This window comes from Bartonella sp. AA2SXKL, assembly GCF_042197205.1.
GTDB lineage: Bacteria > Pseudomonadota > Alphaproteobacteria > Rhizobiales > Rhizobiaceae > Bartonella.
In genome coordinates this window covers 1-57,671 of record NZ_JBHIRN010000003.1, presented here as the reverse complement: position 1 = coordinate 57,671, position 57,671 = coordinate 1, and the positions used below count along the sequence as shown (strand labels likewise).

Genomic DNA, 57,671 nt, shown 5'->3' with positions numbered 1-57,671 from the left:
ACCAGCGTGCCCTGAATCCATATTAATACGTAATAAAATTGCATTATCGTCTGTTTTTAGGTCTCGTAATTTTGCCACCCATTTTGCAGGCTCCCAGTAAGTTACACGAGGATCTGTTAATCCTGCCATCACAAGTATAGGGGGATAGTTTTGAGCTTTGACATTATCGTAAGGTGAATAGGAAGCAATAAGCTTATAATCTTCTTCTGATTCAAGAGGATTCCCCCATTCGGCCCATTCTGGAGGAGTGAGTGGCAATGAAGCATCTAACATTGTCGCTAAGACATCAACAAAAGGCACATTTGCTACGATCCCAGCAAAATCCTGTGGAGCTATATTGGCAATGGCTCCCATCAACATCCCCCCTGCTGAACCACCATGAGCAATCAGCCGGTCGTGAGAAGTGAATTTATTGTTTACAAGGTAACGCCCACAAGCAATAAAATCTGTAAATGTATTGTGCTTAAAGAGATGTTTTCCTTTCTCATACCATTCTACTCCCTTTTCTTTTCCTCCGCGAATATGAGCAATAGCGTAAATAAAACCTCTGTTTACTAGAGAAAGTACATTACTATTGAAACTGGCAGGTATAGAGATCCCATAAGCACCATAACCGTAAAGCAGACAAGGCGCACCACCATCAAGGGGAGTATTTTTGTGATAAAAAAGTGAAATAGGAATCTTCTCACCATCGTCTGCTATTGCTGTAATACGTCGTGTTACATATGCATCTTTATTATGCCCAGAGGGAATTATTTGCGTTTTTAAAAGCATTCGTTTACAATTTTTCATCTCATAATCAAACACTTGATCAGGTGTTGTCATAGACGAATAGGAAAAACGAATAGTTGGACTGTTATATTCTGCAACTCCTTGCAGACCTAAAGAATAAGCCTCTTCAGTAAAAGCAATGGAATTAACTTGTTTAGTGGTACGTTCCATTACTTTTATACGTGGAAGCCCCTCAAAACGTTCGATCCAGACAAGAAAATCTTGATAAGCATCATGGGATAATATTAGGCACCCAAGCTGATGTGGAACAAACTCAGACCAATTTTCTGATTGTGGAGATGTATATGGCGCTACCATAATTTTGAAATCTTTTGCATTATCTAAATTGGTCAGAATATAAAAGACATCACCACCTTCTGTAAGTGAATATTCAATACCTTTTTGTCGTTTCCGTACACATTGGGGAATAGTAAAAGGCGCCTCAGCAGGAATTAACCAGATCTCGGATGTTTCATGATCATGAATATTAATATAAATAACATCATTAAGCTTAGAACCGCTTACATCTAAGAAAAAACCTGGATTGTCTTCACGAAAAATAAGCTTATCTTGTGATTGATCTGTGTTTAATTGGTGATAATAGAGCTCTGAAGGTCGGTGGTTTTTATCCATCTTAGTATAGAAAAAACCTTCAGATCTAGCATCCCATACAATTTGACCAGATGTATCAGTAATTGTGTCCATACAGTCAGACAATGTCTCAAAATTACGAATTTTAGCTGTATAGAATTCTGATCCTTTGTCATCATAGGTCCATACCACATGTGTATGGTCAGGAGATTCTTGAACTGAACCAAATTTGAAATATTCTTTGCCTTCTGCCAAGACATCACCATTAAGGTACACGTTTTTTTCTCCGCCATTCCTTGGTGTCCGAAAATAATGTGGTTGTTGGCCTCCGGTAACATAAGAGAATCCGTAAGCAAAAGGACCATGTTTTATAGGAACAGAACTATCATTCTCTTGGATCCTGTTTTTCATTTCGATAAAAAGCAAATCTCGTAATGGTTTTGTATCAGCCATTTGAGCTGATTGATAAGCATTTTCTTTTTCAAGATAATGTCGAATATTGGGATCAAGACAGTTAGGATCTTTAAAAACATCTTGCCAGTTAGACGCACGTAGCCAATGATAGGGATCATCACGAAAAATACCATGATATATTTCCTTATGAGTGATTCTAGATGCTTTGGGAGGAATTGCAAAAGTGCGAGTCATACACAATCCTATATTAAAATATGTTAATAGCTTCGTTTATATGTTAGAATCACAATGATTGATGCAAGTGTAAAAATCTATAAGTTCTATTCACTTGCAAAAATAGCACCATGATAATTTTTAAAACTAATACCTTTCTGTTCATTACATATCACAGCTATTGTTTTCTAGGGATATAACACCACTTTTATAATGAAAGTGACTGGTAAAACAATTAAACTATTAGAAAAAGAATTGATTTTTTTTGAAACAGTATAATCGCATAATTTTACAGAGATGAATAAATATATCTAAAATATTATTATTACTGTATAAAAAATAAAAATATCCTACCTCCTTTTAATGAATAGTTTTATATTAAAAATAATACTATTATGTCATTTTTATAATATAGCATGTTTTTTATTATTAAATTTTGTAAATATAAAAAATAAAAACAAATTTAAAACTTATTAAAAATAAATTTACTAAACTATAATTATTCAAAATAAAATATAATAATTTATATATTATATTTTTATAATTAGTAATTTTATTTTTACGTTCTCAAAAAAAATAAATAAATTTTATCATATATTTTTTTATATTTGTGATGTATTATATATTATGTATGATATGTTATAGGATAAAAATATATTTTAGCATGTAATAATTTCGTTTTTCTTATTGTATATTATGACAAAAAATGGGTTTTTATTTGATTTTTTTGTGTTTTGGCAATTTTATAGAATAATTGAATTGACAAAAAAGATTTTTGTACAATATGAAACTCATGTGCATGAGATCTTTATATCATGAGTATATGCACTATATCTCGATTTTGAATTACTCAATTTTAAATTAAAGGAAACAAGAATGGAACATCGTGCAGTCTTAGAGACTGAAAGCAATTTAGTTATTACATTGGTTGCTGATATTGTTGCTGCCTACGTGAGTAATAATTCTATTCGACCGACTGAAGTGCCAAGTTTAATTGCTGATGTCCATGCTGCTTTTCGTAAAGCAGGGAATCTAGAGTTAACAGAAGTCGAAGTTGAAAAACAAAGGCCTGCCGTTAATCCGAAGCGTTCAGTATTTCCTGATTATCTCATTTGCCTTGAAGATGGAAAGAAGTTTAAATCTCTAAAGCGTCATCTCATGACACATTATGGAATGTTGCCAGAAGAATATCGTGAAAAATGGCAGTTAGATAGTTCTTATCCTATGGTGGCGCCTAATTATGCAAAAACACGATCGGCTTTGGCCAAAGAAATGGGGCTTGGACGCAAAAGCAAACGGAAAAAAACTAAATAATCTTATTTTGCGAAAAAATGGTTTCGTGTATAAAGTTGATTTTAGTATACATGTTTTGTGTGAAGCTTTTGTATATATAGCAATTTCTACCAAGGGGATTACATATAGCTTTCGTTACGAATCCGTTTAATCATTGATTTCAAACCATTTGATCGTTGTGGTGTAAGATTTTCATTTAAACCAAGTTTTTCAAAGAGCTCTTGAGCATCAGAATTGCGAATTTCAGAAGCTTTTTTGCCTGAATAAAAAGCAAGAAGTATGTAAATGAGTCCACGCACAATATGAGCATCGGAATCACCTTGAAACGTCAATATTGGATCTTTTGAGTTATTACGTGAAGATAAAAGCCACACTTGGCTAACACAACCAGGAACTTTGTGAGCATCATTTCGAGCGCTTTCTGGAAAAGGTGGCAATTCATAGCCAAGCTCGATGACATAACGATAACGATCTTCCCAATTATCCAAAAGCGAAAAGTTCTCTATAATATTACCGATTTTTTCCGCCATTATTTTAGTCCTGTTTCGTTTGAATAATCATTCTTGAATACACTTATAAAAAATAAATATTTATTCTTCCTAACATAAATAACACGAAGAACGTTAAAAATCCTTATTTCAAGATAACATTGCATAGTTTTGTAAGAACTCTTGTATTTCGATTTTGTAAGAAACATTAGGGGAAGTCTCTGATATCATTTTTTTCCTAATATGTTCCCTAAATATTCATAAGCAGCTCTTGCACCGTAATATGCGCGCTCGCCAAGTGAACTTAAAAAGGATTTTCCTACTCTGCAGGTTTTTATATTACGGTCACAAAATGCGCCTAAGTCATTTAAGGCTTCCTTAAAAGCAATAATCACATCGCTCGTTGTTGTCTCATTATTTTGGGGGCTAGAAGAATGGTTACTGCTTGGATCTGCTACAAAAAATGAAATAATGACAAAAATAAAAAATAAAAAAAATGATAATTTGATTAAAAAACGTATCATGGACAATCAATGTACCGCAGTGGTAAATACAATAAAAGGGGCATTTTATACACTGTTGCTTTATAAACAATTTATAAAATGTGTTTTTTATAAAATTGAGTATTCATGTATTGGATCTATATCATTGGCTTTTTTATAAATATGGCACAATTCCGCTGTATAAAATGGGATACATTGTCTATTCAGTAAAAAAATAACATCAAAATTATACACTTACAAGCTGGTCATGTTAATGAACATACTATGATAAAAAATGAGAGAGATAATCATGTTGTGTACATAATTATTTTAAATAATAGTCCACCATCTTAGCTTAGTTGAAAAGGCTAAAAAGAGTAAACTCTGTTATTCTGACTCTAGTGTCGATAAAATATTTATATTATCTATAAAATTTTTACTGAAATGTTATGAAAATGGTCAACCTGTCGATAAAAACATCAAAAAACAATTGCATCTCTTACGATTACATCTCAAGCCAGTTTTTTCTATAACATTGTAAACATCAATTTAATTAATACTTATGAAAATTATTTAATAGAAGGAATTTATACCAAAATATAATAATATTAAGAGATAATTATTATTACCAAACCGTTTATGGATAAGTAACCATCTATATGTAAATTATAAAGAATAGATAATGATTGTCATCTTTTTAGCGTTATAGGCAAATATTTTCAATTTTATTTTAAATAATAGGCAAACATATGCCCCAAAATGAAGAATAACGTGGCATTATTGTTTAGATAATTATATGTGATAATGTAGTTTGCAAACACCAAAATGATCTTGAATGCTAATCATTTGGTGCTCTCTTTATACACATTAAAGATTTGTATAAAATAAAATGAATAAACGTTGATAAGAACTCTTGTTGATTTATCAACTTATAAATTGATATAATGAAGCTGCTCGTTCTAGGAGTTTGAAAGGAAAAATCAATAATGTCAATGCACTTCTCTCTGGCTGGAAGTAAAAACTGATTCATATTCGTTTCCTAATTTATATTTGTTTCTTTGTAAAAAATAAACGCAACTGAAAATAAAAGTAATGGCAACAAAACGAAAGACCTACCGAAAAAAAACTGTAAAACACCGTAAATACTATAGTAGTATTGTTATAACACTTCTTCTTATAATTTTTCATTTTATTTTTTGGAGTGCAAAAACTATTTATTTCTATACACGAAAAAATACTTTATTTTTTGTTGGATCTTTTCTTTTTAGCATTAGTTTTTTATTTATTTCATTTAATGCTTTATTTTCGCAAATGACAACGCATCAAAATATTTTAACTCAAATGAAATTTTCCTCTGTTCAAAGTATAGGTAAGAGCTCTACTTTATCGGAAAAAGAAGAAAAATCACAAGAACTCTCCCGTGTAACTTCTGTACATTCTCAAAGTCATAAGTACACAAATTCACCTTTACCCTCTCAATCAGCAAGCATGCTGGAAAAGCAAAAAGAACTAGCAAAATTAGGACTTTATGATGGACCATTAGATGGACTGGAAGGACCTAAAACACGCCGAGCCATCACTTTGTGGAAACAGCAAACTGCTCAGAGAATGCAAAAGAATGTTCTATCTAATCCCGCAGCAGATGAAATCGCGATATTAATTAAGCAAAGCGAAATAGAAACAAACAATACAAAAAATATGACACACTTAAAAGAAGCTATTTTAGAGCCTTCTGTTGAAGATATTATACAAGTGCAAAAAGCTTTACATATTTTTGGGAATGAGGAGGTTATTGTCACAGGAATAGAAGATCAAAAGACGATAGAAGCCTTAAAACAGTTTCAAAAAATATTTGATCTTCCTGTAACAGGTAAAATTAATCACACAATTTTAATGAAAATGCGTGAAATTGGTTTATTAAATTGAAGCTAATCATAATAATCTCTTAATTTATAATGATAATTCATCTTTCGTTTGTTTAATGCTCCCCTCAAACATTCCTTCATCTCAAGCCCTCTTATTTTCAATCAATCAGAATGGTTTTCTTACACATTACATATTGAGCCGTATAATTTGCTTCAAAAAAACCACAACCGATTGCAGAAAAAAGAATATTACAAAATAGCAAACGCGCTTGTTCTAGCATTTTTATTGCCTCTGATGATAAAAGGACACGAAATTTTTGTAGTATCACGTAAACCTTTCATATTATCGAACCACGAATTGTCCATATATTATCGTCAATTTGATCTTTATAAATATGATGCAAAGAATTTGTGCAAACACCTGTAAGGATAAGTAGACGTAAAGCTAATTGTGTTATGGTTGTTGTTTTGCAAAGTGTCTGATAAAAAACCGGCCTTCTCTCTAATCTATTGCTGGAAAGTTATGTGTTTTATGACATTGTCTTCTTAAGAGAGCGTGTGCGTTTAGTATTGTCTATAAATCAACATCCAAACTTACCGCAGCAGTATGTTTGAAAAAAATGTTAAGACAGTTTAGTACTTCTCTCAGCTGTTATAGCTTTTATATGCCAAATGGAGGCAAGAATATTGCGCATCTCTGTTTGTATAATCTCTTAAAACAGGAAAACAGCCTAATTTGGGAAGAATATGAAATTTTAAGGTAAACACCATTTTTCATCTTTGCCATTTCCTTTTAATTCAGCTTTACGCCTTTCAAAGACATCTAAAGCAATATCTTTAAAATAACGGAAATTACCTATTGCCTCATGCTCTTACTTTATCACATGTCTTTTTGGTCTCACTCCCCCTCACCTAAAACAAAATGTCCCAAACGGAATATACTTGGATTGCCATTCACGGGCTTTCTTAAAAAACATCTCTAAAGCACCCAAAACCACTTCGCAACAACACCCGTGAATAAATAATAGCAGGGCCCCCCCACAATAACTGCGCGACAGCGCACATCATCTTTACGCTTGTGAAGAAGCAAGCCGGCACCATTACACACTGTACCTACCTTCAATTTGTGATAGCTCTCACTTGAGACGTTTCATAAGAGGCATATCCTTGCTTTATTTTTTTACCTACAGACGCTCATCCCGCCTGTAACATACAAAAAACATGGTTTTGATTGATTCATTATAAAAGAAGTCGAAATAAGAAGATCTTATGATATTTACAGCTTTCATTCAATATGAGAAATAAAAAATTATCTTTATAAATCAATAGATTGTGTAACTTTGATATTCCTTTATAAATGTAAAGATGGGAGTGCATAATGGAGTTTATAAATTTTGGGAAGATTTTTATAAACTTACGGGGAGTTTTACATAATCCCCATTCCACGAATATCAATGTGAAGTGGGGCATCACTGAGAAATGTCTATCTCAAACAGCATGATGCGCAAAAAAATGCATTTGTTTGCAGCATTCTACTTTGCGTGAGGAGCTCATTCCCCTATAAAAAAGCAAACGCGTAAATTGACTGCACAATAACACGTTTCTCTCTATCAAGAGGTTCGCCAATAAAAAGTGCATTAATAATACATCTTTGTCTATCCTGTGCTTTATATTTTCTCTCATAAACCTCTAACGCGTAACACAACTTATCGTGCATTTTAGAAGCATTTTTATTCCCTTTATTAAAGAAAATAAAAGAATATATAAAAATTTATTTCAGTAATAACGATACAACAAAAAATATTAACCCATTACATCCTTTTTGCTATTGCGGCCTGAGCTGCTGCTAAACGAGCAATTGGCACTCGAAAAGGAGAACACGAAACATAATCTAGGTTATTTTCTTCGCATAAAGCAATAGAGGCAGGATCGCCTCCATGTTCACCGCAAATTCCCAATTTTATTTTTGCACGCTTTGAGCGTCCACGCTGTGCAGCAATGGTAATAAGTTCCCCTACTCCATCACGGTCAATAGACACAAAAGGATCTTGCTCTAAAAGACCTTTTTGAAAATAGGTTGCCAAAAAAGGAGCTGCATCATCACGGGAAATCCCAAAAGTAGTTTGTGTCAAATCGTTTGTTCCAAATGAAAAAAATTCAGCAGTTTCAGCAATTTCATCTGCTCGAAGCGCCGCTCTTGGAAGTTCAATCATCGTCCCAACCATATATTGAATAGTGCTTCCCTTTTCTTTCATCACTTCCTCAGCAACCTGATCAATACGCGCTTTCACAAAATCGAGTTCAGATTTAAGCGCAACCAGTGGCACCATAATTTCAAGCATAACAGGAGATCCAGATTTTTGGGCAGCTTCTGCTGCTGCTTCAAAAATCGCCCGCGCTTGCATTTCTGCAATTTCAGGATAAGTAATAGCTAAACGGCATCCTCGTAATCCAAGCATAGGATTAAATTCGTGCAACTGCTGAGTGCGTTCAGCAAGCACTTCAGCAGAAACACCCATAGCTGTTGCAACATCAAGAATTTCTGCTTTCGTTTTAGGCAAAAATTCATGGAGTGGCGGATCTAACAAACGAATGGTAACAGGTAAACCACACATAATTTCAAATAGTTCACTAAAATCTGAACGCTGCATTGGCAAAAGCTTATCTAGTGCTTTACGACGACCACTTTCATCATGACTTAAAATCATTTCACGCATGGCAACAATACGTTCTCCAGAAAAAAACATATGCTCCGTACGGCAAAGACCAATACCTTCAGCCCCAAAAGAACGCCCCATACGGGCATCAGATGGCGTCTCAGCATTGGCGCGAACTCTTATACGTCGCATCCCATCAGCCCATTCCATTAATTTTGCAAAGTCTCCGCAAAGCTGAGGCTGCAACATTGCAACTTTCCCTTTGAAAATTTCCCCACTTCCACCATCAATTGTGATAACATCACCTTTTTTTAGGCTTTCTCCTGAGGCAAACAACGTATTTGTGTTATAATCAATCCGCACACTGCCAGCACCAGAAATACATGGTTTTCCCATCCCCCGCGCAACAACAGCAGCATGACTTGTCATACCGCCACGCGTTGTTAAAATTCCTTCTGCAGCATGCATACCATGAATATCTTCTGGGCTTGTTTCTACTCGGACCAAAATAACTTTGCGACCTTCCGCCGACACAGTTTCTGCCTCTTCTGAAGTAAAAACAATTTCACCAGTTGCGGCTCCAGGAGAAGCAGGTAAACCACGTCCTATAACAAAACGTTCTGCTTTGGGATCAAGTGTTGGATGCAAAAGTTGGTCAAGCGACTTTGCATCAATACGCATCACAGCCTCTTCACGGTTTATTAACCCCTCCTCAACCATTTCAATCGCCATCTTGAGAGCCGCACGAGCCGTGCGTTTTCCTGAACGAGTCTGAAGCATCCATAATTTACCTTTTTCAATGGTAAATTCGAGATCTTGCATATCCCGATAATGCTGCTCAAGATTCTGCGCAATCTGACATAATTTCAAAAAAGCCTCAGGCATAATTTTTTCTAACGACGGTCTATTTGAACCAGCAACAATACGCGCATTTTCTGTAATATTTTGAGGTGTTCGAATGCCCGCCACAACATCTTCCCCTTGCGCATTAACTAAAAACTCACCATAAAGTTCTTTTTTCCCTGTCGATGGATTTCGTGTAAAAGCAACGCCCGTTGCCGAATCTTCTCCCATGTTACCAAAAACCATAGCTTGCACATTAACTGCCGTTCCCCAACTTTCAGGAATGCTATGTAAACGGCGATAAGTAACTGCACGTGCTGTCATCCAACTTGAAAAAACGGCTCCAATCGCCCCCCATAACTGTTGTTCAGGATCTTGTGGAAAAGGGGTTCCTAATTTTTCTTCAACATAGGCTTTATAAGAAATAATAACATTCTTCCAATCATCTGCTGTCATTTCTGTATCAATAGTGTAACCATTGCATGCTTTTACTTCATCAAGAATCTCTTCAAAATACGAATGGTCTAGCCCCAAAACAACGTTAGAATACATTTGGATAAAACGCCGATAACTATCATAAGCAAAACGTTCATTATTGGCTTGTAAAGCAATTGCTTTTACAGTTTTATCATTCATGCCAAGGTTTAGCACTGTATCCATCATCCCTGGCATAGAAGCCCTAGCCCCTGAACGAACAGACAGCAAAAGTGGTCTTTGTTCATTCCCAAATTCACGTCCTGTTTGTTCAGCAACGTATCTTAGTGCTTGCTTAACAGATTCCTGTAGCTCTTCTGGATATGATTTGTCATGGGCATAATAAAAATTACAAACTTCTGTTGTCAGCGTAAATCCGGGTGGTACGGGCAAACCAAGATTACTCATTTCTGCCAAATTAGCCCCTTTACCTCCGAGAAGGTTACGCTCACTTGCACTTCCTTCTGCCTTTCCATCTCCAAAACTATAAACCCATTTTTTCACTGTACAAATCCTCCCATATCAGCTTCAAAACATCATTCAACCCAGGCTCACTTAAAAGCAATGATTTGATTCAAAATTGGCTCAACGATATCGCTTCATAAATGCATAATATTAATCCTTCCAAAAGAGATAATGACCAAAAGTATCACTATCCATCTTCTGGAAGATTAAGATTCAGTTTTTTAGAAAACTATCAATCACCGAAAAAAATTCTTCTACTTTCATGGCACCTTCATATTTACTACCATTAATAAAGAAAGTAGGTGTTGCTGTGACACCAAGCTCTTTACCGCGTTCAAAAGATGCATTTACTTCATCTAAAATGGACTGATTTTTCAAACACGCAGTAAAACTTTCATCTGTAAAACCAGCCATTAAGCCAATTTTCTTCAATGGTGTTAGAGCATTTTTTCCGAAAGCCCATTCATTTTGTTTTTGAAATAAAACTTCTATCAAAGGAAAATAGCGATCTTCCGGTGCACACCGTGCCAACATAAAACCTGCTGTTGCCCGAGGATCAAAAGCATATTCTCGGAAAATAAGTTTTACTTTTCCTGTTTTGATATATTTTTTACGAATTTGGGGAAGTATATCATTATAAAAATGCGCACAATGGGTACATGTCAACGAAGCATACTCAACAATGACGACTGGTGCATCCGCCTCTCCCTCAAAGCGATCCTTTACTTTACCCGATTGGAGAAGCTCTGCCATATCAACAGTTGCCACTGATTTGGGATCACGCGCTAAAGCAACTGTTACACTGTTTTGTACAATCGTTATGAAGAGAAAAATTATCCCGAAAGATAAAAAAGAACGATATTTTACCATAAATAATACTTTTCTGTTGTTATTAACGAATAGGAATCCAATGCTTTCTCATATATTAAAGAAAAATATATAAAATATCTTTCTATTTATTATTTTTTTCCCAAAAAATGCAACAGCCAAGTTGGTAAAGTGCTTGGTGCAAACTTTTATCTTCAATTCCTTCAAGCATTTTTTCCACGTATTTTTTGTCTTGTTCACTCAAAGGCGGTTTTAGAGGCAAGTGATTCATAAAAACCGACATACTCCTTTGCTCAATCTTGATGCGATCAATAGCAATATAGCCAAAAAATCCGTTAATTCTATGAAGTAATTCCTCTGTTTCATGCATCAATTTTAACGCAGCAAATCCTTCACATGCGACAACAAGTGTTGCTGGCTGAAAAACTTCATCTTGATCTGCACGACGTTTCCAAATAATTTTAAGCGGCATTGTATGTTCACTGATATCATAGCCTGCAATCTGTGGCCAATGTTCTATAAGCGCTACATTAAGCCCTGTCCGTTTGCGTAAAACTGGATCAAGTATTTTGTATACCGCCTCAGAAAGAGAATAAAAGATACGTTTTTTAAGTTGTTTTCTCATTTTTAGATCATTGTTCAAGCACTTACTAAATTAAAATCATTTGTTTCATCTAAAAATTGTTGCCTCCTCAATTTATGAAATATCAACAAAATAAAAAGCCTTTTCTCACCAGAGCCTTGACAATAAAAGAGCAAAAAACATGAATTACAAAATAAATAATTTTTTCTTTTGCATTTTATATCTCCCTATGCTTGAAAGCAATCATGTATGAAATTTCTTCGCACCTCCTTGCTTGGTACGATCAAAATCACAGACATCTTCCATGGCGGATTACCCCCGAAAAGCAAAAACAAGGTATCCGTCCTGATCCTTATCAAGTTTGGCTTTCTGAAATCATGCTTCAACAAACAACCGTTGAAACAGTTAAGCCTTATTTTAAAAAGTTTCTAAAACTATGGCCTGATCTTTCCTCTTTAGCAAAAGCCTCCCAAGATGATATCATGAAAGCATGGGCTGGACTTGGTTATTATTCACGCGCACGTAATCTTAAAAAATGTGCGCGACAGCTTGTTGAAAACTACGCGGGACAATTTCCACAATCTGTAAAAGAATTGCGAACTCTAGCCGGTATTGGAGATTATACTGCCGCAGCCATTGCTGCGATTGCTTTTAACCACCCTGTAGCAGTGGTTGATGGTAATGTTGAACGTGTGGTAGCGCGACTTTTTGCTATCACTTCAATACTGCAAAAAGCAAAAGTTGAAATTAAAGAAAAAACACAAAAAATTACTGCTTTAAATCGTCCTGGTGACTTTGCTCAAGCAATGATGGATTTGGGAGCAACAATTTGTACTCCACGCAAACCATCTTGTTATACCTGCCCTCTTCAATGTTTATGCAAAGCAGAAAAGATGCAACAACCGGAGTCTTTTCCAGTTAAAGCCCCTAAAAAAGAACGCCCTTCAAAAACAGGTATTGCTTTTGTGGTCCTTAATAAAAAGAAACAAATTTATTTGGAAAAACGACAGACGCAAAAGCTCCTTGGTGGAATGACCCAAATTCCTAACAATATTGGCATAAACAACGAAAATGGACTACAAAACGCACCCTTTACTGCCAATTGGCAATTCAAAGGACAAATTACGCATGTTTTTACTCACTTTTCTCTAAAACTTGATGTTTACTATACCGAAGATGTTCATGAAATGAATTGTGAAAATGGTTGGTGGTGTAACATTCAACATCTTGCCGAAGAAGCATTACCTACTGTTATGAAAAAAGCCATTTCCGTAGCACTTCCCAATTCTTTTAGATTTAAATAACCTTCCCTATTCATAAAAATGTTTTCTAATGGAGACTTTTGTATCTCTAGCGATCATTTATTAATCTGTAAAAGAAAAATTTTAAAAAATGAAATAACCAATTTTTTCTACAGACAAAAATTAAGGAGCGATAGAAACGCTTAGAAGCTTTAGATTTAAATTTCAGGATCTATCCTTTTTTCGCTTATGACGGAGCAAGTTAGCACCATCGTTATATTTACCAGCCCCCTCAACATCCCTTGGTACGTGAAACGGATTATAAGAGGTACTTTTAGTTCTTTCGTTAACAATTTTTATTCACACGCCAACCCCGTTTATGACATGCAAGAAAGTAATTTTCATCGATTCAATATGGAACAAATTTGAAATAAGAAAACTTGACGATATTCCGAGGGCAATTCGATATGAGTTGCGCTAAATTATCTTTATAATCAATATATTATATGCACTTTACAGATGTACGTATTCAAAAAAGCACTTAATTTTGAACTTCTGAATGAACCTTTTAATTCTGATATTTCATTTTTATAAGCTTATATTGAAATTTTACTGTTTTGGAACTAAAATGAGAACATAGATTGAAAATTTCTCATTTTAATTTCTTCTAAAAGAAGCATAAAATACTCGCTTGTCGCTTACAAGCGAGATTTAGTGTGTCAATAAAAAACATCTAAGAAAGGCTAAAACACCCTCACGTCCATCTCAATCAAGATCAGGTATATTGGTGGTCAATAGAATGAAGCGATCAGCTTAGTTCATAAAACACCCGTTTTTAACATTTGTGAACGTATGATCATTCTTAAATGATCTATGGACTTCAACCGTCCATTTTCCTCATAATACCAAAAGGTCCAACCATTACAACTCTGCGAATCTTGAGCCTTTCTTCCCATTGCGTGAATTGAGCCCGCTTCACCACCATGCATAATCGTACCATCAGCTCTTACAATAGCAGATACTTGCTTCTTACGATCATACAGAACTTCTCCAGGATAGAGTAAACCTGCTTCAAGCAAACTGTTGAATGCTACGCGCGGTTCTGCTTTTTTTCTATCCAAAATCGCTAGTTCTGGTTGCGCTAAAGGTTGAACCGCCGCAATTCTCTCACATGCTGCATCGATGTAATCTTGCTCGCGTTCAATCCCAACAAAATCACGCCCTAAAAGCTTGGCAACAGCACCTGTTGTTCCCGAACCAAAAAACGGATCGAGAATAACATCACCAGGTTTACTAGAAGCCATAATAATACGCGCTAATAACGCTTGCGGTTTTTGTGTTGGATGTAATTTACGCCCCGAATCATCCTTTAAACGTTCAGCTCCAGTGCAGAGAGGGAAAAGCCAATCTGAACGCATTTGTAGATCTTCATTTGCCGCTTTTAAGGCATCATAATTAAATGTGTACTTTTTATCTTTTTGATCTCGCACGGCCCAAATAAGCGTCTCATGAGCATTTTGAAAACGGCGCCCTCGAAAATTAGGCATCGGATTATTCTTGCGCCAAATAATATCATTAAGCATCCAAAAACCTAAATCTTGTAATGCCGTCCCAACCCGAAAAATATTATGGTAAGATCCGATAACCCAAAGTGTTCCGTTGGGTTTTAATACACGACGACAAGCAAGCAACCATGCACGAGTAAAAGCATCATAAGCAGCAAAACTCTCAAACTGATCCCATGCATCATCAACCGCATCAACAAGCGAATGATCTGGACGGTATAAAGCTCCATCCAATTGCAAATTATAGGGTGGATCCGCAAAAATCATATCAACAGAATGTTTTGGAAGTTTTTCTAAAACGGAAACACAATCTCCTTTAAAAATTTTATTGCGCCATGGCATTTGTGAGGGAGTACGAAGGAAATCTTTTTGAAGCTGAATAACTGTCATGAAAAACCCAACAAAATTAACTGAATTTGCCCTATAATCAACCAAAATAGTTTATAGGCCCGCATTACCCATCTATATTTACAAAATAGCGTAAACGTATCGTTAAAGTTCTACAAAATTGATAATTGTTTTTGTTTTTTTAGTAAAAAAACTTTCATATGAATGAAACCTTAATTTTCTTTTTTTCAATGTACTGTTCCCATATCTTTTATTTCGTAAAAGAATTAAGAATCATTTTCAAAGCGTATTTTTATGAAATAAGATCTTCTCAATATCGTTTTCATGAAAGTTGTCCATCTCGTAACATGTAAAGGAGTATCTTATGCCTCAGATAGATCTTATTATTTTTGATTGTGACGGAGTTCTCGTCGACTCTGAATATCTTGCAGCAAAAATTGGATCTCAATTGCTCAAACAAACAGGATATGAAATATCACCCGAAGAATTGAGTGAGCGTTTTGCAGGGCTTATCTTTCGCGATATTCTTAAACACGTTGAACAGGAAACAGAAAAACCTATTTCTGCTCATCTCATAGATCAAATGACTAATATTTTTCGTACACAAATAAAAACTAAATTACGGGCGATTGATGATGTAAGAGAAGCTGTAGAAATTATCCAAACACGCTATCCCTACTGTATCTGCTCTAATGCAAAAAGCGTAGATATAAAAGAGATGCTCACCACGGTTGATCTCTATGACCTTTTTGAAGGTAAAATATTTTCAGCACCTGAAGTTGGAACAAAAAGAACGAAACCGGCCCCTGATGTTTTCCTTTTTGCCGCACAACAATTACAGGCAGAGCCCCAAAACACTATCGTTATAGAAGATTCACTTCATGGTGTACACGCAGCCATAGCAGCAGGTATGCGTGTCATCGGCTTTACGGGAGGATCACATAGCTATCTTGGCCACTCTAATGCACTTGCAGAAGCTGGTGCAGAAACAGTTATTGCAAAACATGCTCATTTAGGAGAAGTCTTAGAAGCAATGGCAGTATGGCGAGATCTATTATAAAAAATCTCTTGAATATATCAATTTGTAAACTCTTGTAAGAAGCATTTTTATTCAAATGTCCTGCTCTTCTCGCTGCTCCTTTTATAATAACTTCAATAAATGCGCAATTCACGACACGGGTGAATTGCATCTCAATGTGAAGGAAAAATATAGCACCTCATTGAGATCATAAGTCTGTTAACCATTGCACGTACTTAAAAAAAGCAAAAAACAGGGGTGCAAACTCATAAAAATTAAACCCTGCTTATCTATCTCAAATCCAATATCCCACTCCCAACCACAGCAGCCTATCCTGATAAATTATTATATTTGTCAAAAAAGAAATATTACGATGCCTTGCTCGATAAGATGTGAAAATTGCTAACCTCTTTCATCAGATCAAAAAAACACACACTATGGTAAAATTGTAAAGGATGTGCATATTGATCATGGAAAAAATATTAAAATTCGCGGAATCTATGGAACACAAGACTTTATTGAAAATGACAAATGCGTCCTTGTTGAGTTACAAAGGCTTATATTTACTCAATCCAAATCTCATAAACTTGTTGAAGGCTTATTTACTTTGCTGCTTAAATAGTATTTTAACAGCATCAATTAGTACAACCTCCCTAAGATTACAAAAAACAAAAAGAATACACTCTTATGAAGATGTGCATTTTATAAAAAACATTTCATACCAAGTAATTTACAGACAATATATTGATTTATAATCATAATTTATCATTATTCAAATTAAGCAAAAAAACCGAATATTGTAAGATTCTCTCATTTCAAACCTAGATATGCTGAATTAAATAAATAAAGAAATAAAAATGCCTTTTAATGAATCATCTCAAAAGGCAAAAATTGTAGCAACATTAGGAGCGAGAAAAGTGTATGGCAATGCCATCTTTCTTCTTTATAAACGTCAAAAATTCTGATGCCCTAAGAATTTTATATTATGGGGGCTTTATCATCATATCTATCATTGCAAAATAGGCTTGAGTACCTTGAGAACGGTTTCTTTAAAAAAGCACATAAATATGAAACATATAATCATGTTAAACAAGCGACAGAGATACCAATAGTTGCTTAAAATTTTCCGAAAGCACTTAATAGACTTTTTAAATAAGCAATGAAATCAGATCTTTTCAAAAGTAATCCACTTTCTAAAAATAAAAGCGGCTTTTCAGTTTGGAAAGAAGAAAGTGTTGAAAATATTATCTAATGCTGATCTTTCGGCACTCATAAATATGTCTAAATTATATTCTTCTATACACTGCCTTGCATCATAGTAATATGCCGTTCACATTAGCGATAAAAAGATAATATCATTTATCTCTATCCAATTCGAGCTCTACTTTACACTATGAGAAAATTGTACATTTTTTAGTATCTATAACATATTATTATCTATAAGATAAATGTATATATTTAATAGTAAATTAAGAATTATTATTCTGCTATCACGATGCAATTAAATAACCATTGAATAATATCTATATAACACACATTATACAATAATGACTATCTATAATAAATACTATAAATAATAAAATTTTATCGTGTCCATTCATATTTTAATTGTTAATAATATTTTTATAACTACATCATAATTTTCATGTTTTCTATTATACTATCGATAATAAATAAATTTTTATATATTTAATAATTAAAAATTTTGATCAATTTTATTATCTATAAATGTATTTAAAAAATATATTAATATCGTTTTATAAAAATTATACGATAAACATATGTTGCTTTATATATAACACATAATAAAATATTGTATAAATTTTTTAAAAATATAATTTGTAATTATTACTGTTACTTTTTTACAATAAGGTTTATAAAAAAATTATAGGTATATTTTTATATGTATTTTTATTATTGACTAAAAATACATATTGAACTATATGACTTGTATATAGTGTGAGATACATAAACATTATGTATATTTATTACATATATAAATTAAAAATATTTGAGGTAAAGTTATGGTGAAAATATTTAAAAATTATATTTTAAGCATTTTTATAGCGAGCACTTTTTTTATTTCACAAACTGTAAATGTTAATGCAAACTATTTGAAAAACGATACTCCAAAAGAGGAACTTTCTGTTTTCCCAATGGAACAAGTAAAATATGCGAAATCCGATGTAGTTTCTACGACTGCTTTCTATGCTCCGTCTGTAAATTATCAAACAGAACATAGAACAATAGGTGAAGGAAAATTAGAAAAGGTCTTTGAGCCTATGACTGTAAGAGGGGGACTATTGTACGCTGGATATGCAATAAGTTTTATAGGATCGATAATAAATTGGATAAATGACATAGTATTGATGTTCAAGTAATTCAATATATTGTAGAAATATAGAATACATAGCTTCATTATGTTATTATTAATTATTATAAATTTATTACATAATGAAGCTTCTATTACTATACCTATAAATTCTGTAAATTACATCCAAAAATCCAAAGTATAATTTATATATACACACACATATATATTGAATACTATAAAGTATTTGAGGTAAATGATGATTAATTTTTTTAACAATAATATGTTAATTATTTCTATGATATCTGTTTTTTACATTTCACAGACTGTAAGTGTACATGCCAACTATTTGCAAAACAATATTCATCGTGAGAATATTTTTATTTCTGTAACAGAACAGAACAGAAAGGATGCAATCAGTACGATTGCTCTCTATACACAAAATCTAAATCGTTGTATGGAAAATGAAATTACCGTCGAAGGAAAATTTGAAAAGGTTGTTGAACCTCTTACACTCGGGGCTTTTGGTATGGGGATGGCACTTGGATATGCATCAAGTACGATAGGCATGTTTTTAGGATGGCTAATAAGTAAAATAATATTGTATTTTAAATCTCGTTAAAATTGAACTTTCATCAGAATAAGACCTTCTCATATGAAATATAAACTATGAACATATTCTGTGTTTATCTATTGTTGATGATAAAAACTAATGAATTATCACACTAAGAGTGAAAAAAGCTTTAAATGCTTCTGTTTCTCTCAATGTGCACTAATTCTGCCGATGCATCTATTCAATTCAGATTAAAATAAAAGTATTGGTGGTAAACTATGATTAAAGTATTGAAAACTTACATATTAAATATTTTTATAGCAGTTGCTTTTTTGCTTTCACAAGTTATAAATGTTCATGCCAATCATTTGAAAAATGATACTCAATGGGAAACTGTCTCTCTAATAGAACAAGGAAAGAAAAAAGCTATCGATATAGCTGCTCTTTATGTCCCAAGTTTCACTCATAGAGCAAAAAGTGAATCTGCCTTTGAAGGAAAATTTGAGAAAGTGTTTGAACCAATTACGCTAGGAGTTTTTTCTACAGTAGGAGCTTTGGGTTTTGGATTCTTGACTGGATCTGTTATGGCCATATTTAGTGGGATAATCGGATGGGCAATAGGAAAAATTAAAGGCAAATAATTCAAAGATACTTAGTTATTTTTTTCTATTTAAAATGAAAATACTTTACAGCCTGCTTCCCATCATTTAGCAGGCTGTTGTATGTTTTCTATGGATAACCTTTAGGTTACCATACTGTATAGCACAAATATAATATCTATTATTATACAAAGTAATAAATTAAGCTAAAAAAGATTATTCAAAGTATAGATTTGCGCACGAAATGCCATAAAATTACCTTATAAATCTTCCAATGTGAGTCTTGGGATGTATCATTTTAACATTTCGTTTAGCAGATTTAATTTTTACAGAGTATTAAGAGTATAAAATAACTATGAATGATTGATTTTTATACAAAAGTTCTTCAGTAAATACTATTCTATCTATTTAATTTTATTATTTAAGAAGGTGTACAAGTGAAGATACGTTTTAAAATCTAAGTGAATGAATAATAGAGAGAAATTTTTGACTGTAACAGATTTTCTGTGAACATTTGGCGTTTATATCTCAAAAATAAAAATGCTTAAGGCTATTTCCTTTCATTATTGAGTTAAAAAGAAGAAAAGAAGCTCTATCCATTTAATAATTTAAATATTATGAAAAACGTGAAATAAATAACTTCACCAATTTGCCAGAAATAAAAAAAAGGATAAGACTTATGGAATATATCAGCACGAGAGGTGAAGCTCCTGCTTTAAGCTTTACGGAAACAATCATGACAGGGTTGGCAAGTGATGGGGGACTTTATTTGCCAGATAAATTTCCTCAGCTATCATTTGATGCGTTACGAGCACTTCGTGGTCAGTCCTATACAACAATTGCTAAAACTATTCTGTGGCCCTTTGTGAATAACGAAATCGAATATACAGCTTTTGAAAATATGATCGCTGAATCTTATGCAACCTTTCACCATCCAGCAATCTGTCCGTTACGACAAACTGGAGCAGATGAATTTATCCTTGAACTCTTTCATGGTCCTACTTTAGCTTTTAAAGATGTAGCAATGCAGTTTCTTTCTCGACTGATGGATTATGTTTTGACTGAAAAAAATAGATGTGCAACGATTATTGCTGCAACATCAGGTGATACAGGAGGAGCTGCGATACAAGCTTTTGCTGGAAAAGAACACTCAGATATTTTTATTTTATTTCCTAAAGGACGTGTATCGCCTGTTCAACAACGGCAAATGACAACCAATCATTGTTCCAATGTTCATGCCATTGCCATTGAAGGAAATTTTGATGATTGCCAAGCTCTTGTCAAAGCAATGTTTAATGACCACAATTTTCGTAAAAAAAGAGCACTTTCAGGTGTTAATTCTATAAATTGGGCGCGTATCATGGCGCAAATTGTTTACTATTTTTCATCTGCACTTTCTTTAGGAGCACCTGATAGAGCTGTTTCATTTACTGTTCCTACTGGAAATTTTGGTGATATTTTTGCAGGTTATGTCGCAGCCCGTATGGGATTACCCATTGCTCAACTGGTCATCGCAACGAATGATAACGACATCCTTGTACGTACATTGACCAGTGGTACTTACGAAACACAACCAATAGTCCATACAACATCACCTTCTATGGATATTCAGGTCTCTTCTAATTTTGAACGTTTGCTCTTTGAAAGTGGCAATCGTGATCCAATGTGGATTCGCAATGCAATGGAAAACTTGAAAAAAACGGGGCTCTTTACTCTTGATGAAAAGCAACTCAAAAATATTCGTTCCCTATTTTCCGCTGGAAAAAGCAACATGGCTGCAACAGCTCAAACAATTGATAGTGTCTATAAGGAAAGTGGCTATCTTGTTGATCCACATACAGCGGTCGCTCTTCAAGTAGCGCGTGAAAACAAAAAACCGCATATTCCAATGATCGTTCTTGCCACGGCTCATCCAGCTAAATTTCCTGATACTATTAAAAGCGCTTGTGGCCTTCATGCTCCATGGCCATCTCATCTCAATGATGTAATGAAACACGAAGAACATTTTATAAATCTTGCTAATGATGAAAAAATAGTCAAAGATTATATTTCTTTAAAATCGCGTGCATCTTATTAAAGTTAGCTGCATTAATTTAAATCAAGAATATTCTGATACCCTTACAATGAGGTGTTTAGCTTATTTAATGGAGTTGTAGATACATGGATGTAGATATATGTCGCCTTAGTAATGGTTTGACTATCGCCACACATACAATGCAACAAATTGATAGTGTTGCCCTCGGAATATGGGTTAAAGTGGGCTCACGCAATGAAACCTCCACACAGCATGGTATTGCTCATCTTCTTGAGCATATGGCTTTTAAAGGAACCGAAAACCGTACTGCTTTTCAAATTGCAACCGATATTGAAGATGTTGGCGGTGAAATCAATGCTACAACCAGTATTGAAACAACAGCTTACTTTGCACGTGTTCTTAAAAGCGATATCCCACTTGCTATAGATATTTTAGCCGATATTTTAATGCATTCAAAATTTGACGACGATGAACTAGAACGAGAAAAACAAGTAATCTTTCAGGAAATTGGTGCTGCCCATGACACTCCTGATGATATTGTTTTTGATCACTTTACAGAAACAGCCTTTCGTCATCAATCCCTTGGACGCTCTATTTTAGGAACAGCTAAAACTATTCAATCATTTACATCTACTGATCTCCATGATTTCATCAATAAACAATATAGTGCAGATCGTATGATTGTCGTTGCTGCAGGAGCTGTAAAGCACGAAAGTTTCTTGCGAGAAGTTGAAAGTCGTCTTGGTACTTTTCGCTCCCATTCAACCGCACCTCTTACTAATCTTGCAAATTATGTCGGTGGCGACTTTCGTGAATATCGCGATTTAATGGATACACAAGTTGTTCTAGGGTTTGAAGGGCGTGCTTATCACGCGCGTGATTTTTATGCAGCTCAAATTCTTTCAATCATTCTTGGTGGTGGTATGTCTTCACGTCTTTTTCAAGAGGTAAGAGAGAAACGTGGATTATGCTATTCTATTTATGCTTTTCATTGGGGATTTTCAGATACTGGGCTTTTTGGTGTTCACGCAGCTACCGGACAAGAAGGGCTCAAAGAACTCATTCCTGTGATTCTTGATGAACTTTCCAAGGTCAGCAAAAATATTCACGCCAACGAACTGCAACGAGCACAAACGCAATATCGTGCAAATCTGACAATGTCACAGGAAAATCCCTCTAGTCAAGCACATCTCATTGCTCGCCAAATACTCCTTTATGGTCGACCAATTCCAATATCGGAAACAATTGAACGCCTCAATCTCATCACTCCTAAAAGATTAACTGATTTAGCACATCGTCTTTTTACAAACTCCACTCCAACACTAACTGCTGTCGGACCTGTAGGACCCCTTATAAATTTTGATGATTTAACGTCAACTCTTTCATACAAGCTAAAGTAAAAACTTCTTTTCAATGCAACATCACAATAACGTCACATATTTTATCATAAAATTTACCACAAAAGCTCTCCTCATTAAATAAGTTTTGGAAATATTGGGCAAATAGGCGTACAAAACTACCCAATTCATACTTCATGTGATAAAGATTCTAATAAGTGAAGGTATATCCGTGAAATCTGAAAATTCATGGTTTAACTTTGCCCTTTTAAAATATAAAACTTCATTCGCTTCAGGTTCCATTGAAGCAAATGGGTGTATGGTCTATTTGTATATAAAATCACATAACTTAAGAAAAGTGATAACAATTTATTATGTAAATAAATTATAAAAGGTGGACGTTTTTTCTCAAAAGTCGAAATGAAAATTAAACATCCTAAAATATTGAGAGTGGGACATTGTGAAGAGTTTGCGTAAAATAATTGACATCATTTTCATTGTAGTCGTTAGTTCTTTTGTCCATCTTACATCAGCACAAGCAATTGAACCAGTTAAAATTTCTTCTCAAGATGCTGCTCTTGATCTCTCAAAAGCAATTGAAATTCACCATACAAACAACTCTATTTTTCAAACAAGTACAGCACCAGGACCAGATGGTATTGTATGGCGTATTGAAGTGCAGGCAAAAAATGAAAAATTTTCCGGAAATTGGGCAGTTTTTTCTCTTGCAAATCCAACAGATGAACAAGTTGATCGTCTCATCGTTGCCCCCCATTACCGCATGGCACGTTCTGGATTTTTTTGGCCAGACCTTGGATCATCAAGGATTCAATCCATAACGCCAAGCGAAGGTTTTTCCCTCGATCGTCAACTTAGTGCAAACTCTGATATCTTTCGTATTACCCTTAACCCTGGTGCTGTTATTACATTTGTGGCCGAACTTAACTCTGCAAATCTACCGCAAATCTATTTATGGCAACCTGAAGCTTATAAAGATGCAATTAATTCTTATACGCTTTATCATGGTATTCTTCTTGGGATATCAGGCCTCTTAGCGCTTTTGTTAACTGTTCTCTTCGTCGTCCGTGGAACAGGGCTGTTTCCTGCAACAGCGGCAGTTGCTTGGGCCGTGCTTTTTTATATTGGTATTGACTTCAACTTTTTAAATAAATTCTTTGCAGTTACACTCACAACCCAACCAATCTGGCGTGCTGGTACAGAAGTAGCACTTACTGCTACACTCTTCATTTTTCTTTTTACCTATCTCAGCCTTAACCGCTGGCATTATCATTTTAGTTACGGTGCTATCGCTTGGACCATTGCGTTTTGCAGTCTAGGAGCCTTTGCTATTTATGATCCCATCAGAGCATCTGGAATTGCGCGTTTGTCTTTTGGCCTTACCGCTGTGCTTGGTATAATATTAATCATCTATTTCTCAATCAGAAGCTATGACCGCGCCATTATGCTTATTCCAACATGGTTGCTCATTAGCTTTTGGTGCGTTGGAGCCTATGCCTGCATAGCTGGACATTTAAACAATGATATTATCCAGCCAGCATTAGCGGGAGGATTAGTGCTCATTGTTCTTCTCATAAGCTTTACTGTCCTGCAACAAACTTTTTCTAATGACGCTTTCCATGAAGGAATATTTTCCGACCTTGAACAACAAGTACTCGCAGCAAAGGGAGCTGGAAATATTATTTGGGATTGGAATATTGAGCGTGATCGTATTGTTGTACATCCAAACATGGCAACCCTTTTTGGTACTGAAATTCATAACCTCAATGGACCTATGCGCAACTGGATTTCAGCCTTGCACCATGATGATCGTGAACGCTTTCAAGCCGTATTAGATATCATTCTTAAAAATAAAAAAGGGCGCATTGATCAAATTTTTCGGCTTTCTTCCGGTGGTGGTTATTATCATTGGTTTTCTCTTCGTGCACGTCCGGCTATGCAAAAAGATGGAAAAATCACACGTGTCATTGGAACCATTGTCAATATTACTAACCATAAAAAATCCGAAGAACGCTTATTGCATGATGCAATCCACGACAGCTTAACTGGACTTCCTAACCAACAAATTTTCTTTGATAGACTACAAAATTATACCTCTTTAGCGAAAGCAAATATCAAAATTAGACCGACTGTCTTTATGATTGATTTTGACAATTTTCGCCAAATTAATCGCAAATTAGGCATAGCAGTTGGGGATACTGTACTGCTTATAATCGCACGTCGTTTAAATCGTCTCATTAACTTTCAAGACACCTTATCGCGTCTTTCAGCAGACCGCTTTGCAATTATTTTACTCAGTGAAACCGAACCACAAAAAATTGCAGCATTTGCAGATCATTTGCACAAAACAATTTCAGCACCTATTTCACTTTCAGAAAATAAAATAATCCTTTCAACCTCTATCGGATTGGTTACATGGAGTGAAAGCCGATCGACGGCTAAAGATATTTTTAATGATAGTGAGTTAGCGATGATTCGCGCAAAACAAATGGGTGGGAACCATATTGAACCTTTTCGTCCTAATTTTCGCACTTTGGGTCTCGAACATAATACTCTGGAGAAAGATGTTCATTATGCCATAAAACGTAATGAGATGAAAATCCTCTACCATCCTATTCTTAATTTATCAGACGGACATATTATTGGTTTTGAAACAATTGTAGAATGGCATCATCCCACTTATGGAAATTTAAATGTCTCTGATTTCATAAAAATCGTAGAAAATGAACAAATTGTTATGGATTTGTCACAATTTATCATCGATAATGCCATTATTGATCTTATAAATGTACAAGAAAAATTTTCCCAACAATCTTTCTTTATTTCAATTAATTTACCAAGCGCAGAAATGATTCATCCTCGTTTTATCAGTCAATTGCGTGCCGCTTTGCTTCGCCATCCGCTCCACAAAGGGCGTCTGATGATTGAAATATCTGAATTTGTCTTAAGAAATAATCCTGAACAATCAGCGCACTTTCTTGAACAAATTAAAACACTTGGAATGAATCTCGCACTCGATAATTTTGGAACAGGTTATTCGTCTCTGACCTATCTCGTACGTTATCCATTTGATATGGTTAAACTTGATCGTTCACTTATCTCAATCGACTCTCTTAAGAAGAAAATTGTTCTAAAGTCTATCATTAATATGGCAACAGATCTTAATTTGCAAATTATCGCAGAAGGTGTTGAAAATGAAAAAGAAGCAATCTTCCTCCGTCAAGAAGGCTGTAAATATGTTCAAAGTACACTTGTGACGAAACCGATTGCCATAGAAGAATTAATTACGCTCGTTCAGAGCCATTTCCCTTATAAAATAAAAACATAAGGGATAAAATAACGTGTAAAGTTAAAAAGCTTAGAAAAAACTCTACGCGTGTCCCATTTCAGAAGCAAGATAAGTTGGATCGATACCCATGCGTGTTAAACTTTTATCATACTTGCAGCTTAAATCGCTTTCAAAAAGAAAACTGGGTGATGTAGAACTGATTAGCCAACCATTTGTAGAAATTTCTGCCTCAAGTTGCCCCGCTTTCCATCCAGCATAGCCTAATGCGACCAGTGCATGTTGCGGACCTTGTTCGCAACTGATCGCTTTTAATATATCAATTGTCGCAGTAAAACAGATCTTATCTGCAATAAAAACAGTTTCTTCACAAGTATAATCATCTGAATGAAGGACAAAACCACGCGAAGGATCAACAGGACCACCATAGCGAACAGGAAACTGTTTTATTGGTTCAGAAAGACTTTTTTTTTGGCCACTGTCTATGACTCCCAAATGAAGCAAAAGTTCTGGAAAATCAATATGATGCAATTGATTAAGAATGATGCCCATCGCACCGGCATCAGAATGCGCACAAATATAAATAACAGAACGAATAAAGCGTTTGTCATTCATCCCAGGCATTGCTATGAGTAATTGTCCACCTAAAAAGCCATTACATCGCTTCATTAATCTGCTATTCTCCATAATTTACATGATAAAAGTTTGTTCATTTAGCACACTAGGAAAATAAAACTCCAATGAAAAAAAGTCGTATATTTACAAATTTACAAAATATCGCAACTTTCTTTTATAAAAAGCTTTTAGTTACTTTAAGCTTAACATTCATAGTTTTAGAATTACTTAACATTCCTGTAAATGCTCAAACAGAACAAAAACTCCAGCTTTTCGCAACATCTTGGTATGAATCAGATGGTGGTCGTATCCGATTAGCGATCACTGAACCTTCTCTTTCTGGAATAAGAGAAGGCATTATTGAAATTGAGCTTAAACCAGGATGGAAAACTTACTGGCGTAATCCAGGTAATTCTGGCATGGCACCATTTTTTAATTTCAACCAACAGATTTCTTATGAAATCTTTTATCCTACTCCACAGCTTTTTGAAACAGAAAATGATTGGTCATTAGGTTATAAAGATAAAGTAATATTGCCCTTCAATCTTTCTGGTTCAAGCAAAAATTTAAGTGGTGCTTTCACTCTTGGATTATGTAATAAAATTTGTCTTCCATTTACTGTTAACTTTGATTTTTCGCCATCTGCTCTTAAAAACAAACAGCTTCCTGCTTCCTTCTTAAAAAAGGCGCAAAATTCTTTGCCCCGCATGACGCAGAATGCACTAAAAATAAGTGCTGAAAAAAATAATAGTACCCTTCTTATAAAAATACAAAATAACAACAAAACTACTCCTTCCTCTCTCTTTTTAGATGGAGGAGAAATGCAAATTGGAGCAGCAAGAAAAGTCAGTGATAACGCAGAATATACACTCTTCAGTGCTCCACTCTATTTAACACCAGAAGAAATAAACCAAAAAATTTTTTATACAGTTGCTTTTAAAGATCACGCCTTAAGTGGAACATTCATATTCCATACGCAGCCAACCCCTCTTGCGTCTCCATGATAAAAGAAAAAGCTCTCAAAAAGCAATTATGCTGGAAAACGTCCATTTTCACGATATTGAGTAATTGCTTTGCGAGCAAGGGCATCTGCGCGTTCATTTTCTGGATGTCCCGCATGCCCTTTTACCCAGTGCCATCTAACTGTATGACAAGAACTAGCATCCTCAAGAGCTTGCCATAGCTCCATATTTTTAACAGGATTTTTTGATGCAGTGCGCCAATTATTCTTTTTCCAATCTTCAATCCACTTAGATATACCGTTACGTACATAAACTGAGTCTGTATAAAGATCGACCAAACAGGGCTCTTTAAGCGCCTTTAATGCACAAATTGCCGCCATGAGTTCCATTTGATTGTTTGTCGTATGGATCTTACCGCCATAAAGCTCCCGTTCATGACCATTCCAGCGTAAAATTGCTCCCCATCCTCCAACTCCAGGATTCCCTGAGCAAGCACCATCTGTATAAATTTCAACGACTTTTTGTTGAGTTGCCATAAAATTTAAAAACCTAATTCACTTAGCGAATTTACATTACTGAAAAAACAAAGCTTGTGCCAATACTCCCATGGATCTTTCTTAATAACAAAGCTATTAGGCGGTGTATTAAACCAATCATATAGACGTGTGAGTAAGAAACGTAGAGATGCACCACGAGCTAATAAGACCATCTTGTCCAATTCTAAAGGGATCAATGGTCTTATTTTTTGATAATTTTCCAATAACTTACGTGCTTTGGTAAGATTATAGGAATGATCAGGCTCAAAGCACCAAGCATTTAAACAGATCGCTAAATCATAAGCAAAAAAGTCATTACAAGCAAAATAGAAATCTATCATCCCAGAAAGACGATGATTCACAAAAAAAACGTTATCATTAAATAAATCTGCATGAATAATGCCTATTGGTAAATTACATGGCCAATTTTCCTGTAAAAAAGCCAATTCCAACTCAATTTTTTGTCCAAATTCTTTTAACAATGCATCTTCTTTGGTTTGACAACGTTGCCACAATACCTTCCAATCCATAACAGAAAGAGTATTTTTACGACTGAGTGTAAAATCCTGTCCTGCTAAATGTAATTGTGCTAACCCCGTCCCCACTTCGCCACAATGATCTATATTGGGCTGGCGGATCCACTCTCCTTCCAGAAAAGTAATAATAGCAGCAGGACGTCCTGCTAGTTCACAGATCATCATTCCATCATTTTGAATAACAGGTTGAGGACAAGGAATTCCACGCTGTCCTAAATGCTGCATCAAGCGACAAAAAAAAGGTAAATCATCTTTTGAAATACGCTTTTCATAAAGTGTTAAAATAAATCGCCCTTGTGTTGTCTCTAACATAAAATTAGAATTTTCAATCCCCTCTTCTATACCTTGATAAGACAAAAGTGATCCTATTGCATAACGTGTTAAAAACACTTTTAAATCATTTGGGTGAATATCTGTATAAACGGCCATTATTCTGCTTTCGTTGTAGACATGTCTGTATTCTGATTTTCATTTTTTGCATTATTTGCTTGACCATTAACGAAAGCCATATCTTGAGACGTTAAAATGACGTCGCGTAATTCGCGACTCACTAAAAATTTTTCCGTTTCTACCACTGTTTCAGCTAATTCTATTGTGACATCATAACGCTCACGAAATGCTGAAATAATTTCATCAATAATAATTTCAGGAGCCGAAGCCCCTGCTGAAAGACTGACTATAGAAAGAGATTTTAGGTTTTCAAAATTAATTTCATCAGCGCGCTGAACTAAAATAGCTTGCCGCGCACCAGACTTTTCGGCAACCTCTACTAAACGTCGTGAATTAGAAGAGTTTGGTGCTCCAACAATCAAAAACAAATCACTCCCCTTTGCCGCTGCTTTAACCGCATCTTGTCGATTCGTTGTAGCATAGCAAATTGATTCAGCCGCTGGTGCTGCTAATGTAGGAAAACGTTGTTGTAATATATCGATAATTCCTGCAGTATCTTCAACAGAAAGCGTTGTTTGTGTAACAAATCCTAATTTATCTGGATCATTGGGTTGATAATGCAAAGCATCTTCTATCGTTTCAATAAGCGTTACAACCCCTTCTTCAAGCTGTCCCATTGTCCCTATCACCTCAGGATGACCAGCATGACCAATCAATATAACATGACGACCATGACGTTGATGTCGTATCGCTTGTTTATGAACTTTCGAGACCAACGGACATGTTGCGTCGAGATAAAACAAATTATAGTATCGTGCTTCTTCTGAAACAGATTTTGGTACACCATGAGCAGAAAAAACAACTGGTTGATTGCGATGTTCTTCTGGAATCTCATTAAGTTCTTCGACAAAAACAGCACCCCGTTGCTGTAATCCCTCAACTACGTAGCGGTTGTGTACAATTTCATGACGAACATATACTGGAACACCATATTTTTTTAATGCAAGCAGAACAATCTGGATAGCACGATCAACCCCTGCACAAAATCCACGTGGACCACAAAGACGTATCGTTAAAGGGGGAAGTCCAGACATAAATCATCCTTAATCTCTATAGTTTTAGCTATATATTCAAACAACCTATTATTATACATGAATAAGCAATGTAAAAAAACGTGCAATATCATCTTTTGCATAAGAACACACTCTATCGTGTTTTCTTACAGCATTTTCTTGAAGAAAAGCTCTTTTAAAATTTGCTCTTTCATTTTACGCAACTAAAGAGCGATAAAATACCAAACAAGAGATTCAATCAAAAGAATTCCAAAGATAGCTGCCAAATAAAGTAACGAAAAGAAAAACGTTTTTTTGGCCATCAAAATAGTTTCATTATGTGTATCAGCTTTCCATAAACGATAGGCAAAATGAATAAAGATAATGCTTAAAATTGTTGAAAAAATACCATAAAAAATTCCGCCAAGACCAGTAAAGCAAGGAGCAGCAGCACACAATGCCATCAAAACAGTATAAAATAAAATCTGTTTTTTTGTTGAATGTTCACCTCGTACATTAGGCATCATAGGGATACCTGCAGCCTCATAATCAAGAGATGAAAATAAAGAAAGAGCCCAAAAGTGAGGGGGGGTCCACATAAAAATGATTAAAAATAATAAAAAGCTATCAATACTCACTGTCCCTGTTGTCACAGCCCATCCAATCATTGGTGGAAAAGCCCCAGAAGCACCACCAATAACAATATTTTGTGGTGTGATACGCTTTAACCAAATTGTATAGATAACGACATAAAAGAAAATCGTAAACGCAAGAAAAAATGCCGCAAACCAATTAATGAAGCTCCCCATAACCAATACCGAGAGCATAGAAAGAACCATGCCAAAAATAAATGCCTTTTGGGAGCTGATTTTACCCATGGGAATAGGACGCTTTTTAGTCCGTTCCATCACAGCATCAATGTCAGCATCATACCACATGTTCAGTGCTCCCGCACCACCGCCACCAGCAGCAATACATAAAATTGCTAAAAAACCATACCACGGATTGATAGGAACAGGCGATACAAGCAAACCAACCAGAGCCGTAAAGACCACAAGAGACATAACACGTGGCTTTAATAATGTGATGTAATCACCAATACCGGATTTTGGTGGCGTTGATTTACCATTCACAACCGATAACTCTTCTGAAACTGACATTCCACTCAAAGCCCTTTTCCATTTCTGTCATTCACAAACCCAATATTATCTGACAAATATTATCTAGCGTATGGAAATAACCCATTAAGACCAATCGTATTTTTGAGAAAATATGAAATATCTCTTTCGCACGTATCCCCTAAAAGTAAATGGAAATATTGGCAATAAAAATACATTTTTTCAATCAACGTTCTCTCCACATTACAAATGTATCATAAAAATATATCATATGAATTAATATATTTGGGTAAATACTGATTTTGTGTTATAGTTTTTTATGGGGAATTCATTTTTTATGTAAATCTATGCACGGTTGTGGGTGTTGAGTCGGATAGGATGTTCTGTGATACTTTATAAATTACTCAAAAAAACTTTTTTTATTGGTGCTGTTCTTTACACACTTTATAGTAGTTTTATCAGTCATGCATTTGCACAAACACCCTATGCACAAGATGTCCCTGCTCCGCAAACCTATGGTGCATGGACAAAAGTGTGTTCTCTACCACCAGGTACACCTAACATGCAGTGTGAAGTTGTACAAAACGTTCACACACAAGGGCGTCAAGATATTACCTTGCGCGTTACATTTTATAAACTTCCTCAAAAGCAAGGTGCTTTGATGCGTGTTTTTGTTCCGATTCGCGTTGAATTACGTCCTGGCGTTGGAATTAAAATTGACGATAAAAATATGGGCAGAATGGAATATCGTCGTTGTCTTGGTGATAATTGTGTTGCTGAAGCCTTTCTTAAAGAAGACATATTGCAGCTCTTTTTAAAAGGAAAAATGGCAACCTATTTTATCTTTACAACTCCTGAACAAGGGATTGGAGGTTTTGTTGACCTTCATGGTCTTGGCGACGCCTATGCAACCTTACCGACATGAATGAAATCAATACATTTTAAACAATCAAAATCTCATCGTATATTTTGAAAGATTCTTAAAATTAGATTGATAAAAATCTTCGAAGCCCCCATAAAAATAGGATAATTCTTATGAAATCGCTGATTGATCATTTTGATATTGCTTCCTCTAAAGTGCAATCACTTATACAGGAAACACTTCATCATGCTGATGATGGTGAGCTTTACCTTGAGTATACAGAAAGCGAAGCTCTTTTATTTGATAATGGACAGCTTAAAAACGGCTCATTTCATCAAGATATGGGATTTGGACTACGCGTTGTTGCTGGAGAGGCTACTGGATATGCTCACTCTAGTGAGTTATCAGCTGCTGCACTCAAACGTGCCAGTGAAGCTGCTAAAGCTGTTACCTATAATAATCATGCAGGGACTTATAGCATAGCACCTCAACAAACAAACAAAAGGCTTTATCAACCGCATAATCCCCTTGATGCTCCATCATTTGAAGAAAAAAGTGCTCTTTTGCAAAAAATTGATGCCTATTTACGTGCTAAAAATGATAAATTGCATCAGGTGACTGTTTCTCTTTCCGGCTCGCTACAACATGTTGAAATTTTACGTGCAGATGGTTATTTGGTTCGTGATATTCGTCCCCTTGTGCGACTTTCTATATCTGTGGTCGCAGCTGAAGGCAATCGTCGTGAAAATGGTTTTTATGGATGTGGAGGGAGACAAGCATTTAACCAATTTATTCATGAAGACAATTGGAAAAAAGCCGCGGATGAAGCCTTACGTATGGCTTTAATAAATTTAGAAGCAGAAGCAGCACCTGCTGGATCTTTTGATGTTGTCTTAGCTAACGGATGGCCTGGTGTTATGCTCCATGAAGCCGTAGGTCATGGTTTAGAAGGTGACTTTAACCGTAAAAAAACATCGGCTTTTGCTGGACTTTTAGGACAACAAGTTGCAGCAAAAGGTGTTACAGTTGTTGATGATGGAACAATTCCACAATGCCGTGGCTCTCTCACTGTCGATGATGAGGGGACCCCTTCAGGATATAACGTTCTCATTGAAGATGGAAAACTCGTTGGTTTTATGCAAGACAGACTTAATGCACGGCTTATGGGAGGTAAATCAACTGGAAATGGACGGCGTGAATCTTATGCTTATGCACCAATGCCACGAATGACCAATACAATCATGCTAGGAGGAGATAAAACACCTGAAGAAATCCTTTCTTCACTTAAAAGTGGTATCTATGCTGTTTCATTTGGTGGAGGACAAGTTGATATTACTTCCGGAAAATTCGTCTTTGAATGTACTGAAGCATACCGAGTAGAAAATGGCAAAATTTGTGCACCAATCAAAGGTGCAACTCTTATTGGAAATGGACCGGATGCTATGAAACGTATCACAATGATTGGTAATGATAGTAAACTAGATAATGGTATTGGTATGTGCGGAAAAGCAGGGCAAAATGTCCCTGTTGGTGTTGGTCAACCTCATCTTCGAATCAATAATATGACAATCGGTGGAACTGCGCTTATAGAGGAATAAGCTTGCTCATTCCTTCCCAGTATTGCCTCCTTCTCGTCTATTATGACCATTTTGTGAGGGGGAGATTACAATGAATTGATTTATAAAGATAATCTAGCGTTATTCATATTGTATTAGAACCTTGAATACCGCAAGATTCTCTCATTTTAAATCTGTGTCTGTTGGATCAATCAAAATCATTCGTTTATACGTTACAGGCAGGGAGAGTTATATGGATAAAAACTGTACAAGAAAGGACTAAAGATTCCTCTTATGGGCCGTCTCAAGTACCAAGAGTTTTAAAAAACATTAGGGGATGGCAAATATAACGATGGCACAGGCTTATTCAGACACATATTCTTCGTAATCCATTAGTCTTTTGTGTGGGGTAACTTGTCTTTTATATTCATAATAAAAAAGACTTTCTACATTTAGTGCTCTTAAATCAACGAGAAAAAGGTTATTATTATAGATAAATTTTGGAGAGATTTTATAATAATACTCAGGTAAACTTTTTAAAAAAATTAGGCTAAAGTTTCCAACCTTTCTTTTTTTTCTTTTTGCTCAAAACAGCAACAATTTCGACATGTGGTGACCATAAAAATTGATCAATCGGTATGATTTTTTCTACTGTATACCCCCCTGCAACAAGAAGAGATAAATCACGAGCAAATGTAGTAGGATTACAAGAAATTGCCACAACACGTGATACTGTTGTCTTCGCTAATTCACGTACTTGTTGCTCTGCACCAGCACGGGGAGGATCAAAAACAACACTCTCAAAACATTCAAGTTCCTTTACAGAAAGGGGTTGTCGGAAAAGATCACGTTTTTCACAAGTGACCGTTTTTAAACCAGTCGCAAAACGTGCTGCTGTATTTAGATTTCTTAATGCATCTTCATTATTTTCTACTGCATGAACATTCATCTTTTTTGCCATACGCAAGGTAAATGTTCCTGCCCCTGAAAACAAATCAACAGCATTCTTTGCTTTTTTTAAATGAGTCAAAATAATATTGCCCATTATATTTTCAGCTTCACAAGTTGCTTGCAGAAAACCACCAGAAGGAAATTCAACACGGACATCTCCAAAGTAAATCTCTGGTTTTTCTCGTTCAACCAAAATTTCACCGTCAACAGATAAACGTATAATCCCATATGAAAGAGCAGCACTGATCATTCTCTGACGAAGTGATTCATAGTGTATAATGCAACCGCTTAAAGCAACATCTAAACCATTTTCAACACATGTTATCGTAACATGAAACCGTTTGGCAGAGCTCTTTAGAAAAGCACAGAGCTCTCTGATATTATGCAACTGAGAAATAAGCTCTGGACGGCTTACTGGGCATTCCTCAAGAGCTACAATCTCATGAGAGAGATAACGGTTAAAACCAACTTTTTGCCCCTGTGGGGTCATGGATGCTGTTAGAGTAATCCGCCGTCGGCTATAAGGTTTACATTCTATTAAAGGCGCAACAACATTATTAAGTCCATACTTTTTAAGCGCCTCAACAACCAATTGTTGTTTCCATACGCGATAAGCATCCATATGCCAATGCTGAAGAGTACACCCTCCACATTCTCCAAAATGCTGACAAAGAGTATCAATGCGTTCTGATGATTTTTCTTTTAATGTTATATATGTTGCATATTTTCCATGAACAGTAATTTCAGCACACTCTCCTGGTAAAGTAAAAGGAACAGAAACGAAGCCGTGAGACGTCTTAGCAATACCATAACCATTTGCTCCGATATGATCGATTATGACATTGTCATTCACTCTTGTTTTTCTCCGAATAGTAAATATTCCACGTTGCCATCACCACCTGTAATAGGGGAAGAAATTAAACCTTTTGCACTCCACCCTGTTTGTGTATTTAACCAAACAAAAAGCGCCTCAGCAGTTTCTTTAGCACTTGATGGACTTAATATTCCTCCCTTACTAAAGTGTTTACGACCAACCTCAAACTGAGGCTTTACCAGTAAAACAGCTTGGGCACCCTTCTTGGCTAAAGACAACACGGGAGGCAACGCAAGTTTGAGCGAAATAAAGCTAACATCTGAAACGATAAGATCAATTTCTCGCCCACCTAAATGTTCCTGTTTAAAATCTCTGACATTCAAGCCTTCTAATAACGTTATAGCACTGTTGCCCAATAAACGTTTATCAAATTGATGATGCCCAACATCAACGGCAATGACATGATCTGCTCCACGCTCTAAGAGAACTTGCGTAAAACCACCTGTTGATGCACCAACATCAATGGCTGTCACTTTGTCCGTTACAATTGGAAATGCATCAAGTGCAGCAATCAATTTTAACGCTGCCCGAGAAACATAATTCTGCGCTGGATCACAAACGGTAATCTCTGCATCATCAAAAACGATTTGCCCAGCTTTAAAAACGATTTCTCCGTTAACTTTAACAGTTTGGCGCATAATTGCATCACGTGCGCGTGAACGTGTCGTAAAAAAGTTTTTTTCAACTAAAAAAATATCGAGTCTTTTTCTGGAAGCCATCTCATACTCGAATTTTCTATCCTGTTCGAATCTCGCGTCCCAAAACAGCAAAAACCGTGTTTAAAATACCCATAGCGTCAAGTCCGACACGTGAAAGAATTTTTTCTGGTGAACCATGATTCAAATATTCATCAGGAAATTTTAGTGTACGAACTTTCAAACCATGCTCTAAGAGCCCTTCTTGCGCTAAAAATTGTAATATGTGCGCTCCAAATCCACCGATTGCCCCTTCTTCAATTGTCACCAATACCTCATGCTCACGTGCCAAACGACGCATCAAATCTTTATCTAAAGGTTTTGCAAACCGTGCATCTGCAACCGTTGTAGACAATTCTTCAGCCTCCAACGCATCAGCAGCTTGCAACACTTCTGACATCCGCGTTCCAAAACAAACCAAAGCGATTCTATTTCCTTCACGCAGAACGCGCCCTTTTCCAATTTCTAATAACTCACCACGTTGCGGTAAATCTATACCAATCCCCTCACCACGCGGATAACGAAAAGAAATTGGTCCCTGATCATAAGCTGCAGCTGTACGCACCATATGCATCAGTTCAAGCTCATCAGAAGGTGCCATAACAACAAACTCAGGAAGAGTGGCCAAAAAAACAATATCAAAACTTCCAGCATGTGTTGCACCATCTGCCCCCACAAAACCTGCTCGGTCAATAGCAAAACGTACCGGTAATTTTTGAATTGATACATCATGAATAATTTGATCATAAGCACGCTGTAAAAAAGTAGAATAAATTGCAACAAAAGGCTTATACCCTTCACAAGCAAGTCCTGCCGCAAAAGTTACGGCATGTTGCTCAGCGATACCAACATCAAACATTTTTTCAGGAAATTTTTTCGCAAAAGAATCAAGGCCTGTCCCTGTTGGCATCGCTGCTGTTATGCCAACAATCTTATCATCATGGCGAGCTTCTTCTATTAAAGCTTTAGAAAATACCTTGGTATAGGGTAGAATATTACTTGATGCTTTTACCTGTTTTCCTGTCGTGACATCAAAACGATTAACACCATGATATTTATCAGACGAGGCCTCTGCAGGTGGATATCCCTTTCCCTTATGGGTTACAACATGCACCAAAACAGGACCATTAGGATATTCACGAACATTTTTAAAAACAGGCAATAAATGCCCCAAATTGTGCCCATCTATGGGTCCAACATAATAAAAGCCAAGCTCATCAAATAAAGTTCCCCCAACCAAAAGGCCACGCGCAAATTCCTCTGAACGACGAGCTTTATCCAAAAAAAACTTTGGCAATTTTTCGCTCAACATCTTTACGCGTTCACGCAAATGACGATAAGAAGGACGAGACACTAATCGTGCAAGATGTGCACTCATAGCACCTGTAGGTGGTGCTATAGACATATCGTTATCATTAAGAACAACAATCAAGCGTGCATTCAAAGCACCAGCGTTGTTCATTGCTTCATAAGCCATGCCCGCAGACATTGCACCATCACCAATGACAGTTATGATATTGCGTCTTGTCTCTGCTTTCAAAGCACTTGCCACTGCCATACCAAGCCCCGCTGAAATAGAAGTAGACGAATGCCCCGCCCCAAATGGATCATACACACTTTCTGAACGTTTTGTAAAACCAGATAATCCGCCCTCTTGACGTAATGTGCGAATTTTTTCTCTACGCCCCGTTAAAATCTTGTGTGGATAGGTTTGATGACCAACATCCCAAATAATCCTATCCTCTGGTGTATCAAAAATATAATGTAATGCAACAGTGAGCTCAACAACACCAAGTCCCGCCCCAAGATGACCACCTGTTACAGAAACCGCATCAATTGTTGCGGTCCGCAACTCATCAGCCAACTGTACCAAATCAGACTCAGGTAATGCCCGCAAATCTTGCGGAAAACAAACACGGTCAAGCAATGGTGTTAAGACCTGAGACAAAAAAAATCCTTTCTATTATCTTAACTCAAGAAAACACAATGATAAAAATATATCTTCTCTACTCTTTTATTTACAGTTTTGCATCTTTTTTACTGAAAAATGCTCTTTTCTATTTGAGATGAGCTATAATTTCCTCATTTAACTTATTTTATAAAAAAGAAATCAATAAAACTTTCTGTTTATAAACTAAGGTTATTGCTTCTCTTAAGTCCCACAATAAATATCCAAAAAGATTTAAATTATTTAGCATCAAGTGGTTCCACTCCTTCTGGAAAACCTTCTTCTGAAAGCTGGATTTTTTCAACTTTAGCTTCAGCAACTCTTAAGAGTTTTTCACAATGCTTTTTAAGCGCTTCACCGCGTTCATAAATATCAATGGATTGTTCCAAAGGCACATCGCCACGTTCCAAATTTTCGACAATAACTTCAAGTTGCTTAAGCGCTTGCTCAAAGCTTAAGGTCGTAATATCCCCCTCTTGTATCTCTTTTTTCATATGAACCTCAAAAAATATCTGTTCTGGATATACGAACTCCAAAACCTTCCAAACCTACATAATGATGCTCTTTAGAAGCATAAACAATAACAGAGCCTATCCCTAAATATTTTAAAATTTGTGATCCTAAACCAATTTTGCGCCATTCTTCTTCGCGTTCAATCGCCTGCACATGGTTTTCTGAACTGTTTCTTGTCATGTTTTGAATACCAACAGTTGATTGTATAACAGATCCTTCACGCAAATAAATAAATACGCCACGTTTTTCTTTTTCCATCATACGCCGCATCATCACCATAATATCTGAAGTTTGACAAAAAACGTCACTTATAATGTTTTCATGATGTAAATGCACAGGAATATTCTCACCCTCACGGACATCACCAAAAACAATTGCAATATGCTGAACGACTTCCCAAGGGAGTTGATAACTTTGAACAATAGCGGGACCTACGAATGTTTCAATAGGCATTTCTCCAACATGCTTGATCAATATTTCCTTACGTTGGCGGTAAGCAATTAAATCTGCAACCGTTATAATATGCAACCGATGTTCTTGCGCAAATTTCATAATCTGATCGCCATGTTTAACGCTTCCATCATCATTAACTAACTCACCGATAACACCAACCGGCGGCAAATTAGCTAATTTACATAAATCAACAGCAGCCTCCGTGTGACCTGAACGCATGAGCACTCCCCCTTCATGCGCAATTAAAGGAAAAACATGCCCTGGACGAACAAAATCATCCGCACTTGCATTTGAATTCGCAAGATTACGTACAGCTAATGTACGGTCATGCGCTGAAATTCCTGTTGTTATGCCGTGTTTAAAATCAACAGTAACCGTAAACTGCGTCCCATGTGCAGAGTTATTATCTGGTACCATAGGAGAAAGATTAAACCGTTTTGCTTCTTTTTTTGGCATAGGTGTGCACACAATACCTGTTGTGTGACGAAGAATAAACGCCATCTTTTCTTCTGTACAATGCGCTGCAGCAACAGTTAAATCACCCTCATTTTCACGGTCATCATCATCTGTCACCACAACAATTTCACCGCGTTCAAAAGCTTTAAGTGCAGAAACAATTTTTTTTTCATCATACGCCATTGTTCACCTTTTCAATCACCCAACTTGACCGCGATGTCTTAGATAATGGTCAGCAATAGCACAAGCAACCATCGCTTCACCAACAGGAACGGCACGAATCCCAACACATGGATCATGACGTCCCTTTGTTATAACGTCTATATCATGACCATCAACATCAATGGAACGACGAGGTGTTAAAATTGATGAAGTAGGCTTTACAGCAAAACGCGCAACAATTGGCTGTCCACTCGATATTCCCCCTAAAATACCACCAGCATGATTGGATAAAAAAAGCGGTTTTCCATCATTTCCCATTCGCATTTCATCGGCATTTTCTTCTCCCCTCAAGCGGGCTGCCGCAAAACCATCACCAATTTCCACACCTTTTACCGCATTAATCGACATAAGTAACGAGGTAATATCTTGATCAAGCTTTGCGTAAATAGGGGCTCCTAAACCTGCCGGAACATTTTCTGCAACGATCTCAACAACCGCACCAACAGATGTCCCCTCTTTACGGAGTTTACTGATATAGTCACTAAAAATGTGAACCATCTCTGCATCAGCTGTAAAAAAAGGATTATTATTAACCTCTGACCAATCCCAACGATCACGATTAATATTATGAGGACCAATTGCTATCACTGCTCCTCGTACAATCAAACCAGGAACGATTTTACGAGCAAATGCACCTGCTGCAACACGTGCTGCCGTCTCCCGTGCCGAAGTACGTCCCCCGCCTCGAAAATCACGAATGCCATATTTAATATCATAAGTATAATCCGCATGTCCTGGACGATACTGATGAGCAATTGCTCCATAATCTTGAGAGCGTTGATCTGTGTTTCGAATCAACAGAGAAATTGGTGTACCTGTTGTCACCAATGTCGTTCCATCGTCTTGAACAACAACTCCTGAAAGGACCTCTACTTCATCTGGTTCTCGGCGCTGCGTTGTGTATTTTGATTGTCCTGGCTTGCGTTTATCAAGATAAGCTTGAACTTCTGCAAGAGTAAAAATAATTCCAGGTGGACAACCATCAATGACACAACCAAGAGCAGCACCATGACTTTCACCCCATGTTGTTACACGAAACAAATGACCAAATGTATTATGCGACATGAAAAAAGATCCATTTCTCTGTCAAATATATACAACGATAACGTATGTTGTGTGCTATACACAAAACAGCTCTTTTCTCCCAAATACTCTTGGACACCTTAAATTTGGTCAAATTACTGCTGTCTAATAAAATCTTATAAACCAAACTTTATTCTTTAACGACAGAAATGTCTGGGGCATCAACTGCCTTCATACCTATGATATTATAACCCGAATCGACATGATGGACTTCACCGGTAACAGAACGAGACAAATCTGAAAGAAAATAAAGTGCAGAATCACCAACCTCTTCAATTGTTACCGTACGACGTAATGGAGCATTATATTCATTCCATTTTAAAATATAACGAAAATCACCAATACCAGAAGCCGCTAACGTTTTAATTGGTCCAGCAGATATAGCATTAACACGAATATTTTGGGGACCTAAATCTACCGCTAAATATTTCACGCTCGCTTCAAGAGCGGCTTTGGCAACCCCCATTACATTATAATTGGGAACAACCTTTTCTGCACCATAATAGGTTAGTGTCAAGATTGAACCACCATCTGGCATCAATTTTTCTGCACGCTTCGTTAGAGCTGTTAGGGAATAAACGGAAATATTCATGGTCATCATAAAATTTGATTCGCTGATATCAATATAACGACCACTTAATTCATCTTTATCAGAAAAACCAATAGCATGAACTAAAAAATCAAGTTTTCCCCATTTCTTCTCTATTTCTCTAAAGACCGTATCAATAGAGACACTGTCAGAAACATCACAATGTCCACAAACAAATCCCTTTAATTCTTCAGCCAAAGGCTCGACACGCTTTTTCATTGCTTCACCCTGATAGGTAAAAGCAAGCTCTGCCCCTGCGCTACTTGCCGCTTTAGCGATTCCCCAAGCGATGGAGCGATTATTGGCCAACCCCAAAATTAAACCACGCTTACCGTACAATAAACCATTACCCTTAGCCATCAGCACTGCCCCATTGTTACTTAAAATTAGTATTATTCACCTGCCTATGACACAGGTCAACTTTTTCTTCAAGCAATTGGTTTAAAATCAAACAAAAACTACGCTTTTATATATAAAATTTTTAAAATTAATCTTGTTGCATTTGCAAAAACTGTTCTAGTGCGGCGGCATTTTCATCTCCCGGCAACATAATGCGAACATGCACATAAAGATCATCTCTTGTACCATTTTTTAAACGAAGCCCTTTCCCTTTCAACCGTAAAACGCGATCAGAACTTGACCACGCAGGAATCGTTAAAACCACACGCCCCTCCAACGTCTCAACTTCTTCTTTTGCTCCCAAAACAGCATGTTTGAGAGAAACTGGTAAATCAAGATGGAGTGCTCTTCCTTCAACCCGAAAACGAGGATGTTTTTGAATCTGAATGGTTATTAACGCATCTCCTGCTTGCCCGTGAGGTACCTCTTCTCCCTGACCTTTTAAACGAATAGTCTGTCCGTCTTCAATATAATCTGGCAGTTTAATTTTTAACTTTTTTCCATTTGGAAAAACAGCTTCCACCTTTTCTGCGCCAACCATCTGCTCTAATGTTATGGCAAGATTAGCACGAACATGTGCTCCTTGTTGGGGACGGTTATAGTGTGTAGAATTCGAAAAGCTACCTCCTCCTCCAAACAGATCCCGAAAAATATCACTCGCATCAAAACTTGCACCACCTGAAGAGGAAAAATCAAATCCCTTTGCTCTTCCTGAAAAGGGATTTTGTTTATTGCTAAAATTTTCACCAGCACCATAGGCTTGATAAAGCGGTTTTCCTTCCATATCAATTTCACCGCGGTCAAATTGTGCCTTTTTATCTTTATCACCTATAATTTCATAGGCTTGATTAATTTCAGCAAATTTCTCTTTAGCCTTTGTATCATCTTTATTATGGTCTGGATGATATTTCTTCGCTAATCTTCTAAATGCCGATTTAATCTCTTGCGATTTTGCGGTACGTGCCACACCCAGAATCGTGTAGGGATCACGCATATTGCCCTCTTTTCAATTTCTTCGTTTTCAAAATATCAACTGATACGTTGTTCAATATCCCTTATAGCTTCATCAGTCTATTCTAAAGAATAATTTCTTCTTTTCTCTTTATATGTCTATCAATAAACTAAAATACCAGATAAAATGAGATATTTATTTAATATAGCTCCTTGTAGTCTATGCTAAAGTAAAAATAATTAAACTACCATAGAAATACACGATAGCATTGGCTTTTTGAAAATAAGAAAAAATGGTACTGTGACTTCTTGATGATAAAGTAAATGAGAAAATGCCTCACCCATGCTCACTGATATTTGGAGAAACTATGAGCAAAAAAATACCAACAGATGATCATTTTATGCAAATGCAAAAACCTTTTGAACTTTTCGCAAAGTGGCTTGAAGAGGCAACGATAAGTGAAATAAATGATCCGAATGCTATGGCATTAGCAACAGTTGACGAAACAGGACTCCCTAATGTTCGTATGGTTCTCCTCAAAGACTACAATCCCCAAGGCTTTGTCTTCTATACCAATTATGAAAGCTGTAAAGGACAAGAAATTTTAAAATCAATGAAAGCATCCTTAGGTTTTCATTGGAAATCACTCCGTCGTCAAGTCAGAATTAGAGGAATCGTTGAAAAAGTAAGTCAACAGGAAGCCGATGCCTATTTCCAATCGCGACCACGTGGTAGTCGAATTGGTGCATGGGCCTCTAAACAATCTCAACCTTTAGACAATCGTTTTGTGCTCGAAAAAGCAATTGCTCAATATACTGCGCGTTATGCTCTAGGCAATATTCCACGACCACCTTATTGGTCTGGGTTTCGTGTTAAACCCCTTTCTATAGAGTTCTGGTGCGATCGTCCATTTCGTTTACATGATCGTCTGCTTTTTACACGGGATTGTGTTGAACACAGCGATTGGAAAAGACAAAAACTTTATCCCTAATCCTTCAAACTTCATCGTTATGAAGATTTTTTCTTCGCAACAATTAAACAAATATTTTTTATTCGAAAAATTCTAAAAGAAGATGATTTATTTTATTTAAATAGAAGAATTTTATTTTCACTGTAAAGGTTAATTGGTGATATTTTCTACTGTATTGCTTAAAAGTAGATTAGCAACAAGCTTATTAAAAAAAAACATACTGTATTCAGTAGAAACTATGATTTTAGCTAACTTATTTTTAGACCGCAGGATAAAATATCATCCATATACCCCCACATACTAAACCAGCAAAAATCACAAAACCAATAAGCGAATTAGATTTGAAAAGCCTAAGGCATTGTGAACTATCATCTATATCAATGACTTTAATTTGAATAAACATATGGATGCTTGCCACAAAAATCCCCAAAAAACTAAGAACAGGAACTCCAGCTAAATAAAATGCTAGACTAACGAACATCACAAAACCACCATACAAAAATACTAAAGCACGCTTGGTTGCTTTACCAAAAAGAAGAGCCGTAGAACGGACACCAACAGTAATGTCATCTTCTTTATCTTGATGTGCGTAGATTGTGTCGTATCCTATGGTCCACAAAATTGATCCCACATAAAGCAAGATTGGTGCCCAGCTTAAACTTCCAAAGACAACAGCCCACCCCATTAATGCCCCCCAATTAAATGCAACGCCTAAAAAAAACTGCGGCCAATATGTTACGCGTTTCATAAAAGGATAAAATGCAACAGCTATCAATGACGAAATACCTAGAAAAAAACTAAACCTATTAAATTGTGATAAAACAACTAAACCAACTAAACATTGCACAAGTATAAAAACTCTTGCTTGCAACCGACTCACATGACCTGTCGGCAATGGGCGAGAACGTGTCCTTTCTACCTGAGCATCAATTTTATGGTCAATAAGATCATTCCAAGTACATCCTGCCCCTCGCATAGCAATAGACCCCAGAAAAAAAAGAAAAAGATACCAAACCCAATGAAGAAACATTGATAAAAGAGTATCGTAATGCATGTTATAAGAGAAAAAAGCCATTGTTGTTGACCAAAAACAAGGCCACATCAACAATTGCCAACCGATAGGCCGATCCCAACGCGCCAATTGCGCATAAAACCATAAAGAACGGGGAAGGAAGCTGTAGACCCATTGTTTGGAAGATGCATCCATAACCCGTCCTTGGCTATCATAGGACTGAACATGCGCGATATTTTTATTTTTTTTCATCAAATGATTTACCTTTGGTCTTGCGATAGAGACATTTCATTCTTATGAGAAGGGGATGAGATTAATTATCTTTTATGAGAGGAGCAAGCAATGAATATTCTTCTTATTGGCTCAGGTGGACGAGAACATGCTTTAGCATGGAAAATAGCAGCATCACCACTGCTAACAAAGTTATATTGTGCTCCTGGAAATCCTGCAACAACAGAATTTGGTGAAAATATTAATTTGAACATTGATGACCATCCCCTTGTTATTGATTTTTGTAAAGCACATTCTATTGATCTTGTAATTGTAGGACCAGAAGCACCCTTGGTGGCGGGTATAACAGACTCTCTTAATAGCGCTAACATCTGTGTATTTGGTCCTACTCAAAAAGCTGCTCAACTAGAAGGTTCAAAAGCCTTTACAAAAGATTTATGTCGGAAGAATAACATTCCTACAGGAAGTTACCAATGCTTTAATGATGCCTCTAAAGCTAAAGCTTACATTCAGCAACAAGGTGTTCCCATTGTTATTAAAGCTGATGGCTTAGCAGCTGGCAAAGGTGTCGTGGTTGCAACAACTATGGAAGAAGCGTTTAACGCAGTTGATGCCTGCTTCAAAAGTACATTTGGAGATGCAGGAAACAAAATTGTTGTAGAATCTTTTCTTGAAGGTGAAGAAGCAAGCTTCTTCTGCCTTTGTGATGGTAAAGTTGCTCTTCCTTTTGGATCTGCTCAAGATCATAAACGTGTAGGTGATGGGGATACTGGAGCAAACACCGGTGGTATGGGTGCTTATTCACCAGCGCCCATCATGACCCAAGAAATAGTGAATCGTACTCTCAAAGAAATTGTTGAACCAGCTTTAAAAAGCATGAAAGAAATGGGCGCCCCCTTTAAAGGTATTCTCTTCGTCGGATTAATGATAACGCAAAAAGGACCCGAATTAATTGAATTTAACGTACGATTCGGTGATCCTGAATGTCAAGTTTTAATGATGCGCCTCAAAGATGATATTTTGCCAATTTTTCTTGCTGCATCTCAAGGAAAACTTGAAAATAAGCCTCTTCGGTGGTCTGAAAAAACAGCTCTCACCGTTGTTATGGCTGCTAGTGGTTATCCAGACTCTCCCCAAAAAGGTACTGTTATCCGTAACGTTGATCAAGTAAACACTCTTCCCGATGTGAAAGTTTTTCAAGCTGGTACAGTGTTGCGTGATGGAGAACTCATTGCAAATGGTGGACGTGTACTCAATATAACTGCAACAGGAAAAACGATTACGCATGCACAAAAACGTGCTTATGAAGCTGTTGATTGTATTGATTGGCCAGAAGGTTTTGTTCGTCGAGATATCGGATGGAGAGCCGTTGCGCGAGAAAATTAAATCCTTTGAATATTCTTTTTTTACGATTTTCTTATTTTATATAAGAGCATGATACAAAAATTTTCTCACTGTTTTACGTTGACCATAACTTTGAAAAAATAAGTGTGCTTTCCTTTGAACAATCAAATATTGTAAATAGGATATCTACTCATAATAAAATAGGAAAATTTTCTGAATCTGAAGATGTAATATAAAATAATCATTTTACTGTTGTCTTTACTTTAAACGCATTTTCTCATCATTTTTATAAACACTTTCTTTCTTATAAAATCCTGAGGAAAAACGTATATACTATCATTCCTTTTATTTATCGCGTTTTTAGTGAAATTCCGCTTTTACGAAAAATAAAATGCCCAAAAAAGATAGTTATGTTATTCACATACAAATTCTTAAACAATATCTCTCATGCTTATCATTCCCATTTTACGACACTACCTGCAAATAGTATAAATCCATTCTGCCAGCTTTCTGGAATAAAAATAAAAACCTATACCATCATTGTATTTTCCAATTCTCAATATTACGATAACCCTTTCTATCTAAATGATTTTGATTATAAAAGAGAGATGAAATAAGAATATTCTGCAATATTCAAAGCTTTCATTCAACATGGAGAAATGATTTATAAAAAAAAATTCAAAAACACTTCCAGTAATCTTCTGGTGTTTTTAATAATGTGGCAAAAACCCAAAATTATACCGCAAAAAAACAGTTTCTATTGTTATGAAAACCGTTTTTACCTCTCTGAAAAAAGCGTTTTATATCATCGATTCCTGCTGCCAATGTATGGTGTCAAAAAACTCTCATTTACAATCATTGACTTTCTCTTTGTTTTCAAGAACCAAAAGTCACACCAAATCCCGTCTGTAAAGGTCTGAATTCTCATTAAGCGGGTTCCTCTTGCTTCCCACTCCTATGCTGCACTTACACAAATACCTACAAGCAAACTTAAGAATATTTGCCATATCTTCTAAAACACTTCATGTGTGAAGTTTACACGCCTTATATTACCGCTCCAAACAACGATGTTTTTCAGCACAACAAGATAAATGCTGACGGTAGTACAAAAATGAATACATGTTAATTTACTGGAGTGCAATTCGATTCGCAATCACCAAACGCAAGCCTAACGGATTGCTATAACGAAGTAAAAAATGCTTTTGTTTAGAATGTGCTGTTGTACCAAAAAATCGATGTAAATCAGAACGATCTTTTACAACCAGAATGCGATTATCTTCATTGATCATAAGCATGGGAAGGCCATAAGTATCCGCCCATAACCGCCAATCCAGAAGAACATTATTCAAATCTCTGGAAACCAAAAGCGGTATACAAGCTTCCTCATCGGCATGAAGTAATTCTAATGAAACAGCTCTTTCTCCTGAACGCGTTTTTACGGTACGTGCTGCAATTCCTTGAAAATGATAAGGGGGTATTAAATGCGATAAGCTTGAAGGCATATCCGTTTTAAAAGAAACACCACGCTCATTTAACGAACAAATAACCTGATTACCCGTTTTGGATGAAAAATATGTCGTCGTTTGTGGCAAATGGCACGGATCTAACCGAAATTCAAGCACCGCTTTTGCCTGATTAAAGCATTGATTAGCCATATACATTATCCCAATTTATCTTAAATAACATACACCCTTTAGCAGCTTTTTCTCATTGGATTATTAAAAGTTTGAATAAAAAACAACTGGTTTCTTTTTTGGTTATTAAAATCTAAACAAAAATGCATGATCACCATTCTTGAATTATAATACTTTTCCAGGATTCATTATCCCTAAAGGATCGAGTGTTTTTTTAATCCCTTGCATAATATCCAATGCGACAGGCGATTTAAAAGAACGAAGTTCTTCGCGCTTAAGCTGACCAATTCCATGCTCAGCAGAAAATGCACCTCTATAGTCCACCACTAAACTATGAATGCGATGATTCATTGTTGACCATAACTGCAAAAACACTGTCGTATCAGCTCCTACAGGTTGTGTAATATTATAATGTAAATTTCCATCGCCCATGTGTCCAAAACAAATCACCTGTGCTCCTGGAGCAATATCTTCAACAATGAGCGCTGCCTCAGCAATAAAATCAGGAATAGAAGCAAGTGGGATTGCAATATCATGCTTAATGGACCCTCCTGCTAACTTTTGTGCTGATGATATACTTTCTCGTAATTGCCAAAAAAAATCTTGCTGTTTTAAAGATTGCGCAACAACTGCATCTTCTATCACCGCGTTCTTTAAAGCTTCTTCTAAAATAGTACTCAATACCGATAACGCCTCATCATTGCCTTGCAACGATGAAATGTTCATTAATACATACCATTCATGTTTCCGCTGAAGAGGAGGCTTCTCACACATCTTATAATCTAAAGCCATTTGCAAACTGGGATTTCCCATGAGCTCAAAACCTGTCAACATCCCTCCTCCATATTCTTGAGCCAGAGATAAAAACTCTAAGGCCTTCGCCGGACTATATAATCCCACCAAAGCAACAGCTTTTCCTTTTATTTTTGGAAACATCTTCAAAACGGCTGCGGTTATAACTCCCAATGTGCCTTCTGCACCAATAAAAAGATCTTTTAAATCATAACCGCTATTGTCTTTTTTAACAAAACGCAAATCATCTAAAATACGCCCATCCGGTAAAACAACTTCTAAACCAAGACAAAGATCACGCATATTGCCATAAGCTAAAACAGCTGTCCCTCCAGCATTCGACGAAAGATTTCCTCCTACTTGGCAAGAACCTTCAGATGCCAAAGAAAGAGGGAAAAAACGACCTGATTCATCCACTTTTTTCTGTAAATCCTGTAAAATAACACCAGCCTCTACAACAACAAAATTTCCCTCAAGATTTATAGCTCTAATCTTATTTAATCGCTCCATGGATAAAAGAACGCTCCCTCCTCCTTCATCTGGTTGTTGTCCCCCCACAAGCCCTGTATTTCCACCCTGTGGCACAATCGGTGTGCGCGTTTTGCTCGCTAACTGCATAATCGATGAGACCTCTGCGCAAGAAGATGGACGTAAAAGTAAAGGTGTTTTTCCATGAAAAAGCCCACGCTCTTCAAGCAAATACGGTGCAATCAAAGCTTGATCCGTTATAGCATGCTTAGCACCAACAATTTCCCTAAACCCTTCAATTAATTCCTGCTCCATGTTCATTTCTCCTTTGGAGCCGCAGCCCGTATAAGACGATCATTGATAGCCTCTCCTAATCCGTATGATGGAATAGGTTCTACTGCGATACATCTCACTTTAAATGAATCTAATTCCTTCATATATTGAAATAAATGAGAGGCTGCCTCTTCCAACTTTCCATCTTCGCTAAGGTTTAAAATAGAAACGGCATTTTCAGCCCCCATAACACGCTTTGAACCAAATGCTAAAAGCGCTTCACCATTTTCCACCTTTTCTACATTCAAACGAACCGTAGCATTGGGAGCATAATGTGATTTTAACATCCCAGGAGCTTCAATCGCCGCCCTTTGATCTATCCGTTTTAAAGGCTTCCCCACAACCTCTTCAATTTCATCAGCCGCAAGCCCCCCTGGACGCAAAAGATAAATATTTTCACCACAAATTTTAATAATCGTTGATTCCAGCCCTATTTTAGCAGGCCCTCCGTCCAATATCAAAGGAACAGATTCCCCCAAAGATGCAAAAACAGCCTCAGCTGAAGTAGGGCTAAGACGTCCCGATTGATTCGCACTAGGAGCAGCAAGTGGACGGCCAAAATGTTGTACCACTTCCGCAAAACGACTGTCTGGAAAACGAACAGCCAAGGTATTCAAACCAGAGGTTGTTAAAGGATGGATATTATGCTGTTCCTTTAAAGGCAAAACCAATGTCAAAGGCCCTGGCCAAAATTCCTCTATTAATTGGCGTGAAAGAAAGTCAATTTTAACATAACGTTCCGCCATTTCGATGCCGCTAACATGCGCAATAAGAGGATTAATTTGTGGACGACCCTTTGTAGAGTAAATAGAAGAAATTGCCCTCCCATTGGTTGCATCGCCCGCTAATCCATAAACAGTTTCTGTTGGTAACGCTACTAACTTCCCTTGTTCAAGAAGCGCTATTGCCTCTCTTATCGAAGCACTATCGAGTGGTAGAATCGTCATGACACATCATTTCTATAACACTCTTTTAGTGATATTATGCTCTTTTTTATTCATATATCACATTGATTTATATGTTTTTTTAAAGTATGGGGTTCATAAATAAAGGTTAGGGAATAGGATTTTCCAATATTCTTCTACAAAACATATCTTATTCTTCTAACTTTCTCTAATAATTTTTTGAATTTTGCTAAGTTCTCTTGTGAAAAGCTATTGTTGAAACTCTTGACATAGACTTAACGTGCAGTACATTGTACTACAATTGAATAGGGGATTTAGAAATGGGAAAAATTCAAGCCCGCATACCTGATCAAGTTCAAGAAATTGCAAGTGCAGTTATTAAGTCTACGGGTTTAACTGTATCGGATGCAGTACGCATGTTTATGACCCGCATTGCTAGAGATCGAACATTACCGCTTGGATCTTTCAACCAAATCCGGAAACATTACGAGCTATCGAGGATGCCGAAATGGGATGCGTCGAACGTACATCATTAGACAGCTTAAGGACCATGATACGCGAAGATAGAACCGAAATGCGTAAATCTGAAAAGAAAACCTAAGCTTGCTATATTGTCTATACGCGTTCATTCCGGTCTGACCTTAAACGTGAAAGCAAAGGTAGGTATGCTAATACACTAGAGAAGGATTTGCTGCTTGTGGTCAAAGCGTTAGCGGAGAATGAACCGCTAAAAGCGCATTGGAGAGATCATGCGCTAACAGGTCAATGGCGCAATTGTCGTGATTGTCATATCAAGCCAGATTTAGTTTTGATCTATCGAAAGCCGAATACCAAAACACTAGGGCTCTTACGACTTGGTTTGCATTCTGAACTACGCTTATGATTGGATCTCCAATTCATAGTAAAAAGAATTTTTCGAAGTTTTTGCTTGTATGACAGTTTTTCTAATTCTTTGAGAACCACTGCTTCAAATGAGCGAAGATGTTGTCTATCGCATCCATGAGGCGTGCAAAATCAAGAATAAGCAAAAAAAGAAAAAATGCTATCCACTTCATCAAGCGAGACATCATTTTCACGCTTTGATAGGTGATAATCATTTCTTGAAGCATTTCTTTTTCTGATTCTGTAAGCTCTGTGTGTTTTTTGGATTTTTTTCTAACCATGTTTCCACCCACACAAGCGTTCACCTAGATTATTGTGCTTTAAGATCTCTCTTGCTAAATTGGAACTGATGGCGTTCAGATCTTTCTTGTCTAAATAAATTGGCAACCAGCCAACACAAGAAGAAGCATATTTATTTGTCGTGCAACCAGTCAGAGAGAGCAGCACGCATATCAGCATCACTTTTTTGATTAACTTCACTTTCCACCTCCAGCCGTGTTGTGGCTGCTTTTAAAGCTTTTTCTGTTTGCTTTTGTTGCTCTGCTTTTTTCCCAAAAGTAAAAGCTCTTGCTAAGGTAATAAAAAAGCCGCTAAAGCCGCACCTGTTACCATCAAGTTTCTTTTCATCCATAAGATCATAGGCGGTACTCCTGAAAGCGTTTAGCTACAAAGAAAATACCAGTACATGCGGCTAAAACCATAATGGCGGCTAAAGCCCATTGAATGGGGCCATTGCCCACTAAAAATCCACCAAGCCCAGAAAAAGAACCAATAATCGGTGCCAATGCTTCTGCTTTGAAAACCCCCGTTGGTGCTTGCGTTTCTACTGTTTGATAATTGGAAGAAACATAAGCCCCTTTCGCCCATAGCCCTGCCTCTTCTACACGCCGGTGTACAAGACCTTGTAAACGTTTGCCTCCCGCTTTGGTCCATTTCTGCAATTCGGTTGGTACAGATTCATAATCCCCCGATTAAGCCTTTTAAGTAGTGTTCTATAGCCTTCTTGAGAGCTTAACGTGCTGCCTATGATTTTCATGGCAAGATCTGGATATTGCGTGAGTGCTTGTGCATCTTCATCGCTATACCCTTTAGAGCGTAAAAATTGCAAAGTTTGTTTATGTTGTGCGCGTTCCTTGTTGCCCTGCCGCATAAGGATAGATGCATTTGAAAAACTTTCTTGTGGTGTCTTTCCTAACGCAAGCCCTGCAAAAAAATCCATTAAATGCTCGGAAAATTCTGATTTTCTAAAACGCTCCCATAAGCTACTTGGATTTGCTCCTGTCTGAACAAAGTTATCAAGTGACTTGATATAATCTGTTTTTTGTTCAAGATCACCACTTGCTTTTAAATGCTCCTCTTCTGGTAAGTGTGCATTCAAATGTTTTTCTTCTCCTATAGGTGCATCAAAAAGCTTTTCCTCATCATTTCCAGAATCGTTTTTCAAAGAGTTTTCCGCTATAGATTTCTCATTAAGTTGAGCAATATAATCCATCACATCTTTTTGCTGTCGCCCAGCTTCATCCCCACTAGACTGATCAATGTTCCCAACAAGTGGAGATTGAGGAATCATTGATGCAACACCTCTCTGCTCTGAAAAGTCATGTTTTTGTTGCTCTGGTACCTCTTGTATCTTAACAGTATCCTTTGAAACATCCGGCAATGGAGGCATTTGGCGTTTTAAATCATCCATAGACATAATCAATTCTGCTGGCGTTTTTTCCCAGCTTGTTCTGTCCCTGCTTGAGAACCGCGAATAAGCTCTGTAAGACTCAATTTTTGCGGAGTATTATCCCCATTGCTCGCATCAAAAGGGTCTGTGCGACAAGCAGCCCGTTCTAAAAAACTTGGCTTGTATCGTCCTTCCAACGGCGTGCTTGGAGGCATCGAGCGTTATTGCAATAAATATCTAGGTAACTGCGGTATAACCTGATACATTAAAGGACGCAAAAATTTTGGATCAAACAACTTTAAAAGAGAATTTGTGTTTTCTTGTTCCATCACTGCACCCTTTCCATCTCACAGCCACGCTTGCTATAATCTACATGCAAAAAACCTATCGCCTTATGCAAGAAAACAGCTTCAGGTTTTGACTTCAAAACATCTTGTGCCATCACCCCGCGATAATGCTCTGGATAGCCCCTGTAGTTATACTCATAGAGTTTGTATCCATCTCGCTGCCCTACTCGTACGATATTTTCTTTCGCTCTGATGTTGCTAAGCCCAGCAAAAGTACCAAGGATAGTTCCAACATTTCCAACAATCTCCTACGGATTAGTTTTTTTTATATAACAAAATATTGATTTATAATAATAATCTAGCGTTATTTATATTGAATTAGCCTCCCGAATAACGTAGGATTCTCTCATTTCAAATCTGTTTATCTTGAATCAATCAAAATCACTTGCTTGCACATCATAAGCGGGGCTGATGTGTGGGTAAAAACTATAGAAGAAAGGAGTAAAAATGATTCTTATGAATCGTCTTAAGAGCCAAGGGCTGTAGCAACACCCACGAGCTGGTTTTGTACACTTTCAAAAATGATATCTTTACCTTCTCCCAAGGTGATATTCCCGCTCTGCTCACCATTTGCATAAACAGGATTGGTCCCAGCGATAATATCAGCGCCAACACCATGAATGCTGCCTTATTTAAAGTGCCACCCGCTTGAATAAAGAAGGAGACGGCTTTGATCCCCTACTTCATTCGTGATTTTATCCAACGACCTTTTAACGATGGGGAGGACGCTTTGGTGATCACTTTTGTAAAGCTTTTTGCTTTTGCTGACGTTTTCTTTCATCCTCAAAATGCGTTAGTAAAGCCCGTTCCTGTTTCGTTTTGTTGGTCACACCAAAGGTGTCATTGTCCATAAATTGCTGATATCCTGCTATCATTAAATTGCTTAGGAATGAGCCACTTTTGGGAGGTTGTGTAAAATAGAGCCCTTTTGAATCTTGCAATTTATACCGGAAACCTGCTTTTTTCATGCACTCATAAACTGAGGCAAATTCACTCGCATACGAATTCATATCACTAGAAGAAGCATAAACCGGTTTCCAACCACATTTTGATAAGGATTGTTGGATCATCGCTTTATCGACACCTGGTTTTTCCCATAATGCTAAAGTTGATGGAGGAGGTTGGTTAACACATCCAGCTGTATTTAAGAGAGCTATGCAACTCAATAGTTTTAAGATTTTCTTCATTTTTCCCCTCTTTCAATGGATTTATTTACTATAAAAAAGCTCATAAGCCTGTTGATATTTTCTGTCACCGCTGCTTAAAACAACGGTGAACAATATTGAGATGTTAGATTGAGAAAACAATCGCGCCATTCCAAGTGAAGGCAAGGATGGCGGATTGTTGATCATCACAAGCAAGACTTAAGGCTTGCATTCAGGTGCATTTTTATATTTTTTACAATAAGGGCTGTTTAAGCGCTTCTTGACACTGGGCCTCGGGATCACAGCACCTGGACGACATATGGGAAGGTTTTCGGCTTTATGATTCTCGCACCAAGTCCCTCCCCCCACTTTATCACGGAAACCTGATTGAACCATGCAAGCATAAATTGTTGCTTTTGCATTGATGCTCTGCTTTCTGTTTTCTGGAAATACATCATAAGGGGTTGGCATGCCACATTCTAATAATGCTTTTGCTACCTCAGTAAAATCTGCTCCCGATTTCTCCCAGGCTCCTATAGAGGAGGTAGGAGTTTTATTAAATTGACAACCAGTGATGATTAATAGAGTTAATGTACTCAATAATTTTAAAGGTTTTTTCATTTTTTACTCCATGATTTACTTGAAGGAACTTGTTCACGATGAGATGTGCCATAAGTCTTTTGGCACATATCGCTCGCATCTCCAAGGCAAGTATGGGAACTTATGGGATTTGTAGCCACTCTCAACCATTCTGTCCAAACGTTACTGCCAGCAGGGAGTGTCCCGTAGGTATAGCCATTGCCACCAATAATTCTGCTGACAAAGTCATATCTATTCCCATCAAAGCCAATAGTGGTTTGTTTGCCATCACTCACATAACCTAACAGACCGGATGCAACTAAAACATTAAAGGCTGGTCCATAGAAATTGATATTCGTGTTGTCGGCTATACCGTGCACACCTTCTTGTTTGAAAGAATTCAGCATATTCCCCAATGTCATTGTCCCGCGACTATGTCCATAAAGTTCTAATCCTGTAAGACCATAGCTATACATCAAATCTTTTGCTTCTTGTGTTGAATTGGTCAAACCCCAAAAGTTATTTTCCATAAACTTCTGATAGCCCGCGACTAGAAGTTCTGAGATAGCAGAATCAGCTTCTGGGAACACAACAAAATAAAGCGGTTCATTTTTATTCTCCGCATGTTGAACCGCATAAACAGCGGCTTCCTCTGGTGGAGTAAAGATGCCATTAAAGGACACATGCACCTTGCCATCAGCACCCTCTTGTAAATGCTGCTTTTCTTCATCCGTTAAATAATGTGCGTGAGGTATTTTTTGTCCACGAGCGTCTTTGATATACTGTCCATTTGCATCTATTTCATAGATTATATTACCCTTTTCATCACGGTCGACCACAGCGATGGGGTGCTCTTTGATAAACATGGTTTTATAGGAGTCATTACTGTATTTAAATCCTTCTTCTAAAAGTTGGGTTGCCATTTCACGGTTTTCATGGACGATTTGTTCCAGCTTGCCTGCATCGAGCTGTTGTACACCCTTATGGGCGGTGGCAGTATCACGATTAAGGGAGGCTATGGCTTGTTCCACATCTTGCCCTGTCAATGCCTTCTGCCCTGCTTCATCAGTAATGACAATGGTGCCATCGCTAATGGCGGATTTGGTGTATCCTTCCTCTGAATCTTTAGCTTTTGAATGATCTAAGACATTTTTAGCAATGTTTTTCCCGACACCATATTTGCCCTGATACATCGGACCACCCGCAGAAATGCTTAACCCTTGACTGCTGGCTTGAGCATGCGCACTGTTGCTGATATCACTGGTACTAATGCTTCCTGTGGTCAGGCTGTTTTTTTCTGCCGGCGCGGTGCTTTCAATAATACCTCCGGTCAGCGTTGTTTTATCTTTAACGTTGATCTTAAAACCACCATCACCCGCTTTGATGCCTGATTGCTCCACAACACTATGATAATCACTAGAGGATTTATCCTTGTTCAATGAAATATTGGTTGTGGCTGTACCTTCCTTTTCTCGGCTATTATAACCAATGGAAACAGAGTTTTGCTTGCTGGAACTGTGTCCCGTATCACTGCGGCTGGTAATGGCAAAATCACCCCCTACTTCCATTTCTACACGCTCTCCAGAAACCACGGCGCCTGCCAATGTGGTGTTTGCCCCACTCGTTGTGTGAACTGTGCCGGTGCCAATAATATGGCTGTTCTTCTGGTGAACCTCCTCACTGGAACCCTTGCCTTTACCAAAAGAAGCATTCCCCATCCACCCTGTACCACCGGTACCATAACTATACCCAATATTCATTGAAGCGCTTTGCGTGTGGTTTTCTGTGCTTTGCGTATTTTGCGCACTTTCAAAGATGATATCTTTACCTGCTCCCATGGTGATATTCCCGCTCTGTTCATCATTGCTTTGTATCGGGTTTGTACCGGCAATAATATCGGCTCCAACACCATGGATGCTACCTTTGTGGGCTTGCATATTAACAGCGCGTCCTGCTTCTATTGTACCTGTTACCGCAGTAGAGGTCTGAACAGAGGCTTCTGCCTTCTCTGTCTTAAAGCCCACGGTTACGCTAGCAGAAACATCAGCAATATCACGAATAGACTGTTTGTTTCCACTCTTCATCTCATTATAAAGACCTTTGCCTTTGCTATAGAGATCATAGCCTTTTAGACCAGCAATAAGACCATTGCCGATTTTGTGTTTTGTATCCCCATGACCAAAACGTTTGACTGCATCCTTTACATCTTTTACTGTACCAAGAATGCCCACATTGACAGAGCCTGTCACACCAGCAAAAGACTTTTCATGTGTCTCTTTGCCGTTAGAGGTATCATAGCTTTCTGATAGGGTGATATTAT

Annotated in this window: 44 protein-coding genes and 5 pseudogenes (1 of these 49 running past the window's edge); 17 read left to right on the top strand and 32 right to left on the bottom strand. The window is 36.8% G+C overall.

All coding sequences use genetic code 11. The features are described 5' to 3' along the window. Positions 1–2,010: the 5' portion of a S9 family peptidase gene (locus tag ACFINS_RS02885; protein ID WP_375649323.1), read on the bottom strand. It extends 84 nt beyond the left edge of the window; 2,010 of the gene's 2,094 nt are visible here — the first part of the coding sequence; its start codon is at positions 2,008–2,010; its stop codon lies beyond the left edge, outside the window. Positions 2,011–2,865: 855 nt separating this feature from the next. Between ACFINS_RS02885 and ACFINS_RS02880 the strand changes: the two genes are divergently transcribed. Further along, positions 2,866–3,303 (top strand): MucR family transcriptional regulator, encoded by a 438-nt coding sequence (locus ACFINS_RS02880; RefSeq protein ID WP_012754848.1) that lies wholly within the window; start codon positions 2,866–2,868, stop codon positions 3,301–3,303. Positions 3,304–3,401: 98 nt separating this feature from the next. Here the strand turns inward: ACFINS_RS02880 and ACFINS_RS02875 are convergent, their stop codons facing one another. Together ACFINS_RS02875 and ACFINS_RS02870 are read right to left on the bottom strand one after the other, a co-directional pair. Then, positions 3,402–3,812 (bottom strand): SufE family protein, encoded by a 411-nt coding sequence (locus ACFINS_RS02875; protein WP_375645521.1) that lies wholly within the window; start codon positions 3,810–3,812, stop codon positions 3,402–3,404. A gap of 108 nt (positions 3,813–3,920) precedes the next feature. Next, positions 3,921–4,294: pseudogene (locus ACFINS_RS02870) on the bottom strand (DUF5330 domain-containing protein). A 1,050-nt stretch (positions 4,295–5,344) separates the two neighbouring features. Here ACFINS_RS02870 and ACFINS_RS02865 point away from each other — a divergent pair. Next, entirely contained in the window at positions 5,345–6,178 is an 834-nt protein-coding gene (locus tag ACFINS_RS02865; protein WP_375649318.1) for a peptidoglycan-binding domain-containing protein, read from the top strand. Positions 6,179–7,928: 1,750 nt separating this feature from the next. Here ACFINS_RS02865 and ppdK read toward each other — a convergent pair. The 3 genes from ppdK to ACFINS_RS02850 all read right to left on the bottom strand — a co-directional run bounded on the left by ppdK (position 7,929) and on the right by ACFINS_RS02850 (position 12,009). Beyond that, on the bottom strand, positions 7,929–10,595 hold the full coding sequence (ppdK, locus tag ACFINS_RS02860; protein WP_375705883.1) for a pyruvate, phosphate dikinase: 2,667 nt from the start codon (positions 10,593–10,595) through the stop codon (positions 7,929–7,931). Between the two features lie 174 nt (positions 10,596–10,769). Further along, the gene (locus ACFINS_RS02855; protein WP_375611143.1) at positions 10,770–11,426 is read right to left on the bottom strand and encodes a DsbA family protein; all 657 of its coding nucleotides are present in this window, start codon (positions 11,424–11,426) and stop codon (positions 10,770–10,772) included. An 82-nt stretch (positions 11,427–11,508) separates the two neighbouring features. Then, complete coding sequence (locus tag ACFINS_RS02850) at positions 11,509–12,009, bottom strand: DUF721 domain-containing protein (RefSeq protein WP_375649312.1); 501 nt, start codon at positions 12,007–12,009, stop codon at positions 11,509–11,511. 203 nt (positions 12,010–12,212) lie between these two features. On the opposite strand from ACFINS_RS02850, the gene mutY reads away from it, so the two are divergent. Further along, positions 12,213–13,271 carry an A/G-specific adenine glycosylase gene (gene mutY / locus ACFINS_RS02845; RefSeq protein ID WP_375620664.1) on the top strand — a complete coding sequence of 353 codons (1,059 nt, stop codon included), beginning with the start codon at positions 12,213–12,215 and terminating at the stop codon, positions 13,269–13,271. Between the two features lie 755 nt (positions 13,272–14,026). On the opposite strand, the gene ACFINS_RS02840 is transcribed toward mutY, so the two are convergent. Continuing rightward, on the bottom strand, positions 14,027–15,115 hold the full coding sequence (locus tag ACFINS_RS02840) for a site-specific DNA-methyltransferase (RefSeq protein ID WP_375613050.1): 1,089 nt from the start codon (positions 15,113–15,115) through the stop codon (positions 14,027–14,029). A gap of 370 nt (positions 15,116–15,485) precedes the next feature. Here ACFINS_RS02840 and ACFINS_RS02835 point away from each other — a divergent pair, with 370 nt between their 5' ends. From ACFINS_RS02835 to ACFINS_RS02805, 7 genes are all read left to right on the top strand, one after another. Further along, positions 15,486–16,181: an HAD family hydrolase gene (locus ACFINS_RS02835; protein ID WP_375620663.1), complete on the top strand. Its 696-nt coding sequence runs from the start codon at positions 15,486–15,488 to the stop codon at positions 16,179–16,181. 1,982 nt (positions 16,182–18,163) lie between these two features. Further along, entirely contained in the window at positions 18,164–18,520 is a 357-nt protein-coding gene (locus ACFINS_RS02830) for a hypothetical protein (RefSeq protein ID WP_375611139.1), read from the top strand. A gap of 186 nt (positions 18,521–18,706) precedes the next feature. Further along, positions 18,707–19,072: a hypothetical protein gene (locus ACFINS_RS02825; RefSeq protein ID WP_375611138.1), complete on the top strand. Its 366-nt coding sequence runs from the start codon at positions 18,707–18,709 to the stop codon at positions 19,070–19,072. Positions 19,073–19,281: 209 nt separating this feature from the next. Next, positions 19,282–19,644, top strand: coding sequence for a hypothetical protein (locus ACFINS_RS02820; protein ID WP_375611137.1), 363 nt, complete (start codon positions 19,282–19,284; stop codon positions 19,642–19,644). A 637-nt stretch (positions 19,645–20,281) separates the two neighbouring features. Continuing rightward, positions 20,282–21,679 (top strand): threonine synthase, encoded by a 1,398-nt coding sequence (gene thrC, locus ACFINS_RS02815; RefSeq protein WP_375611136.1) that lies wholly within the window; start codon positions 20,282–20,284, stop codon positions 21,677–21,679. Positions 21,680–21,762: 83 nt separating this feature from the next. Further along, positions 21,763–23,037, top strand: a complete 1,275-nt coding sequence (locus ACFINS_RS02810) for a M16 family metallopeptidase (RefSeq protein WP_375611135.1) — start codon at positions 21,763–21,765, stop codon at positions 23,035–23,037. Between the two features lie 397 nt (positions 23,038–23,434). Then, positions 23,435–26,320, top strand: a complete 2,886-nt coding sequence (locus ACFINS_RS02805; RefSeq protein WP_375678078.1) for an EAL domain-containing protein — start codon at positions 23,435–23,437, stop codon at positions 26,318–26,320. Positions 26,321–26,362: 42 nt separating this feature from the next. Here the strand turns inward: ACFINS_RS02805 and ACFINS_RS02800 are convergent, their stop codons facing one another. Beyond that, the gene (locus ACFINS_RS02800) at positions 26,363–26,947 is read right to left on the bottom strand and encodes a YqgE/AlgH family protein (RefSeq protein WP_375620658.1); all 585 of its coding nucleotides are present in this window, start codon (positions 26,945–26,947) and stop codon (positions 26,363–26,365) included. A 71-nt stretch (positions 26,948–27,018) separates the two neighbouring features. On the opposite strand from ACFINS_RS02800, the gene ACFINS_RS02795 reads away from it, so the two are divergent. Continuing rightward, the gene (locus ACFINS_RS02795; protein ID WP_375645525.1) at positions 27,019–27,897 is read left to right on the top strand and encodes a protein-disulfide reductase DsbD domain-containing protein; all 879 of its coding nucleotides are present in this window, start codon (positions 27,019–27,021) and stop codon (positions 27,895–27,897) included. A gap of 26 nt (positions 27,898–27,923) precedes the next feature. Here ACFINS_RS02795 and rnhA read toward each other — a convergent pair whose 3' ends face one another. The 4 genes from rnhA to cyoE form a co-directional block, all read right to left on the bottom strand. Further along, positions 27,924–28,391: a ribonuclease HI gene (rnhA, locus tag ACFINS_RS02790; RefSeq protein ID WP_375613021.1), complete on the bottom strand. Its 468-nt coding sequence runs from the start codon at positions 28,389–28,391 to the stop codon at positions 27,924–27,926. 5 nt (positions 28,392–28,396) lie between these two features. Continuing rightward, on the bottom strand, positions 28,397–29,356 hold the full coding sequence (locus ACFINS_RS02785; protein WP_375613022.1) for a homoserine kinase: 960 nt from the start codon (positions 29,354–29,356) through the stop codon (positions 28,397–28,399). Continuing rightward, positions 29,356–30,411 (bottom strand): 4-hydroxy-3-methylbut-2-enyl diphosphate reductase, encoded by a 1,056-nt coding sequence (gene ispH / locus ACFINS_RS02780; protein WP_375611130.1) that lies wholly within the window; start codon positions 30,409–30,411, stop codon positions 29,356–29,358. The genes ACFINS_RS02785 and ispH overlap by 1 nt, the downstream gene beginning before the upstream one ends. 182 nt (positions 30,412–30,593) lie before the next feature. Then, positions 30,594–31,529 (bottom strand): heme o synthase, encoded by a 936-nt coding sequence (cyoE, locus tag ACFINS_RS02775; RefSeq protein ID WP_375611129.1) that lies wholly within the window; start codon positions 31,527–31,529, stop codon positions 30,594–30,596. Between the two features lie 343 nt (positions 31,530–31,872). Here cyoE and ACFINS_RS02770 point away from each other — a divergent pair, with 343 nt between their 5' ends. Together ACFINS_RS02770 and tldD are read left to right on the top strand one after the other, a co-directional pair. After that, a complete protein-coding gene (locus tag ACFINS_RS02770) occupies positions 31,873–32,412 on the top strand; it encodes an invasion associated locus B family protein (RefSeq protein ID WP_375611128.1) in 540 nt (179 codons plus the stop codon). A 110-nt stretch (positions 32,413–32,522) separates the two neighbouring features. Next, the gene (gene tldD / locus ACFINS_RS02765) at positions 32,523–33,947 is read left to right on the top strand and encodes a metalloprotease TldD (RefSeq protein WP_375705882.1); all 1,425 of its coding nucleotides are present in this window, start codon (positions 32,523–32,525) and stop codon (positions 33,945–33,947) included. Positions 33,948–34,455: 508 nt separating this feature from the next. Here tldD and ACFINS_RS02760 read toward each other — a convergent pair. The 8 genes from ACFINS_RS02760 to ACFINS_RS02725 form a co-directional block, all read right to left on the bottom strand. Further along, positions 34,456–35,709: a class I SAM-dependent RNA methyltransferase gene (locus tag ACFINS_RS02760; protein WP_375705881.1), complete on the bottom strand. Its 1,254-nt coding sequence runs from the start codon at positions 35,707–35,709 to the stop codon at positions 34,456–34,458. Then, a complete protein-coding gene (locus ACFINS_RS02755; protein ID WP_375613026.1) occupies positions 35,706–36,449 on the bottom strand; it encodes a TlyA family RNA methyltransferase in 744 nt (247 codons plus the stop codon). The genes ACFINS_RS02760 and ACFINS_RS02755 overlap by 4 nt, the downstream gene beginning before the upstream one ends. A 16-nt stretch (positions 36,450–36,465) precedes the next feature. Beyond that, a complete protein-coding gene (dxs, locus tag ACFINS_RS02750; RefSeq protein ID WP_375638050.1) occupies positions 36,466–38,373 on the bottom strand; it encodes a 1-deoxy-D-xylulose-5-phosphate synthase in 1,908 nt (635 codons plus the stop codon). A gap of 239 nt (positions 38,374–38,612) precedes the next feature. Next, complete coding sequence (locus ACFINS_RS02745) at positions 38,613–38,867, bottom strand: exodeoxyribonuclease VII small subunit (protein WP_375611123.1); 255 nt, start codon at positions 38,865–38,867, stop codon at positions 38,613–38,615. Between the two features lie 7 nt (positions 38,868–38,874). Beyond that, positions 38,875–39,978, bottom strand: coding sequence for a 3,4-dihydroxy-2-butanone-4-phosphate synthase (gene ribB / locus ACFINS_RS02740; protein WP_375688813.1), 1,104 nt, complete (start codon positions 39,976–39,978; stop codon positions 38,875–38,877). A gap of 15 nt (positions 39,979–39,993) precedes the next feature. Further along, positions 39,994–41,082 carry a chorismate synthase gene (gene aroC / locus ACFINS_RS02735; RefSeq protein ID WP_375611121.1) on the bottom strand — a complete coding sequence of 363 codons (1,089 nt, stop codon included), beginning with the start codon at positions 41,080–41,082 and terminating at the stop codon, positions 39,994–39,996. A 148-nt stretch (positions 41,083–41,230) separates the two neighbouring features. Then, positions 41,231–42,049, bottom strand: a complete 819-nt coding sequence (fabI, locus tag ACFINS_RS02730; protein ID WP_273787904.1) for an enoyl-ACP reductase FabI — start codon at positions 42,047–42,049, stop codon at positions 41,231–41,233. Between the two features lie 127 nt (positions 42,050–42,176). Beyond that, a complete protein-coding gene (locus tag ACFINS_RS02725) occupies positions 42,177–43,082 on the bottom strand; it encodes a DnaJ C-terminal domain-containing protein (RefSeq protein ID WP_375620646.1) in 906 nt (301 codons plus the stop codon). Positions 43,083–43,407: 325 nt separating this feature from the next. On the opposite strand from ACFINS_RS02725, the gene pdxH reads away from it, so the two are divergent. After that, entirely contained in the window at positions 43,408–44,031 is a 624-nt protein-coding gene (gene pdxH, locus ACFINS_RS02720) for a pyridoxamine 5'-phosphate oxidase (protein WP_375705880.1), read from the top strand. A gap of 238 nt (positions 44,032–44,269) precedes the next feature. Here the strand turns inward: pdxH and ubiA are convergent, their stop codons facing one another. Beyond that, positions 44,270–45,274 carry a 4-hydroxybenzoate octaprenyltransferase gene (gene ubiA, locus ACFINS_RS02715; protein WP_375611118.1) on the bottom strand — a complete coding sequence of 335 codons (1,005 nt, stop codon included), beginning with the start codon at positions 45,272–45,274 and terminating at the stop codon, positions 44,270–44,272. Between the two features lie 90 nt (positions 45,275–45,364). On the opposite strand from ubiA, the gene purD reads away from it, so the two are divergent. Continuing rightward, on the top strand, positions 45,365–46,639 hold the full coding sequence (purD, locus tag ACFINS_RS02710; protein ID WP_375638048.1) for a phosphoribosylamine--glycine ligase: 1,275 nt from the start codon (positions 45,365–45,367) through the stop codon (positions 46,637–46,639). Positions 46,640–47,724: 1,085 nt separating this feature from the next. On the opposite strand, the gene ACFINS_RS02705 is transcribed toward purD, so the two are convergent. The 3 genes from ACFINS_RS02705 to ACFINS_RS02695 form a co-directional block, all read right to left on the bottom strand. Then, on the bottom strand, positions 47,725–48,252 hold the full coding sequence (locus ACFINS_RS02705) for a DUF6101 family protein (RefSeq protein ID WP_375638047.1): 528 nt from the start codon (positions 48,250–48,252) through the stop codon (positions 47,725–47,727). A 144-nt stretch (positions 48,253–48,396) separates the two neighbouring features. Continuing rightward, positions 48,397–49,806, bottom strand: a complete 1,410-nt coding sequence (locus tag ACFINS_RS02700; protein ID WP_375611115.1) for an FAD-binding oxidoreductase — start codon at positions 49,804–49,806, stop codon at positions 48,397–48,399. Between the two features lie 2 nt (positions 49,807–49,808). After that, a complete protein-coding gene (locus tag ACFINS_RS02695; RefSeq protein WP_375613034.1) occupies positions 49,809–50,771 on the bottom strand; it encodes an L-threonylcarbamoyladenylate synthase in 963 nt (320 codons plus the stop codon). A gap of 278 nt (positions 50,772–51,049) precedes the next feature. Between ACFINS_RS02695 and ACFINS_RS02690 the strand changes: the two are divergent. Continuing rightward, a pseudogene (locus tag ACFINS_RS02690) lies at positions 51,050–51,330 on the top strand (type II toxin-antitoxin system RelB/DinJ family antitoxin). Positions 51,331–51,339: 9 nt separating this feature from the next. Then, positions 51,340–51,612: a type II toxin-antitoxin system YafQ family toxin gene (locus ACFINS_RS02685; RefSeq protein WP_375640341.1), complete on the top strand. Its 273-nt coding sequence runs from the start codon at positions 51,340–51,342 to the stop codon at positions 51,610–51,612. 61 nt (positions 51,613–51,673) lie between these two features. On the opposite strand, the gene ACFINS_RS02680 is transcribed toward ACFINS_RS02685, so the two are convergent. The 8 genes and pseudogenes from ACFINS_RS02680 to ACFINS_RS02645 all read right to left on the bottom strand — a co-directional run. Continuing rightward, on the bottom strand, positions 51,674–51,892 hold the full coding sequence (locus ACFINS_RS02680; RefSeq protein WP_375611113.1) for a hypothetical protein: 219 nt from the start codon (positions 51,890–51,892) through the stop codon (positions 51,674–51,676). Next, a complete protein-coding gene (locus tag ACFINS_RS02675; protein ID WP_375611112.1) occupies positions 51,885–52,091 on the bottom strand; it encodes a hypothetical protein in 207 nt (68 codons plus the stop codon). Before ACFINS_RS02675 ends, ACFINS_RS02680 begins: the two co-directional genes overlap by 8 nt. After that, a pseudogene (locus ACFINS_RS02670) lies at positions 52,024–52,250 on the bottom strand (hypothetical protein). The gene ACFINS_RS02675 and the pseudogene ACFINS_RS02670 overlap by 68 nt, the downstream one beginning before the upstream one ends. Beyond that, positions 52,247–52,602: pseudogene (locus ACFINS_RS02665) on the bottom strand (lysozyme); the annotation flags it as partial. The pseudogenes ACFINS_RS02670 and ACFINS_RS02665, both read right to left, overlap by 4 nt. After that, positions 52,597–53,609: pseudogene (locus ACFINS_RS02660) on the bottom strand (hypothetical protein); the annotation flags it as partial. The pseudogenes ACFINS_RS02660 and ACFINS_RS02665, both read right to left, overlap by 6 nt. 755 nt (positions 53,610–54,364) lie before the next feature. Next, positions 54,365–54,814, bottom strand: coding sequence for a hypothetical protein (locus ACFINS_RS02655; RefSeq protein ID WP_375649282.1), 450 nt, complete (start codon positions 54,812–54,814; stop codon positions 54,365–54,367). A gap of 177 nt (positions 54,815–54,991) precedes the next feature. Beyond that, positions 54,992–55,393, bottom strand: a complete 402-nt coding sequence (locus tag ACFINS_RS02650; RefSeq protein ID WP_375646848.1) for a hypothetical protein — start codon at positions 55,391–55,393, stop codon at positions 54,992–54,994. Further along, positions 55,390–57,671: hemagglutinin repeat-containing protein (locus tag ACFINS_RS02645; RefSeq protein WP_375705879.1), on the bottom strand; the 2,282-nt coding region annotated here is incomplete at its 5' end. The genes ACFINS_RS02645 and ACFINS_RS02650, both read right to left, overlap by 4 nt.

What these genes read in the sequence shown, in the direction of transcription:
- mutY (WP_375620664.1), top strand. Translation starts at nt 12,213, where the DNA reads ATGTATGAAATTTCTTCGCACCTCCTTGCTTGGTACGATCAAAATCAC.
- ACFINS_RS02840 (WP_375613050.1), bottom strand. Translation starts at nt 15,115, where the DNA reads ATGCCATGGCGCAATAAAATTTTTAAAGGAGATTGTGTTTCCGTTTTA.
- tldD (WP_375705882.1), top strand. Translation starts at nt 32,523, where the DNA reads ATGAAATCGCTGATTGATCATTTTGATATTGCTTCCTCTAAAGTGCAA.
- thrC (WP_375611136.1), top strand. Translation starts at nt 20,282, where the DNA reads ATGGAATATATCAGCACGAGAGGTGAAGCTCCTGCTTTAAGCTTTACG.
- ACFINS_RS02755 (WP_375613026.1), bottom strand. Translation starts at nt 36,449, where the DNA reads ATGGCTTCCAGAAAAAGACTCGATATTTTTTTAGTTGAAAAAAACTTT.
- ACFINS_RS02725 (WP_375620646.1), bottom strand. Translation starts at nt 43,082, where the DNA reads ATGCGTGATCCCTACACGATTCTGGGTGTGGCACGTACCGCAAAATCG.
- ACFINS_RS02705 (WP_375638047.1), bottom strand. Translation starts at nt 48,252, where the DNA reads ATGGCTAATCAATGCTTTAATCAGGCAAAAGCGGTGCTTGAATTTCGG.
- pdxH (WP_375705880.1), top strand. Translation starts at nt 43,408, where the DNA reads ATGAGCAAAAAAATACCAACAGATGATCATTTTATGCAAATGCAAAAA.
- ACFINS_RS02680 (WP_375611113.1), bottom strand. Translation starts at nt 51,892, where the DNA reads ATGGTTAGAAAAAAATCCAAAAAACACACAGAGCTTACAGAATCAGAA.
- ACFINS_RS02820 (WP_375611137.1), top strand. Translation starts at nt 19,282, where the DNA reads ATGATTAAAGTATTGAAAACTTACATATTAAATATTTTTATAGCAGTT.
- ACFINS_RS02695 (WP_375613034.1), bottom strand. Translation starts at nt 50,771, where the DNA reads ATGACGATTCTACCACTCGATAGTGCTTCGATAAGAGAGGCAATAGCG.
- ACFINS_RS02795 (WP_375645525.1), top strand. Translation starts at nt 27,019, where the DNA reads ATGAAAAAAAGTCGTATATTTACAAATTTACAAAATATCGCAACTTTC.
- ACFINS_RS02830 (WP_375611139.1), top strand. Translation starts at nt 18,164, where the DNA reads ATGGTGAAAATATTTAAAAATTATATTTTAAGCATTTTTATAGCGAGC.
- ACFINS_RS02865 (WP_375649318.1), top strand. Translation starts at nt 5,345, where the DNA reads ATGGCAACAAAACGAAAGACCTACCGAAAAAAAACTGTAAAACACCGT.
- ACFINS_RS02700 (WP_375611115.1), bottom strand. Translation starts at nt 49,806, where the DNA reads ATGGAGCAGGAATTAATTGAAGGGTTTAGGGAAATTGTTGGTGCTAAG.
- fabI (WP_273787904.1), bottom strand. Translation starts at nt 42,049, where the DNA reads ATGGCTAAGGGTAATGGTTTATTGTACGGTAAGCGTGGTTTAATTTTG.
- ACFINS_RS02810 (WP_375611135.1), top strand. Translation starts at nt 21,763, where the DNA reads ATGGATGTAGATATATGTCGCCTTAGTAATGGTTTGACTATCGCCACA.
- ACFINS_RS02875 (WP_375645521.1), bottom strand. Translation starts at nt 3,812, where the DNA reads ATGGCGGAAAAAATCGGTAATATTATAGAGAACTTTTCGCTTTTGGAT.
- ACFINS_RS02785 (WP_375613022.1), bottom strand. Translation starts at nt 29,356, where the DNA reads ATGGCCGTTTATACAGATATTCACCCAAATGATTTAAAAGTGTTTTTA.
- ACFINS_RS02655 (WP_375649282.1), bottom strand. Translation starts at nt 54,814, where the DNA reads ATGAAGAAAATCTTAAAACTATTGAGTTGCATAGCTCTCTTAAATACA.
- purD (WP_375638048.1), top strand. Translation starts at nt 45,365, where the DNA reads ATGAATATTCTTCTTATTGGCTCAGGTGGACGAGAACATGCTTTAGCA.
- aroC (WP_375611121.1), bottom strand. Translation starts at nt 41,082, where the DNA reads ATGTCGCATAATACATTTGGTCATTTGTTTCGTGTAACAACATGGGGT.
- ACFINS_RS02835 (WP_375620663.1), top strand. Translation starts at nt 15,486, where the DNA reads ATGCCTCAGATAGATCTTATTATTTTTGATTGTGACGGAGTTCTCGTC.
- ACFINS_RS02825 (WP_375611138.1), top strand. Translation starts at nt 18,707, where the DNA reads ATGATGATTAATTTTTTTAACAATAATATGTTAATTATTTCTATGATA.
- ACFINS_RS02880 (WP_012754848.1), top strand. Translation starts at nt 2,866, where the DNA reads ATGGAACATCGTGCAGTCTTAGAGACTGAAAGCAATTTAGTTATTACA.
- rnhA (WP_375613021.1), bottom strand. Translation starts at nt 28,391, where the DNA reads ATGGCAACTCAACAAAAAGTCGTTGAAATTTATACAGATGGTGCTTGC.
- ACFINS_RS02800 (WP_375620658.1), bottom strand. Translation starts at nt 26,947, where the DNA reads ATGAAGCGATGTAATGGCTTTTTAGGTGGACAATTACTCATAGCAATG.
- ubiA (WP_375611118.1), bottom strand. Translation starts at nt 45,274, where the DNA reads ATGAAAAAAAATAAAAATATCGCGCATGTTCAGTCCTATGATAGCCAA.
- ACFINS_RS02745 (WP_375611123.1), bottom strand. Translation starts at nt 38,867, where the DNA reads ATGAAAAAAGAGATACAAGAGGGGGATATTACGACCTTAAGCTTTGAG.
- ACFINS_RS02650 (WP_375646848.1), bottom strand. Translation starts at nt 55,393, where the DNA reads ATGAAAAAACCTTTAAAATTATTGAGTACATTAACTCTATTAATCATC.
- ribB (WP_375688813.1), bottom strand. Translation starts at nt 39,978, where the DNA reads ATGGCGTATGATGAAAAAAAAATTGTTTCTGCACTTAAAGCTTTTGAA.
- ACFINS_RS02855 (WP_375611143.1), bottom strand. Translation starts at nt 11,426, where the DNA reads ATGGTAAAATATCGTTCTTTTTTATCTTTCGGGATAATTTTTCTCTTC.
- cyoE (WP_375611129.1), bottom strand. Translation starts at nt 31,529, where the DNA reads ATGTCAGTTTCAGAAGAGTTATCGGTTGTGAATGGTAAATCAACGCCA.
- ispH (WP_375611130.1), bottom strand. Translation starts at nt 30,411, where the DNA reads ATGTCTGGACTTCCCCCTTTAACGATACGTCTTTGTGGTCCACGTGGA.
- ACFINS_RS02850 (WP_375649312.1), bottom strand. Translation starts at nt 12,009, where the DNA reads ATGAGAAAACAACTTAAAAAACGTATCTTTTATTCTCTTTCTGAGGCG.